Consider the following 50,453-nt stretch of genomic DNA (forward strand, 5'->3'; position numbering starts at 1 on the left):
CACTTATGACTAAAAAATATTTTGGCACCGACGGTATCCGTGGTCGGGTCGGCGAATTTCCGATTACTCCTGATTTCATGCTCAAGCTGGGTTGGGCGGCAGGCATGGCGTTCCGCAGCATGGGCGCTTGCCGCATTCTGGTGGGCAAGGACACCCGTATTTCCGGTTACATGTTTGAGTCCGCGCTGGAGGCCGGCTTGTCCGCCGCAGGTGCTGACGTAATGCTGCTGGGGCCAATGCCGACACCGGCGATCGCGTACCTGACGCGTACCTTCCACGCTGAAGCCGGTATCGTGATCAGTGCCTCGCACAACCCTCATGATGACAATGGCATCAAGTTTTTCTCGGGGCAGGGCACCAAGCTGCCGGATGCAATCGAGCTGATGATCGAAGAGCTGCTGGATGCACCGATGACGGTGGTTGAGTCCAGCAAGCTGGGCAAGGTCTCGCGCATCAACGATGCGTCTGGCCGCTACATCGAGTTTTGCAAGAGCAGCGTGCCGACCAGTACCAATTTTGCCGGGCTGAAGCTTGTTGTCGATTGCGCCCATGGTGCGACCTACAAAGTGGCTCCGAGTGTATTCAAGGAGCTGGGCGCCGATGTGACGGTGCTGTCGGCTCAGCCGAATGGTTTGAATATCAACGAAAACTGCGGCTCCACCCATATGGAGCAGTTGCAGGCGGCTGTCCTGGCTGAGCATGCTGATCTTGGTATTGCGTTCGACGGAGATGGCGATCGTGTGCTGATGGTGGATCACACTGGGGCTATCGTGGATGGCGATGATTTGTTGTTCATCATTGCTCGCGACCTGCATGAGCGTGACAAGTTACAGGGCGGCGTCGTTGGCACCCTGATGAGCAACCTGGGGCTGGAACTGGCCTTGGCAGACCTTGGAATTCCCTTCGTGCGCGCCAATGTCGGTGACCGCTATGTGATCGCCGAGCTGCTGGAGCGTAACTGGCAGGTGGGCGGTGAGAACTCGGGGCATGTGGTTTGCTTCCAGCACACGACGACTGGCGATGCGATTATTGCCGCGTTGCAGGTGCTGCTGTCCTTGCGTCGTCGTGAGGAGAGCCTTGCTCAGGCGCGCCAGGCGCTTCGTAAGTGCCCGCAGGTTTTGCTCAATGTGCGTTTTGCCGGTGGCGAAAACCCGATCGAGCACCCTGCGGTCAAAGACGCCTGCGAGCGCGTGACCCTGGCAATGGCGGGGCGTGGGCGGGTGTTACTGCGCAAGTCCGGCACGGAGCCTCTGGTGCGCGTCATGGTCGAAGGTGAAGATGAAACACAGGTTCGCGGCCATGCCGAAGACCTGGCAAAACTGGTAACTGAAATTTGCGCCTGAATTCGGCTTGCCAGTGTTGATGTGGTTGGGTAACATCTGCGCCCACTTTGACCGACGGGGTACAGCATGCGTCGCACTATGGTAGCTGGTAACTGGAAGATGCACGGTACCCGCGCCAGTGTCGCTGAGCTGATCAATGGCCTTCGTCACTTGGCCTTGCCTAGCGGTGTTGATGTTGCGGTTTTCCCGCCTTGCTTGCATATCAACCAAGTGGTTGATGGCTTGAAAGGTAAGTCGATTCAGGTCGGTGCGCAGAATTCTGCGGTGGAGCCCATGCAAGGTGCTTTGACCGGTGAAATTTCGCCGAGTCAGTTGGTAGATGCGGGTTGTTCCTATGTGCTTGTCGGGCACTCCGAGCGCCGTCAGATGATGGGCGAGCGTGATGGGACACTTAATCGCAAGTTCGCAGCGGCACAGGCTTGTGGCTTGATTCCGGTGTTGTGCATAGGGGAGACCCTTGAGCAGCGTGAATCGGGTAAAACTCTTGAAGTTGTCTCGCGTCAGCTGGGCAGCATCATCGAGGAGCTGGGTGTTGGTGCGTTTGCAAAGGCAGTAATTGCTTACGAGCCGGTCTGGGCCATTGGCACCGGGCTGACTGCTACACCGCAACAGGCGCAGGATGTGCACGCAGCCATTCGCGCACAGTTGGCGGCAGAGAATTCTGAGGTCGCGCAAGGTGTGCGGCTTCTATACGGCGGCAGCGTGAAGGCGGCCAATGCGGTCGAACTGTTCGGCATGCCGGATATCGATGGGGGGCTCATTGGTGGAGCTTCCCTGAATGCAGATGAGTTCGGTGCGATTTGTCGCGCCGCGGGAAACTGAAAAAATGCTGGAAACAGTCGTAGTCGTTTTTCATCTGTTGGCTGCCCTGGGCGTAGTTGCCCTGGTTTTGTTGCAACAGGGTAAAGGTGCGGATGCTGGTGCGTCTTTCGGTGCAGGTGCTTCAAATACTGTGTTCGGAAGCCAAGGTTCCTCTACCTTTCTTAGTAAGTTTACTGCTATACTTGCCGCCGGTTTCTTCATAACCAGCTTGGGGTTAGGTTACTTTGCTAAAGAGAAAGCTCATGTGCTGACTCAAGTAGGTCTCCCAAACCCAGCAGTGTTGGAAGTACCAAAAGCAAAACCGGCTTCTGATGATGTCCCGGTGCTTCAAGAGCAAAAGTCGGCTACTCCAGCGACTGACGTGCCTCCAGCTCAAGAGCAGAAGTAAGAAGGGTTGTAAACGCTGTATTGCCGAGGTGGTGGAATTGGTAGACACGCAACCTTGAGGTGGTTGTGCCCATAGGGTGTAGGGGTTCGAGTCCCCTTCTCGGTACCAATTATCAGGAGAGCCCGCTGTTGCGGGCTTTCTTGTAGGTGGAAGGTTACATTGACCCTGTAAGGGATCGGTCGTATACTTCCGCCCCAGCTTTGTCGCGGGGTGGAGCAGTCTGGTAGCTCGTCGGGCTCATAACCCGAAGGTCGTCGGTTCAAATCCGGCCCCCGCAACCAGTTTTAGCGGAGCCCCTTTTAAGGGGCTTTTTGTTAGCTGGACACTTTCAACGCCGCTATTCGACGGCGTTTCAAGGATGGGCGTTTCGCCCATTTTTTTATTTTGCACAGCATGCACATACATGCACGAGGGGGTTCAGGTGTCGAGCAAGCTAGAAGAGTTGCAGGCCTTGTTGGCCCCGGTGGTCGTGGCCCTAGGCTATGAATGCTGGGGTATTGAGTTTTCGGCTCAAGGTCGCCACTCAATGTTGCGCGTTTATATCGATAAAGAGGGCGGTGTGCTGGTGGACGATTGTGCCATTGTCAGCCGTCAGATCAGCGGTGTCCTGGATGTTGAAGATCCAATCTCCGTTGAATATACCCTCGAAGTTTCCTCGCCAGGCATGGAACGCCCACTGTTCACTATTGATCAGTTTGCAAAATTTGCCGGTGAACAAGTGAAGATCAAGCTGCGCTCCCCGTTCGAAGGGCGACGCAACTTTCAGGGCCTTCTGCGCGGTGTAGAAGAACAGGATGTCGTGGTGCAGGTAGAAGACCATGAATTCCTGTTGCCGATCGATATGATCGACAAGGCCAACATTATTCCCAGTTTTGACTGAGACGCGGATCCCGCGGATCCAATGGCTTGCGAAAGGCGAGGCGTACGATGAGCAAAGAAGTACTGCTGGTTGTTGAGTCGGTATCCAATGAAAAGGGCGTACCGGCAAACGTGATTTTTGAAGCGCTGGAGCTGGCCCTGGCCACTGCTACCAAAAAGCGTTTTGAAGACGAAGTGGATCTGCGTGTGGAAATCAACCGCCACACCGGTGCCTATGAGACTTTCCGTCGCTGGACGGTCGTCGAAGAAGCCGATCTTGATGATCCGGCCATCGAAACCTGGCCGAGCAAGGTTGCCGAAACGCACCCTGGCGCTCAGGTAGGTGATGTCGTCGAAGAAAAGATCGAATCGATCGAGTTCGGCCGTATTGCTGCACAGACCGCCAAGCAGGTCATCGTGCAGAAGGTTCGCGAAGCCGAGCGCGCTCAAGTCGTTGACGCTTATCGCGAGCGCCTGGGTGAAATTATCTCCGGCACCGTGAAAAAAGTCACCCGCGACAACGTGATCGTCGACCTGGGTAACAACGCAGAAGCGTTGCTGGCCCGCGAAGACATCATCTCTCGCGAAACCTTCCGGGTTGGCGTACGTCTGCGTGCGCTGCTCAAGGAAATCCGCACCGAGAACCGCGGCCCTCAGTTGATCCTGTCGCGTACCGCGCCGGAAATGCTGATCGAGCTGTTCCGTATTGAAGTGCCGGAAATCGCCGAAGGCCTGATCGAAGTCATGGCTGCGTCCCGCGACCCGGGTTCGCGCGCCAAGATCGCGGTCCGCTCCAAGGACAAACGCATTGACCCGCAAGGTGCTTGCATTGGTATGCGCGGTTCGCGCGTCCAGGCAGTGTCGGGCGAGTTGGGCGGTGAGCGTGTGGACATCGTCCTGTGGGACGATAACCCGGCGCAGTTCGTGATCAACGCCATGTCGCCAGCTGAAGTGGCGGCAATTATCGTTGACGAAGATGCCCATGCAATGGACATCGCCGTTGGCGCAGACAATCTGGCTCAGGCCATTGGTCGTGGTGGTCAGAACGTGCGTCTGGCCAGCCAACTGACCGGTTGGACCCTGAACGTGATGACCGAATCGGACATCCAGGCTAAGCAGCAAGCTGAAACCGGTGACATCCTGCGCAACTTCATCGACGAGCTGGAAGTCGACGAAGACCTGGCGCAGGTGCTGGTAGATGAAGGCTTCACCAGCCTGGAAGAGATTGCCTACGTACCGTTGGAAGAAATGCTCAACATCGACGGCTTTGACGAAGACACCGTCAACGAGCTTCGCGCTCGGGCCAAGGATCGTTTGTTGACTAAAGCCATCGCTACTGAGGAAAAGCTGGCAGACGCCCATCCGGCCGAAGACCTGCTCTCGCTTGAGGGTATGGACAAGGATTTGGCGATGGAACTGGCGGTGCGCGGCGTAATTACCCGCGAAGACCTGGCCGAGCAGTCTATTGACGATCTGCTCGACATCGACGGCATTGACGATGATCGTGCCGGCAAGTTGATCATGGCCGCCCGAGCCCATTGGTTCGAGTAACTAGGCGCGGCCTGAGGAGAGAAGTGCATGACGCAAGTCACGGTGAAACAACTGGCCGATGAGGTCAAAACACCGGTAGAGCGCCTGTTGCAGCAGATGCGTGAGGCAGGTCTGCCGCACACCGCCGCCGATGAAGGTGTGAGCGACAGTGAGAAGCAGTCTTTGCTGACTCACTTGAAGAGCAGCCACAAGGCGAAAGTGGAAGAACCGCGCAAGATTACATTGCAGCGCAAAACCACCAGCACCCTGCGTGTTGCTGGTAGCAAGAGCATCAGCGTTGAAGTACGCAAGAAGAAAGTCTTCGTACAGCGCAGCCCGGAAGAAATTGAAGCCGAGCGCAAACGCGAACTGGAAGAACGTCGCGCAGTAGAAAATGCTGCTCGTCAGAAGGCTGAAGAAGAAGCCAAGCGTCGCGCCGAAGAAGAAGCGCGTCGCCAGCCTGCTGCTGCGCAACCTGCTGCCACTGAGGCGGTCGCCGCGCCTGTTGAAGCTGTGCGTGAGGCCGCTCCGGTTGCCGCTGCACCTGCTCCTGCAGCTGACGCTCGCAAGCGTGACGAACCTCGTCGTCCGGACAAACCACGTGCCGACGATAATAATCGTCGCGGTGGTGGTGGCGATGGCGAGCGTAAAAACGCTCCGCATCGTGCCTCGGTCAAAGAGAAAGCGCCTGCTCCACGCGTTGCCCCGCGTACTACCGACGAAGAAAGCGATGGCTTCCGTCGTGGTGGTCGCGGCAAGGCCAAGCTGAAAAAGCGTAACGCCCACGGTTTCCAGAGCCCAACCGGCCCTGTCGTGCGTGATGTGCAGATCGGCGAGACCATCACTGTTGGCGATCTCGCCAATCAGATGTCGGTCAAGGCTGCTGAAATCATCAAGTTCATGTTCAAACTGGGTACTCCAGCAACCATCAACCAGGTGCTTGATCAGGAAACTGCTCAACTGGTAGCCGAAGAACTGGGCCACAAAGTGACCCTGGTCAGCGATACCGCTCTGGAAGACTCCCTGGCCGAGTCCTTGAAGTTTGAAGGTGAGACGTTCTCCCGTGCGCCAGTCGTGACCGTAATGGGCCACGTTGACCATGGTAAGACGTCGCTGCTCGATTACATTCGTCGTGCCAAGGTAGCTGCTGGCGAAGCCGGCGGTATCACCCAGCACATCGGCGCGTACCACGTTGAAACCGAACGCGGCATGGTTACTTTCCTCGACACCCCAGGTCACGCCGCGTTTACCGCAATGCGTGCCCGTGGTGCCAAGGCGACTGACATCGTGATCCTGGTTGTTGCAGCGGACGACGGCGTGATGCCGCAGACCATTGAAGCTGTCCAGCACGCCAAGGCTGCTGGTGTTCCACTGGTTGTTGCAGTGAACAAAATCGACAAGCCGGGCGCCGATCTTGATCGCATCCGTAGCGAACTGTCGGTTCACGGCGTGACGTCCGAAGAGTGGGGCGGTGATACGCCGTTTGTCTCGGTCTCGGCGAAAGTCGGTACCGGTGTAGACGAACTGCTCGAAGCAGTCCTGCTGCAAGCTGAAGTACTCGAACTGAAAGCCACTCCATCGGCCCCGGGTCGTGGCGTTGTGGTTGAATCGCGTCTCGACAAAGGTCGTGGCCCGGTTGCAACCGTACTGGTTCAAGACGGTACCCTGCGCCAAGGCGACATGGTGCTGGTCGGTTCGAACTATGGCCGTGTACGTGCCATGCTCGACGAGAACGGCAAGCCAATCAAAGAAGCCGGTCCTTCCATCCCTGTCGAGATCCTCGGCCTGGACGGTACTCCGGACGCTGGCGACGAGATGAGCGTAGTTGCTGACGAGAAGAAAGCCCGTGAAGTGGCTCTGTTCCGTCAAGGCAAGTTCCGCGAAGTCAAACTGGCTCGTGCTCACGCCGGCAAGCTGGAAAACATCTTTGAGAACATGGGTCAGGCAGAGAAGAAGACGCTCAACATCGTCCTCAAATCTGACGTTCGTGGTTCTCTCGAAGCGTTGAACGGCGCCTTGAACGGCCTGGGTAACGACGAAGTGCAAGTGCGTGTTGTCGGTGGCGGTGTCGGTGGTATCACCGAGTCCGACGCCAACCTGGCACTGGCTTCCAACGCTGTACTGTTCGGTTTCAACGTGCGTGCCGATGCTGGCGCTCGCAAGATCGTCGAGCAGGAAGGCCTGGACATGCGTTACTACAACGTCATCTACGACATCATCGAAGACGTCAAGAAAGCCCTTACCGGCATGCTTGGCAGTGACGTCCGGGAGAACATCCTGGGTGTTGCCGAGGTCCGTGACGTGTTCCGTTCGCCGAAATTCGGCGCGATTGCCGGCTGTATGGTTATCGAAGGCACTGTGCACCGTAACCGTCCAATCCGTGTACTGCGTGAAGACATCGTTATCTTCGAAGGCGAGCTGGAATCCCTGCGCCGCTTCAAGGATGACGCTTCTGAAGTACGTGCCGGCATGGAATGCGGTATCGGCGTCAAGAGCTACAACGACGTCAAGGCTGGCGACAAGATCGAAGTCTACGAGAAGGTTCAGGTTGCTCGCAGCCTCTAACTCGCGCACTTCCGGAGCCACGCAACGTGTGGGCATGCAGATGCCCCGCGCAGCGTACGGACTCTAAACGCAACGCCCGGTCTGGCTTTTGTCAGGCCGGGCGTTTGCCGCTTTCAGACCCCACGGGTTTCACCGTGTGGCAGTAACAGGTAACAAGACATGGCAAAAGAATACAGCCGTACCCAGCGTATCGGCGATCAAATGCAGCGCGAGTTGGCCCAGCTGATCCGTCGCGAAGTCAAAGACCCACGCGTTGGCCTGGTCACCATCACCGCCGTTGAAGTGAGCCGTGACGTTGGTCACGCGAAAATCTTCATCACCGTGATGGGGCAGGACAGCAGCGAAGAAATCGCGCAAAGCATCAAGGTGCTGAATTCGGCTGCAGGCTTCCTGCGCATGCAGTTGGCCCGTGAAATGAAGCTGCGCAGCGTGCCTCAGTTGCATTTCCACTACGACGAAAGCGTCGTGCGTGGTGCGCACCTGTCGGCACTGATCGAGCGCGCCGTGGCGGAAGACAGCCAGCACCCGTCCACACCTGAAGACGCCAAGGAGTAAGCGGTGGCTCAGGTCAAACGTATCCGTCGCAACGTCAGCGGCATCATTCTGCTCGACAAGCCCATTGGCTTTACCTCCAATGCCGCTTTGCAGAAGGTTCGCTGGTTGCTCAACGCCGAGAAGGCCGGGCATACCGGCAGCCTCGATCCCTTGGCCACCGGCGTATTGCCGTTGTGCTTTGGTGAAGCCACCAAGTTCTCGCAATACCTGCTCGATTCCGACAAGGGTTACGAAACCCTGATGCAACTGGGCAAGACCACCACCACGGCCGATGCCGAGGGTGATGTTTTGCAGGTTCGCGACGTGACCGTTGGTCGTGCTGATATTGAAGCTGCTTTACCCGGTTTTCGTGGGCAAATCAGTCAGATACCCCCGATGTACTCGGCGCTCAAGCGTGATGGGCAGCCTCTTTACAAGCTGGCACGTGCGGGCGAAGTAGTGGAGCGCGAACCGCGTTCTGTTACTATTGCTCGCTTGGAATTGCTCGCCTGTGAGGGCGACACTGCCCGCTTGGCCGTGGATTGCAGCAAAGGCACCTATATCCGTACCCTGGTGGAAGATATTGGTGAACAGCTCGGTTGCGGCGCGTACGTTGCAGAGCTGCGACGCACGCAGGCAGGGCCTTTCAGCCTTGCCCAGACGGTCACGCTGGAAGAGTTGGAAGCGGTACATGCCGAAGGCGGCAATGAAGCAGTTGATCGCTTCCTGATGCCATCGGACAGCGGTTTGCTGGACTGGCCATTGCTGCACTTCTCGGAGCACAGCGCGTTCTACTGGCTAAACGGCCAGCCGGTACGCGCTCCGGACGCTCCGAAGTTCGGTATGGTGCGGGTACAAGATCATAACGGTCGCTTTATCGGTATCGGTGAAGTGAGCGAAGACGGGCGCATCGCGCCACGTCGACTGATTCGGTCAGAATGACCGGACGAGTGTGGCTGTTAACAGGCACGGTCAACACTCATTTTTAGATACAGGGATTTGTCCCTGGCCTGTTGAAACTGCCCTTTGGGTGGTTTCCTGAAAAAAGGATTGCCTCATGGCTCTCGACGTTCAAGAAAAAGCACAAATCGTTGCTGACTATCAGCAAGCTGTTGGTGACACTGGTTCGCCAGAAGTGCAAGTTGCACTGCTGACCCACAACATCAACAAGCTGCAAGGTCACTTCAAGGCCAACGGTAAAGATCACCACTCCCGTCGTGGTCTGATCCGCATGGTAAACCAGCGCCGTAAGCTGCTGGACTACCTGAAAGGCAAGGATCTGGGTCGTTATCAGACTCTGATCGGTCGCCTGGGTCTGCGTCGCTAATAAGCGATTGCGCTAGAGGTTGGTTGTCTGCCGTGTGTCAGTGGGATTCCCGCTGGCCCATGGCAGGCTCCCAGCCTCAAGTTTTATCTGGATACACGTTTTACCCTGGACCAGGCTCGGGCCGATTCCCGACATTGCCCAAGAATTTCGCAAGAAGACAAGTTCCCCAAGAGCCACAAAGAAGGTAGGACACCGTGAACCCGGTTATCAAAAAATTCCAGTTCGGTCAGTCGACCGTTACCCTCGAGACAGGCCGTATCGCCCGTCAAGCTTCCGGCGCAGTGCTGGTCACCGTTGATGACGACGTTACCGTACTGGTGACTGTTGTTGGCGCCAAGCACGCGGACCCAAGCAAGGGCTTCTTCCCTCTGTCCGTTCACTACCAGGAAAAGACTTACGCTGCCGGTAAGATCCCTGGCGGTTTCTTCAAGCGCGAAGGCCGTCCTTCCGAGAAAGAAACCCTGACTTCCCGACTGATCGACCGTCCGATCCGTCCGCTGTTCCCAGAAGGCTTCATGAACGAAGTGCAGGTTGTCTGCACCGTCGTTTCCACCAGCAAGAAGACCGATCCGGACATCGCTGCGATGATCGGTACCTCGGCTGCCCTGGCCATTTCCGGTATTCCTTTCGATGGTCCAATCGGCGCTGCCCGTGTTGCGTTCCACGAAAGCACCGGCTACCTGCTGAACCCGACTTACGAACAACAGAAAGCTTCGAGCCTGGACATGGTCGTTGCCGGTACTTCGGAAGCTGTGTTGATGGTTGAATCGGAAGCCAAAGAGCTGACCGAAGACCAGATGCTGGGCGCGGTACTGTTTGCTCACGATGAGTTCCAGGTTGTAATCAACGCTGTTAAAGAACTCGCTGCTGAAGCCGCCAAGCCAACCTGGACCTGGGCTCCACAAGCTGAAGCGACTGAACTGCTGGGCGCTATCCGCTCCGAGTTCGGCGCAGCGATCTCCGATGCCTACACCATCACCGTCAAGGCCGACCGTTATGCTCGCCTGGGCGAGCTGAAGGATCAGGTTGTGGCCAAGCTGTCCGGTGAAGAAGGCCAGCCTTCCTCCAGCGACGTCAAAGCTGCATTCGGTGAAATCGAATACCGCACCGTTCGCGAAAACATCGTTAACGGCAAGCCACGTATCGACGGCCGCGACACCCGCACCGTACGTCCGCTGAACATCGAAGTGGGTGTTCTGCCGAAGACTCACGGTTCGGCGCTCTTCACCCGCGGTGAAACTCAGGCTCTGGTCGTCGCAACCCTGGGTACTGCCCGTGACGCACAGTTGCTGGACACCCTGGAAGGCGAGAAAAAAGACCCGTTCATGCTGCACTACAACTTCCCTCCGTTCTCGGTTGGTGAGTGTGGTCGCATGGGTGGTGCTGGTCGTCGCGAAATCGGTCACGGCCGTCTGGCTCGTCGTTCGATTGCAGCCATGCTGCCTGCTGCTGACGTGTTCCCTTACACCATCCGTGTTGTGTCGGAAATCACTGAGTCCAACGGCTCCAGCTCCATGGCTTCGGTCTGCGGTGCTTCCCTGGCGTTGATGGATGCTGGTGTCCCGATGAAGGCACCGGTTGCCGGTATCGCCATGGGTCTGGTTAAAGAAGGCGAGAAGTTCGCCATCCTGACCGACATCCTGGGCGACGAAGACCACCTGGGCGACATGGACTTCAAAGTAGCCGGTACCGCCAAAGGTGTTACCGCGCTGCAGATGGACATCAAGATCAAGGGCATCACCGAAGAAATCATGGAAATCGCTCTGGGCCAAGCCCTGGAAGCGCGCCTGAACATCCTCGGTCAGATGAACCAGATCATTGGTCAGTCCCGTACCGAACTGTCGGAAAATGCTCCGACCATGATCGCGATGAAAATCGACACCGACAAAATCCGTGATGTTATCGGTAAAGGCGGCGCGACCATTCGTGCGATCTGTGAAGAGACCAAGGCTTCGATCGACATCGAAGACGACGGCTCGATCAAGATCTTCGGCGAAACCAAGGAAGCTGCAGAAGCTGCACGTCAGCGCGTTCTGGGTATCACCGCTGAGGCCGAGATCGGCAAGATCTACGTCGGTAAAGTTGAGCGCATCGTCGACTTCGGCGCATTCGTCAACATCCTGCCGGGCAAAGACGGTCTGGTTCACATCTCCATGCTGAGCGACGCTCGTGTTGAGAAAGTGACCGACATTCTGAAAGAAGGCCAGGAAGTGGAAGTGTTGGTACTGGACGTGGATAACCGCGGCCGTATCAAGCTGTCCATCAAGGACGTAGCAGCAGCCAAGGCTTCGGGCGTTTAATTACCCCTTTGCTCTAAGCTGAAAAAGGACTCTTCGGAGTCCTTTTTTTATGCGCGCAGGAAAATGTCGGGAAATCAGTCGCTTAGTTAATTCAAAAAAGCCGCAACTTGCACGCAGGCACGATCAGTTTCATGCAACTTGCACGATTCCGCGAATCGTCTGTTTTTTTAAGTTATTGTTTTATAAGGAAAATATCCGGTTGCAGGACTTGGCACAGTGCCTGCAATAACCCTGTTAACGCTGCAGCATCAACGTTCACACACTGCAGACTTTCAATAAAACAGGAGTTACTCGTATGAAGAAGTTCGCTCTCGCTACTGCTACCGCTCTGACCCTGGCCATGGGTGCTAACGTGGCCTTTGCTCAGACTTCCCAAGCGCCAATGACCCTGGCCGCTGGCGAAATGACCAAAGCCAAAGAGTCCACCTCGGACACTTGGATCACCACCAAAGTCAAAGCCGATCTGCTGACTGAAAAAGGTATTCCTGGCTCGGACATCAAGGTAGAAACCAACAAAGGTGTGGTTTCCCTGTCCTCGACAGTCGCTATTTCTGATGCCCAGAAAGCCACTGCTGTAGCGATCACCAAGAAAATCAAAGGCGTTACTGCCGTGTCCGCTGACGGCCTGATGGCGGGTGGCGCGACCAAAGCAGACAACGTCGACAAAACCAAAAGCGCCGCTGCTGGCGCAAAAGAGACCACCTCGGACACCTGGATCACCACCAAAGTGAAAGCTGACCTGGTTACCGAGAAAGGCATTCCTGGCACCGACATCAAAGTCGAAACCAATAAGGGTGTAGTGTCCCTGTCTTCGTCGGCCGCAGTGACTGAAGCTCAGAAAACTACCGCAGTGAATATCGCCAAGCAAATCAAAGGCGTTAAAGCTGTATCGGCTGATGGCCTGAAAGCAGAGTAACGCTCAACTTTTCGTCTGAACTGGGCGGCGGCGGCTCAGGGTGAGCTAGATATCCACCCGGTGCACCTCTTGAGTTCATGCGACCGACCACACGGATGTGGTCATTACAGGCCCCGGCACTTGTGTCGGGGCCTGTTCTATTGTGGGCTGGAATAAAACCAGCCCGACAAACATGAACGTGGGAGCTGGCTTGCCCGCGATGCAGGCACCTCGGTCGTTCAGTTGAACCGAGGTGATGCTATCGCAGGCAAGCCAGCTCCCACATTCGGATGATGTCGCTCAGGCGTTACTCGGCATCCAGATGCATCGGCGTTACCACACGACCATCCTTCTCTGCCTGCCCCAGGTTGGCGTCAATGAAGTAAACCCGGTCATCTTCCAGTTTACCCTTGTCCACCAAGTAGTCCTTGATGGTGCTGGCCCGGTCCTGGCCCAACTGGCGCAGCAGCACGTCACTGGCGCTCCAGAACTTGATCAAGCCATCCTTGAGCTTCGCAGTGCGATCATCGCTGCTCAGGTCCTTCCATTCTGCCGGTGGCTGTTGTTTCAGGCGAGTACGGTAGATGCCTTCGAGCAACGGTGCTTTTTCTTTCTCCGGTACAACCAGCAGCGAGGCCTGGGCTGGAACCTTGTCACCACGGCGCTGCAGGATCTTGTAGTAGTTGTACTGGTATTCACGCTCCAGACGTTCTGCGGCCAGGAATGGCCCATCGCTGCTGGCAGCCGCCGTGCCTTCGATTTCCAGGCGCAGGGTAGGGCGCTCTTTCAGCGCCTTGGCCAGGGTATTCAGGGCGCCTTCGGCGTCTTTGTTCAACTCACTGGAACCGGCGGCGAACGACACATTACCCAGGTCTTCCGAGCCGCCACCGCTTACCAGCCCGCCGATAAACTTGAACGGCGCCGTTGCCGCGCGTACGACCAGGTTGCGCAGGGTCTGCCACACAATCGGCATCACGCTGAATTGTGGGTTATTCAGGTCGCCAGTTACCGGCAGTTCGATGGAGATCTTGCCGTCAGAGTCCTTGAGCAGGGCGATTGCCAGGCGAATCGGCAAGTCCACGGCATCGGCACTGTCGACCTTCTCACCCAATTGCAGCTGTTCGACCACCACCTTGTTTTCGGCCTTCAATTGGCCTTTGGTGATGACATAGTGCAGGTCGAGGTTGAGGCGCCCCTTGCGGATGCGAAAGCCCGCGAACTTGCCGGAGTACGGCGTCAATGTCGTGAGTTCAACGCGTTTGAAGCTGGTGGCGATATCCAGCGCCGCCATCGGGTCAAATGGGTTGACGCTGCCCTTGATGGTCACCGGGGCGTAGCGATCTACCTTACCGTTGATGTCGACGCTCGCCGGTTTGGCCTGGCGGCTGTCAATGGTGCCAATCTTCCCGTTGAGTTGTTGAATGGCAGTGGCAAAGTTGGGCGTGAGGCTGAAGTCGGCGAAGTTGGCCGAGCCGTCATTGATTGCAACCTGCCCAATGTGAATGCCCAGTGGCTTCTCTTTGCTGGCCGCCGGCTTGGCTGCCGTCTTGTTGCCAGTGTCGGCCGGTTGCGGGATCAGCAAGTCATCGATGTTGGTGGTGCGGTCATCGTTGATCATGAAACGTGCGTAAGGCTGCAGCAGGTTGACCTTGTCGATCGACAGGCTATCGCCGTGCTGATAGTTCACGCCCTCCAGCATCAGGCGCTGCCATTTGACGAAGTCGCGGTTCTTGAGGGTGTCCAGGGTATGTAATTGATCGACCTGGGCACTGCCGGTGACCTGAAAGGCCAGTGGGTCCGTGTTTTTCAGGTTTACATCCAGATTGCTGCCCAACATGCCGCTGCGCAGTTCCAGGCGAATAAACGGGCTGATATAGGATTGGGCAACCCGCAGGTCGATATCCTGAGTATTCACTTTCAGTTTGGCGCTGACCGGGCTGAGGTTGACCTCGCCGACCGCCTGGATCTTGCCTTGCTTGCCCAGCCCGGTGTCGACTTTCAGGTTAAAGGGCTTCTGGTTGAGGCTGTCGAAGTTCTGCACATCGACATTCAACGGGCCCAGCTCCAGGGCGACCGCAGGTTTGGCCTGACGGTCAGCCAGGTGTACCTGATAGTTACGCAGTTGCACGTCTTTGAGCAGCACTTGCCAGGGTTTGCTGGGGGCTGCCGGTGCAGCTTTTGGCGAGTCGGCAGTGGCGGGCGCAGTGGCGGGTTCCGGTGCCTTGGCCGGTTTGCTCGGTTGGCTGGCAAACAGCTTTTGCCAATCCAGTTGCCCGTCGGCTTCGCGGGCCGCCCAGGTTTCCAGCTTGTTGCTGCGAATCTTGCCGACAATCACTTGCTGCTTGGCCAGGTCGACAGTGGTGTCGCTGACATCCAGGCGCTCCAGTCGCACCAATGGCCGGCCATCCGGTGCCTTGATGGCAAAGGGCGCGATGCTGGCGGACGTGTTGGTCAGGTTCAGCTCGGTTTCTTTGGCCAGGCTGAACTTGTAGTGGGTGCTGAAATTCAGCACACCGTTCTCAAGCACCAATGGCAGGGCATCTCGTACATACGGCCACCAGGCTTTCATTTTACCGTCGGTGACTTTCAGCGTGCCTTCGGAAGTGATCGGCACCAGGCTGAAGTTGCCTTTCCAGTCGATTTGCCCGCCTTCAGGGCCGGCAGCCACCAGCGTCATGTCGGCATTGTCTTCCGGCAAGGTGCTGAGGTTTTTCAGCTCGAAGTCGAGTTTGTTGTAGAGGAACTCAATCGGCTCGCTCGGGCGCAGATCCTTGAAGTGCACATAACCGCCGGCCAGCTTGATGCTGTCGATACGCAGCGGGAAAGGTTTGGCATTCGGGTCGGCCGGCGTCGGCTCACTCGGCGGCAGCTTGAACAGTTGCGCCAGATTCAGTTGGCCGGACTTATCGAACAGCAGTTCGGTCTTGGGCTGGTCCAGTTGTACGTCTGCCAGGTGCAGGGCGCGCGTCCAGAGACTGTCGATCTGCAGGTTGGCGTAAAGACGCTCGAAACCCACCTGTTCCTTGCCGGGTTCGCCGATCTTCAAGCCCCACAGTGTCAGCTCCAGGCTGAACGGATTGAGCTCGATACGTTCGATCCGCGCCGGCACCGTGGCGTAATTGGCCAGTTGCTGGTTGGCTACACGAAGGGCGATGCCCGGCAGAATCAAAAAGCCCAGCAAGCTGTACAGAGCAAGGGCAGTCAACAAGGCGCCTATGGCGCGAATCAATCCTTTGGGCATGGGTGACGCCATCTATGTCGAACGAGAGTGCCTTGGAGTATGGCACGGGATTTCGGTTCCGAAGAAGCGGGTCTATTGAGACAAGTCTTACAGCTGCAGCATCAGTGTTTTCAGGGGCGGCTGCTGGTCCTGGGACGGGAAGTCCGTCCCCGGCGTGATGATTTGCCAGTCGCGTACCGGGCGGCCGGCTTTTTCGGCGCAACGCAGCACTTGTTCACGCCAGTCATCCATGCCGACTTTTGCGAGGTTGTTGCAGCAGATCAGCACGCCATTGTCGGCGGTCGTCAGCAACGCGGGTTTGAGCAGGCTCTGGTAGTCGCGCAACAGGTCAACGGTGCCGAATGCGCTCTTGGCCCAGGCCGGAGGGTCGAGCAGTACCAGGTCATATTGGCGTTGCTCAAGGCGCGGATAGCTCGGCAGCTTTTGGCCACGCCGCTGGGTGATCGGCAAACCCGCCAGTTGGCGAATTGCCGGGAAGTAGTCGGACTGCACAAAGTCCATGGTCGGCAAGTGCGGGTTGAGCAAGCCGTTTTCGCGACCGACCGCCAGGTTGCCCTCGGCGAAGTCCAGGTTGCACACCTCGCGTGCGCCACCGGCTGCCGCGCTCAAGCCTACGCCACAGGTGTAGGCGAACAGGTTGAGTACGCTTTTGCCGGCGCTGTGGTGCTTGACCCAACCACGGGTGTTGCGCAAATCCAGGAACAGCAACGGGTCCTGCCCGGCGTGGCGCCCACGTACACGGTAATTGAGTCCCCATTCGTGACCGACCTTGTCTTCCAGGGCTGCGGGTTCGGCGCGGTATACCGTGTCTTCGCGGTCGATTCGCGAGTTGCCACGGGAACGGTCGTTGTACACCAGCTGCAATTCCAGGCCCATGAACTGATTGACCTGTTGGTACAGGTCCAGCAGTTCCTCGGTGTGCAGGGACTGATGGAAGCTTTGCACCAGCAGTTGCGGGCCATAACGGTCGATGGTCAGGCCACCGGCGCCTTCCTGGCTGCCATGGAACAGCCGGTAGCAGTCGGTGCCCTGGGCATGCAGCTCGTTGATCAGGTCTTGGCGGTGGTCGAGGGCGGCGCGCAGCGCCTGATTCAAGGGAGTCATGGAGCGCGCCTTGCTGTAAATGGGGGCGCGGAGTTTAACAGCTATAGGCGCTGGCCTACATCAACCCCATCCGCCGATGGGCGCGTTGTACCGAACCATTGCGCATCGCCCAACGCAGCAACGGCGCGCTGCGCTTGACCCCGGCGCGGATCATCTGGCGTTGCAGCGGGCTCTGGTGTTGTTCGAGCATCGTGCTGGCCCAGTCCGGCAGCAGGTCGATCCCTGCTTGCATCATCAAACTGCCAAAGGGTTTGGCCAATGTGCTGGGGGCGGGTGCATTGACCAATAGGCGCAGCACTTCGCGGCTACGCTCGTCGCACAGCAATTGCGGACGAATGCGCGCCAGATAATCCGAAATTTCCTGCCGTGAGCGCGGAACATGTCGCGCGCCAAGCCTTTCGGCGACCAAAGCGATTTCGCTGTAGTAGCGATCCTGATCCCGCCCGCTGAGGTGCGGGTTTCGATAACGCAGGTGCGCCGCGAGGAAGTTGCTGACTTCCGCCACATGCACCCAGGTCAGCAGCTCTGGGTCGCTGGCCGCATAGGCTCGGCCGTCCGGAGCGTGCCCGACCACTTGCAGGTGGATGGTGCGCACTTTCTCAATCAGCCATTCGGCGTCCTTGCGCGAACCGAACGTGGTGCCGGAAATAAACTGTGAGGTCCGCCGCAAGCGTCCGAGCATGTCCTGGCGAAAGTTGGAGTGGTCCCACACACCGGCCAGGGCCAGCGGGTGCAAGGCTTGCAGCATCAACGCGCTGATGCCGCCGATGAGCATGCTGCTGAAGTCGCCATGGACTTGCCAGCTGACCGAGTCCGGTCCGAACAGGCCTGGGTCGCCCTTGGGGTTTTCCAGGTCCAACTGGCCCAATGAAAGACCGGTGAGGCTCATCAGCTGGGTTTCGATGCGGCTGCGGATAAATTCCATGGCGACGCGGGGGTTCCTATCGATTCAGGCGTTTGTCGATCAGACCGTCTACGACACTGGGGTCAGCCAGGGTTGAGGTGTCGCCGAGGCTGTCCAGTTCGTTGCAGGCAATTTTGCGCAAAATCCGTCGCATGATCTTGCCGGAACGGGTTTTCGGCAAGGCGGGTGCCCATTGGATCAGGTCCGGCTTGGCAAAGCTGCCGATTTCCTGGCTGACCAAATCAAGCAGGTGCTTTTTCAGCGCGTCGTTGGGTTCGACCCCATTCATGGGGGTGACAAAGGCGTAAATCCCTTGGCCTTTAACGTCGTGGGGGTAGCCGACCACGGCGGCTTCGGCCACTTGGTCATGCAGCACCAGCGCGCTTTCCACTTCGGCGGTGCCGATACGGTGGCCGGACACGTTAATAACATCATCGATGCGCCCGGTGATCCAGTAGTCACCGTCCTCATCGCGCCGTGCGCCGTCGCCGGTGAAGTAGTAGCCGGGGTAGGGTTTGAAATAGGTGTCGATCATGCGCTGCGGGTCGCCGTAGATGCTGCGGATTTGCCCAGGCCAGCTGGCTTTGATGGCAAGTACGCCACTGCCGGCGCCGCTCAATTCCTTGCCTTGTTCGTCGAGCAACACAGGCTGTACGCCAAACATCGGCTGGGTTGCGCAACCCGGTTTGATCCGTTGGGCGCTGACCAGCGGGCTGAGCATGATGCCGCCGGTTTCGGTCTGCCACCAGGTGTCGACGATCGGGCAACGCTGCTCGCCCACGGCGTTGAAATACCAGTCCCAGGCTTCCGGGTTTATCGGCTCGCCGACGCTGCCCAACAGGCGCAGGCTGGCGCGCGAGGTGCTCTCCAGTGGGCCGTGGCCCTCACGCATCAGGGCGCGCAGTGCGGTGGGCGCGGTGTAGAAGATATTGACGTTGTGCTTGTCGATCACCTGCCAGAAACGCGAGCTGCTCGGGTAGCTCGGCACGCCTTCGAATATCAGCGAAGTGGCGCCATTGGCCAGCGGGCCGTAGACGATATAGCTGTGGCCGGTGACCCAGCCTACATCGGCGGTGCACCAGAATACTTCGCCGTCGCGATAATCCAGCACGTACTTGAAGGTCATCGCGGCTTGCAGCAGGTAGCCGCCCGTGGTGTGCAACACGCCCTTGGGTTTGCCGGTGCTGCCGGAGGTGTAGAGGATGAACAACGGGTCTTCGGCGTCCATTGGCTCCGGCGGGCAGTCGTCGCTGGCGGCCTCGAGGGCCTGTTGATACTTGAGGTCGCGGTCTTTTACCCAGGTAATGTCCGCACCGGTGCGCTCCACCACGACTACCGTGCTGACGTTCGGGCAACTGGCCAGGGCCTTGTCGACATTTTTTTTCAAGGCCACCGGCTTGCCACCGCGTACACCTTCGTCAGCGGTGATGACCGTGCGGCAGTCGGCATCGAGAATGCGATCGCGCAAGGCGTCCGGCGAGAACCCGCCAAACACCACCGAATGCACGGCGCCAATGCGTGTGCAGGCGAGCATTGCGTAGGCGGCTTCCGGGATCATCGGCATGTAGATGCACACCCGGTCGCCTTTCTTCACGCCACGACTTTTCAGCACATTGGCCAAGCGGCTGACGTTTTGGTGGAGTTGGCGGTAGGTGATTTTGGAAGACGTTGCAGGATCGTCGCCTTCCCAGATGAACGCTGGCTGGTCAGCGCGTTGCGCCAGGTGACGGTCGATGCAGTTGTAGCTGACGTTCAGTTGGCCGCCGGCAAACCATTGGGCTGCGCCGGTGTTGATGTCCGAGTGTTGAACGGTATGCCACGGGGTCATCCAGTGGAGAAAGCGCTTGGCCTGTTCGGCCCAGAAGATCTCGGGTTGCTCGATCGATTGGCGATAGAGGCGTTGGTAGTCTTCTTGATTAAGCTGCGCCGCCCGGCGCACGGCATCGGCGGTGGGGAATGTGCTGATATCGAACATGAGCGGTCCTTATTCTTGTTTTCGGGACAAGTCATAAAGATGCACGCACTGAGGGGAGGGTTCAAGGCCAACGTCCAAACGGACGTTGGCCTCGCGATACCTGGATCAGCCGCGGTGACGACCGCGGAAGTAGTTGATCAGGCCTTGGGTCGAAGCATCCTCGGCCGAGGTTTCTTCGGCGCCGGTCAGACGGTTGTACACGCCTTTGCCCAGCTCTTTGCCCAGCTCCACGCCCCATTGGTCGAAGGCGTTGATGCCCCAGATCACGCTCTGCACGAACACTTTGTGTTCATACATGGCCACCAGTGCGCCGAGGCGACGCGGGCTGATGCGTTCGACCACGAGGGTGTTGCTCGGGCGGTTGCCCGGGATCACCTTGTGCGGGGCCAGCTTCTGCACTTCATCTTCCGCAATGCCCTTCTCGCGCAGTTCGGCTTCGGCTTCACTGCGTGTCTTGCCGAGCATCAATGCCTGGCTTTGCGACAGGCAGTTGGCGAACAGCCACTGGTGGTGGTCGGACACTGGGTTGAAGCTGACGATCGGCACGATAAAGTCGGCCGGAATCAGTTGGGTCCCTTGGTGCAGCAACTGGTGGTAAGCGTGCTGACCGTTGCAACCGACGCCGCCCCAGATAACCGGGCCGGTGTCGGTGGACACTGGCGTGCCGTCCTGGCGCACGCTCTTGCCGTTGGATTCCATGTCCAGCTGTTGCAAGTGCTTGGTGATGTTACGCAGGTAGTGGTCGTACGGCAGGATCGCGTGGCTCTGCGCACCCCAGAAGTTGCCGTACCACACGCCCAGCAGACCCAGCAGCACCGGCATGTTGGCTTCGAACGGAGCATTCTGGAAATGCTGGTCCATGGTGTAGGCACCAGACAGCAGTTCCTTGAAGTTGGACATGCCAATGGCCAGGGCAATTGGCAAGCCAATGGCGGACCACAGCGAGTAACGGCCACCGACCCAGTCCCACATCGGGAAAATGTTTTCTTCGCGGATACCGAAAGCGACCGCCGCCGCGTTGTTGCTCGATACGGCGATGAAGTGGCGGTACAGCTCGGCTTCGGAACCGCCCTGGGCCAGGTACCAGGCGCGTGCCGCCTGGGCGTTTTTCAGGGTTTCCAGGGTGTTGAAGGACTTCGACGAGACGATAAACAGCGTGGTCTCGGCGCGCAGCTTCTGGGTCAGTTCGTGGAACTCACTGCCGTCGATGTTTGCCAGGTAATGGCAACGCACGCCTTTGTGGGCGTAGGACAGCAGCGCCTCGGAGACCAGCTCCGGGCCCAGGAACGAGCCACCGATACCGATGTTCACCACGTCAGTGATCGGCTTTTCGGTGTAGCCACGCCACAGGCCATCGTGGATACGGCCGACGAGGTCGGTAATCTGGTTCAGCACCTTGTGCACATCCGGCATGATGTTCACGCCATTGACCGACAGCTTGTCGCCGACTGGGCGGCGCAGGGCGGTGTGCAGGGCCGGGCGGCCTTCGGAGGAGTTAACCGGTTCGCCGGCATACAGCGCTTCGATCGCGCCTTTAAGGTCGACTTCCTTGGCCAGGGCCACCAGCAGGTCACGGGTTTCGCTGGTGATCAGGTTTTTCGAGTAATCGAGGAACAGCCCGCAGCTGCTCAAGGTGAATTGGGAAAAGCGCTGGGGATCGGCATCAAACGCTTCGCGCATGCTGAAATCCTGCATGGCGAGGCGGTGTTGGTTGAGCGCTTGCCAAGCGGGCAGAGCGGTAACGTCATGAGGAGTGCGGTAGTACGCCATCGCTGCGGGTTTCCTTTTTATTACGGGGACTTGCCTTTAGGACACTTCTAAATCCGGAACGTCCAGTCTTTCATCAGGCGTTGAGCTCCGGTCAGCGCCAACTATGGCGCAGGGCGATTACATTAAACCTAGCGTGTCGATATGTCTTGGCTTTGTCTGCGCTGTAGCCGGTACTTTTTTATACCGGCACAGCAGGGAGGGCAACTGTTTAGCGGTTTTTCAGGGGGAAAGGCCGGGTTGGTCAGGCCAGATTCAAGTGCAAGTTATCGATCAGGCGCGTAGCGCCCAAATACGCGGCTACCAGGATCACGACATCACGGTCTTCAGGCGTGGCCGCACGCAGGTGCACGCCTTGGCGCACTTCCAGGTAATCCATGCGCAAACCGGCCGCTTCGATGTGCTGGATCTGCTCGGCGCGCAGCTTGGCGAAATCGTGGTCACCGCCCTTGATGGCGGCAGCGATCTGGCTGAGGCTGCGGTACAGCACGGGCGCGATGGCGCGCTGTTCTTCGGTGAGGTAACCGTTGCGCGATGACAGCGCGAGGCCGTCGGCGGCACGTACGGTTGGCTCGCCGATGATCTGGATCGGCATGTTCAGGTCATGGACCATGGCGCGAATAACCGCCAGTTGCTGGTAATCCTTCTGGCCAAACACGGCCATGTCCGGCTGGACCATGTTGAACAGTTTGCTGACCACCGTGGCCACACCTTCGAAATGCCCTGGGCGACTGGCGCCGCAGAGGCCTTCGGACAGCTGCGGGACACTCACGCGGGTCTGGCCGGTCATGCCGCCGGGGTACATTTCTTCGACGGTCGGCGCGAACAGCAGGTTGCAACCGGCTTGCAGCAGCTTTTCCTGGTCGGCAGCCAGTGTGCGCGGGTATTTGTCCAGGTCTTCGCCGGCACCGAACTGCAGCGGGTTGACGAAAATGCTCGCCACCACGAAGTCCGATTGCTGCGCGGCCTTGGTCACCAGAGTGGCGTGGCCGCTGTGCAGGTTACCCATGGTGGGCACAAAGCCAATGCGCTTGCCGGCACTGCGCGCGTGAGCGACGGCGGCGCGCAGCTCTCGTACTGTTTTAACGGTGTTCATGCAGAGAATCCGTGTTCGACGCCTGGGAAAGAAACGGCTTTGACTTCGTCCACGTAAGCGCTCAATGCTGCCTGGATGCTGTCCTGGCCGGCCATAAAGTTTTTCACGAACTTCGGCGCACGGCCGGTCAACGACAGGCCGAGCATGTCGTGCATCACCAGCACCTGGCCGTCGGTGGCGGAACCTGCGCCAATGCCGATCACCGGCACTTTGACGGCCTGGGTGATTTCCGCCGCCAGTTCGCTCGGCACGCACTCCAGCAGAATCATCGCCGCACCTGCTTGTTCCAGGGCGATGGCGTCCGCACGCATCTGGCGCGCCTGGGCTTCATTGCGACCTTGTACTTTATAGCCGCCAAGCAGGTTGACCGACTGCGGGGTCAGGCCCATGTGCACACACACGGGTACGCCGCGCTCAGCCAGCAGTCGGATCGACTCGGCGAGCCATACGGCGCCTTCCACTTTGATCATGTGCGCACCGGCTTGCATCAGTTTGCCGGCGTTTTGAAAGGTCTGCTCGACCGTGGCGTAACTCATGAACGGCAGGTCGGCGATGATGAAGGCGCCGTCGTTACCGCGTTTCACGCTGGCGGTGTGGTAGGCGAGTTCATCGGTGGTGACGGGCAGGGTACTGTCATTCCCTTGAAGAACCATGCCCAGGGAGTCACCCACCAGTAGCACCTCGACGCCGGCCTGGCAGCAGGCCTGGGCGAAGGTGGCGTCGTAGCAGGTCAGCATGGTGATTTTTTCACCTTTGAGCTTCAGGCTCTGCAAGGTGGTCAGGGTAATGTCTGGCATGAAAAGGGTCCTCGTTCAGGCGCTTGGAAACAGCGAGTAACGCGCGTGAGTCTTCGTTTATACAGGCGCACTGTCTTGAGAGCAGTGCTTATAAGGCCTGGATTGCGCCCTTTAGCGCCGGGTCGGCGGCAGCGGGACGCCTATAGTCGTGATGAGGACACGGGAAGTCAATTGGATGTGTTACCGCATTGTTACGAGTGCGGTGTTACCGCTGTTACTGACGCGATTCAGCAGGTTGAACGCCGCTTGGCGTCACGCCGGCGATCAAGTGTGGGCGCTGGCTTGCCGGCGCTGCAGACGACTCGGCACATCCGTCACACCGCGTTGATGCGATCGCGGGCAAGCCAGCTGCTCCCACAGGGATCGCATCAAGCAGTCGGGAGGCGTTCCAGGCCGACGAACGGGCAGGCTGCCAGCAGTTCGCTGAGCGTTTGGCCGTTTGGCAGTTGCAGGTGGGTGGGGGCCAGTTCGGCCAGCGGGTACAACACGAACGCCCGCAGGTGCATCTGGTAGTGGGGGACCTTGAGGCGCGGTTCATCGATCAGGCGATCGCCGAACAACAGGATATCCAGATCCAGGGTGCGTGGGCCCCAGCGCTCAAGGCGCTCGCGGCCCTGGTCGTTTTCGATGGCTTGCAACGCATCGAGCATCTCCAAGGGCGCGAGGCGGCTGTCCAGGGCGGCGACCGCATTGGTGTAGCGCGGTTGGCCCGGGAGCAGAGAGTCACTTTGGTAAAACGCCGATACGCCGGCGACGCTGGTGCCTGGCAATAACGCTAACGCCTCTACGGCGCTGCGCAATTGTTGGTCCGGGGCCGCGAGATTGCTGCCCATGCCGATGTAGATTCGGTCCACGTTTATTCGCCTGTGGCGCCCGATGCATCGACGGCGCTGCGTTTGCGCTTGCCACCACTGCGGCGACGCTTCTTCGGGCCTTCGCCGGCGCCATCGCCTTTGCTGCCGAGGTCACGAATCATGTCGCGACGCTGGCTGTCATTGGCATCCTGGTAGTCAGTCCACCATTCGCCCAGGCCGTCGGTCTGCTCCCCCGCGCTTTCGCGCAGCAACAGGAAGTCGTAGCCGGCGCGGAACCGCGGATTGTCCAGCAGCAGATCGGCGCGTTTGCCGCTGCGGCGCGGCAGGCGTTCCTGCATGTCCCAGATCTCGCGGATCGGCATGGTGAAGCGTTTTGGAATCGCGATGCGCTGGCACTGCTCGGCAATCAGTTCGTGCGCGGCTTCCTGCATGGCCGGGATCGGCGGCATGCCACGGTCTTGCAGGCGCAGGACGCGTTTGGGCAGGGCCGGCCATAACAAGGCGGCAAACAGGAACGCCGGGGTCACCGGTTTGTTCTGCTTGATGCGCAGGTCGGTGTTGATCAACGCTTCGCTGATCAGGGTGTGGGTGTACGTCGGGTTGTATTCCAGAGCCTCGGCGCTCGCCGGGAACAACGGATCGAACAACTGCAGGTCGACGAGCATTTCAAACGTGTCGGCGGCATAGCCCGACAGGAACAGCTTGAGCACTTCTTCAAACAGACGTGCCGACGGAATCTCACGCAACATCGGCGCCAGCTCGCGAATCGGCGCGGCGGTGTGTTTTTCGATGCCGAAGTTCAGCTTGGCGGCAAACCGTACGGCGCGCAGCATGCGTACCGGGTCTTCCTGGTAGCGCTGCGTCGGGTCGCCGATCAAGCGGATCAGGTTGTTGCGAATGTCGTGTACGCCATTGGCGTAATCCAGAATGCGCTCGCTGACCGGGTCGTAATACAGCGCATTGATGGTGAAGTCGCGGCGTTGCGCATCTTCTTCCAGGGTGCCGTACACGTTGTCGCGCAGGATGCGTCCGCTTTCGTTGCGGGAAGATTGGTTAGTGTCTTCCTCTTCATCGTTTTGCGGATGGCCTGCGCGGAAGGTCGCGACCTCGATGATTTCGCGACCAAAGTGGATGTGCACCAATTTGAAGCGGCGGCCGATGATTCGCGCGTTGCGGAATTCGGCACGCACTTGCTCCGGCGTGGCACTGGTGGCGACGTCGAAATCCTTGGGCGTTATGTTGAGCAACATGTCGCGCACGCACCCGCCCACCAGGTAAGCCTGGTAGCCGGCGTTCTGCAAACGTTCGACGATGTTCACCGCATAACGGCTGAATTGAGCGCGCTGCAATGAATGCTGATTGCTGTTAAGCACTTCAGGCGTGCTGCGAATGTGTTGCGTACGACGCAAGGGGGAACGGAATGACTGGAACAACTTCTTCAGCATGGGATGCACTGTTTGAAGGAATGTTCGGCCATAACGAAGAATGACCGCATGATGGGCCGGGATTCTAGCATTTAGTCGAGGGATGGTGTAGGAACAAGCTGCAAGGCTTGCGCCAGAAGCTTAAAAGAAGGGTTGGCGGGTGCCAAATCGCAGAAACTACAAGGGGAGCCGAAGCTCCCCCAGAAGTAGTTGCGTGCTCTTTTTTTATTATTGATTGCGGGCTTCTTGTTTTTGTTGATCGCCCTCGCCATGAATTTTTACCTTCATGACACTCCCAATCGGGAGTCAAGAGCAAACGGATTGCTTTGGTCGCTGTGTTGCTGATCTATGATCCAACCAGTTCAGGCTCTGCCTTAGGGCAGTTTTTGTTGTTCTCGGCCTGGTTGCGGGGCAAGCCCCAAATGCAACGCCTCTCCAAAAGAATCAGTTAGCTGCGCCTCCGCCGTGTTGTTTTTGTTATGCGTGAGTCGATTCGTCTTATTTTTATTGTCTTGTACAAAGCTTGTTATTGTTTTTGTACTAAGCATATAGCAGGGTGCGTGCCAACTTTTGTGCCGCCCAGCAAAACCGGGGGGTTGAGGTGGTTTTGGCTTTTTGAAGGGCGAAAAAAAGCCGGGGCTTCGTTACCGTAAGCCCCGGCTTTTGTTACGTGAAAATTCAGCGGTAACAGTTTTTTCACATCTGAGGGTGTTACCTGTGAGGGCGCACCCTCAACTTTCGCTGGCAACCCCGGTCTTGCGCCGTGGAATGCCCAGGCGCTGGCGCCGTTCCCACAGGCACTTGCGGCTTACGCCCAGCTTGCGCGCCAGTTCGGTCTCGGTCATGTGGTCCTGATGCTCAAGGACGAAGTGCTGGAAGTAGTCTTCCAGTGACAAATCTTCAGTCGGCTCATGGCTGGTATTGCTGGCGCCGCCCTGTTGCGGGGCCAGGCCGATGAAATCGTCGTCCTCCAGGTCACTGAGCTCGATATCGATGCCCAGCAGCTCGGCGGAAATCTCCGGGCTCTCCGACAGAATCACTGCGCGCTCGACCGCATTCTCCAGCTCGCGCACGTTACCTGGCCACGAGTAGTGCCGAATCGCCTGCTCGGCGTCCGGGGCAAACTTGAGGTCGGTACGGTTGATGCGCGCGCTCTGGCGCAGCAGGAAGGCGCTGGCGATCTCGTTGACGTCGGCGCCACGCTCGCGCAGGGCCGGCAGCTTAAGTGCGATCACGTGCAGGCGGTAATACAAGTCTTCACGGAACTGGCCGATCTTGGCCAGGCTCTTCAGGTCCCGGTGGGTCGCAGCGATCAGGCGAACATCGACCTTCTGCGATTGCACCGAACCTACGCGGCGAATTTCGCCTTCCTGTAGCACGCGCAGCAAACGTGCCTGTGCTTCCAAAGGCAGTTCGCCGATTTCGTCCAGGAACAAGGTGCCGCCGTCCGCCGCTTCCACCAAACCTGCGCGCCCGGCGCTGGCGCCGGTAAACGCGCCTTTCTCGTGGCCGAACAGTTCGGACTCGATCAGGGATTCAGGGATCGCCGCGCAGTTCACCGAGATCATCGGCGCCTTGGCGCGCTTGGACAGGTTGTGCAGGGCGCGGGCGACCAGTTCTTTACCGGTGCCCGATTCGCCCTGAATCAATACATTGGAGTCGGTTGGCGCGACCTTGCGGATCTTGCTGTACAGATCCTGCATCGGAGGGCAGGAACCGATGATGCCGATTTCGCCGTTGCTGTTGTCGACGCCTGGCTTGTCCGCGCCGTTGGCGCCTTTGCCGGCGGGGCGCTGTTCGGCCGGTGCACTGCTGGCCGACTGGCGGTCGCGCAGGATGCGGGCCACGGCCTGGAGCATTTCGTCGTGGTCGAACGGCTTGGCGATGTAGTCCACCGCACCCATCTTCATCGAGTCCACTGCCGAACGCAGGCTGGCGTAGCTGGTCATGATCAGCACGGGCGTGCCCTGGCCAAGCTTGATCAGCTCGGTCCCCGGCGCGCCCGGCAGACGCAGGTCGCTGACAATCAGGTCGAACGTGGGAATGCTGAATCGCTCTTGGGCTTCCTGCACCGAGCCGGCTTCGCTGACCTGGTACTGATTACGTTCAAGCAGGCGACGCAAGGCAGAGCGGATAATTGTTTCGTCTTCGACGATCAAAATGTGCGGCATTGATTCAATTCTCTCGACGGTCTCAGTTCACAGCGGACGTCGCTTCGACATGACGCGGCAAGGTCACCCGAATACGGGTGCCGCGTTGGCTTTCTGTGTCAGCCGGGCTGTCGATGGTGATTTGTCCATAATGCTCTTCAACGATGGAATAGACCAGTGCAAGGCCCAGACCGGTACCTTCACCTGGGTCCTTGGTGGTGAAGAAAGGTTCGAACAATCGGTCCATGATGTTCTGTGGAATACCGCTGCCTTCATCCTCCACGATCAGATCGACCGTGTGCTCGAACGCTTCGCTCTTGACGCGTACCGCGCTGTGCGGCGGGGAGGCGTCACGGGCGTTGGAAAGCAGGTTGATCAGCACCTGCGCCAAGCGTTGGGAGTCGCCGTCGACCCAATGGTCCGGGTCGCACAGGTTGAAGAACTGTACTTCGAAATTGCGCCGGTTCAACGCCAGCAGCCCAATGGCATCCTGCGCCACTTCGGCCAGGCACACCGCTTCGTCCAGATTCTGATGAGCGCCCGCGTGAGCAAAGCTCATCAGCGATTGCACGATGCGCGAAACGCGCTTGGTCTGCTCAAGGATCTGCCCGCTGATTTCGGTGATTTCACCGTCCTCTTCGCGCTCTTCCCGCAGGTTTTGCGCCAGGCAGGCAATACCGGTAATCGGATTGCCAATCTCGTGGGCGACACCCGCTGCCAGGCGGCCAATGCTTGCCAGGCGTTCGGAATGCACCAGTTTGTCTTCCAGCATCTGGGTTTCGGTCAGGTCTTCCACCAGCAGCACCAGGCCACTGTTGCCGGGGGCCAGTGGTTCATCAATGGCGGCTTTGTGCAGGTTGAGCCAGCGGGTCTGGCCGTCGAGCGCCAGATGCTGCTTGTGCAAGTGCTCGTCGGGCAGGTTGATAAAACCTTGCAGCAATTCTTTCCACGGGTCGGCCAGCGTATTCAGGCGCGAACCCACCACGCGCTGAGCGGCGATGCCGGTCAGCTCTTCCATGGCTTTGTTCCACATCAGGATCTCTTGATCCTTGGCCAGGGAGCACACGCCCATCGGCAGTTCCTGAAGGGTTTGACGGTGATAGCGGCGCAGGGCATCAAGTTCGGCGGCGAGACCGGTGAGGCGTGAGTGGTAATCCTCCAGCCGGCTCTCGATGAAATGGATGTCTTCGGTGACGTAGTTTTCGCCGCCGGCCTTGTAGGGCAAGAACGTTTCGACCATGTCCTGAGACACGCTCGGCCCCATCAGGCCGGACAGGTTGGCTTCGATACGGTCACGCAGCCGGCGCAGTGCATACGGGCGACGCTCGTCGAACGGCAGGTACAGATCGCGCAGCGCCTGTTCGACTTCTTTCTGTGCGGCCTTGGCGCCCAGCGGCTTGGCCAGTTGGGTGGCGAACTCCTGGGGTGAGGCGGCATGCAGTTCGCGCCGCTGCGGGCGCCGCACGTTGTCCACCGCGCAGGCTTCGGCAGCGCTGGTTTCTTCCGGGCTGGCGTTAGTGAACAGCGAGATCAGGGTGAACATCAGCACGTTGGCTGCCAGGGAGGCAATGGCCGCCATGTGCCAACTGGTGTCGTCCAGCACGTAGATCATGTTCAACAGCGGAATGTAGAAACCCTGCAGATTGCCGACCAGCGGCAGCAGCATGGTGACAATCCACACCAGGATCCCGGCCAGCAGCCCGGCGATGAAGCCACGGCGATTAGCGGTCGGCCAGTAGAGCACCGACAACACACCGGGCAGGAACTGCAAGGTGGCGACAAATGCGACGATGCCGAGGTTGGCCAGGTCTTGTCCGGCCCCCAGCAACAGGTAGAAACCATAGCCGGCCATGATGATCGCGACGATCAGCGCGCGCCGCGTCCACTTCAGCCAGCGGTAGATATTGCCTTCAGCCGGCGGCTGGTAAAGCGGTAACACCAGGTGATTGAGCGCCATGCCCGAAAGCGCGAGGGTGGTGACGATGATCAAGCCGCTGGCCGCCGATAAACCGCCGACGTAAGCCAGCAATGCCAGGGATTTGCTGTTGGCGGCAATACCGACGCCGAGGGTGAAGTATTCAGGGTTGGTGGTCGCGCCCAGCTTGAGGCCAGCCCAGAGAATCAGTGGCACCGCCAGGCTCATCAGCAGCAGGAACAACGGCAGGCCCCAGCTGGCGCTGACCAGTGAGCGCGGGTTGAGGTTCTCGGTGAACGTCATGTGGTACATGTGCGGCATCACGATTGCCGAGGCGAAGAACACCAGCAACAGCGTGCGCCACGGGCCTTCCTGCAGCGGGGTGTGCAGGGCGGCGAGGGCGGTCTGGTTTTGCAGCAACCACAGTTCCAGCTGTTGCGGGCCGTCGAATACGCCATACAGCGCATAGAGGCCGACCCCGCCGATGGCGATCAGCTTGATGACCGACTCAAACGCAATCGCAAACACCAGGCCTTCGTGTTTCTCGCGGGTGGCGATATGGCGTGAGCCAAAGAAAATCGTGAACAGCGTAATCAGCGCACAGAAGGCCAGGGCGACGCGATGCTGCACCGGCTCGCGGGTGAGGATGCTGATGGAGTCCGCCACGGCCTGGATCTGCAGGGCCAGTAGCGGCAGCACGCCGATCAGCATGAAGATCGTGGTCAGTGCGCCAGCCCAGGTGCTGCGAAAGCGGAAGGCAAACAGGTCCGCAAGGGACGACAGCTGATAAGTACGGGTGATTTTCAGGATCGGGTACAGCAGCACCGGCGCCAGCAGGAATGCGCCGGACACCCCCAGGTAGCTGGAAAGGAAGCCGTAGCCGTACTGATAGGCCAGGCCCACCGTGCCATAAAACGCCCAGGCGCTGGCGTATACGCCCAGGGACAAGGTGTACGTCAACGGATGGCGAATGATCGCCCGCGGAATCATTCCGCGCTCACTGATCCAGGCGACGCCGAACAACGCAGCCAGGTAGGCGGCGCTGATCAGCAGCATCTGGGTGAGGCTAAAGCTCATCGGCATCTTTTTGGCTCTGCAGGATGAAGGTCACGACGATCAGGATCAGCCACAGGAGATAGGGGCGGTACCAGGCGCCCGTGGCGTCGATCCACCAATCCATGATGGCGGGGGAAAACAGGTAGATCCCGACGACCAGCAGCAGGACCAATCGATAGATGTACATGTTGGCCTCTGAGTAAAAAACTGCGGCGATGGTAACGGATGGCTGGGAAGCTGCAAGCGCCTTCAGCTCAATTGCGCTTCGGCCAGTGTGAGTGTGCGCGGGATCCGGTCGGCATCCCACTGCGCAATGCCCCAATCCAGCAGCTCCCGTGGGCTGGCGTGAAGCAGCTCGCTGCCGGGTTGTTGGCCGAGCGCGCGCAGGGCTCTCACTAGCAGAGGCGTAGCCTGGTCGGGTGTCAACGGCGGGGAACGGTAGGATTTGCCCAACTTGTGACCGTCCGGCTGGATGATCAGCGGCACGTGCAGGTAGCGCGGTTGGCGCAGCCCCAAGAGTTCTTGCAGGTAAAGCTGGCGCGGTGTGGAGTCCAGCAGGTCGGCGCCGCGGACAATATCGGTAACACCTTGCCAGGCGTCGTCGAGTACCACGGCCAATTGATAGGCATACAGGCCGTCGCGGCGACGGATGACGAAATCGCCGACATCGCGCCCCAAGTGCTGTCGGAATTCGCCCTGTACGCGGTCGGTAAAGTGGTACTCCAGCTCAGGCACACGCAAGCGAATAGCCGCGTCTTGCTGATCATGCCCCGCATTTCGGCACAGCCCCGGGTAGATCCCGTGGTAGGGCTCCAGCTGTTTGCGCGAGCAGGTGCAGGCGTACGCCAGGCCGTGGTTGAACATATCGTTCAGTACTTTGGCATAGGCCTCATGCCGCTCGCTTTGTCGGACCAGTTCACCATCCCACTCGAAGCCATAGCTTTCCAGGGCATGGAGAATCGCGGCCTGGGCGCCGGGCTCCTCACGGGGTGGGTCAAGGTCTTCCATGCGCATCAGCCAGCGGCCTTGATTGGCGCGGGCATCGAGGTAGGAGGCGAGGGCGGCAACCAGTGAGCCAAAATGCAAATGGCCGCTGGGCGTGGGGGCGAAACGCCCGATATAGGTAGAGGCTGTCATGGGCCGGATACTACTGGAAAAACGGTAAATTCCAGAAACAAAAATGGGGCGTTCGCACGCCCCATTCGTTCAGCCCGGCAGAGTTACTTGCCGACCTGTTTTTCCTTGATTTCAGCCAAGGTCTTGCAGTCTACGCACAGGTCCGCAGTCGGGCGGGCTTCCAGGCGACGAATACCAATCTCGACGCCGCAGGATTCACACCAGCCGTATTCTTCGTCCTTGATCAGTTGCAGCGTCTTGTCGATCTTCTTGATCAGCTTGCGCTCGCGATCACGGGCGCGCAGTTCGAGGGCGAACTCTTCTTCCTGGCTGGCACGGTCGGCCGGGTCCGGAAAGTTGGCTGCTTCGTCCTTCATATGGTCAACGGTGCGGTCAACCTCCTGCATCAAGTCCTGTTTCCACTTGTTGAGGATTTTGGTGAAGTGCTCGCGCATGGGCTCGCCCATGTACTCCTCACCTTTCTTTTCGACGTAAGGTTCGAAGCCATTGAGGCCTTGAGTCTGCTGTTGCTTTGCTTGGGTGGACATGAATAGACCGCCTCTCACTCTTCTAATCCATTGCGCAGGATTGCAACGTCACCGACACCTGCCGGCCCTGCGGCTGCAAGCGGGCGAACTTACCAGATAGATTCAGGGTGCGCCACTCCCGGTTGTCGAGGCCCATCGCCACGGGGTTGCAAACTGCTACAGCCCGCCATGGCGGGGTATGCATGGCCTCGAATGTTGATTTTAGTCGTTTTGCGCGCGCCTGCCCGGCCGCACAAGTGGCCGAGCAGGCAATAGAGCATGTTTTACGTCGCGGGTTCGGTAGAATCCGAACTTTGTCCTCACCGTCTAAGGAAGGCTAATGGCTCAGCCCTACAGTGCGCGCAGTCGCGCCATCGAACCTTTTCATGTCATGGCGTTGCTGGCGCGAGCCAACGAGCTGCAGGCAGCCGGTCATGATGTCATCCACCTGGAAATCGGCGAGCCGGATTTCACCACGGCCGAACCGATCATCCAGGCCGGCCAGGCCGCACTGGCCAGCGGCAAGACGCGCTACACCGCGGCACGTGGGGTGCCGGAGTTGCGCGAGGCCATCAGCGGTTTTTACCAGCAGCGCTACGGGCTGAGCGTCGATCCTGAGCGCATTCTGATTACCCCCGGCGGCTCCGGCGCCCTATTGCTGGCAAGCAGCCTGCTGGTGGACCCAGGCAAGCACTGGCTGCTGGCGGACCCGGGTTACCCGTGCAACCGGCACTTTTTGCGGCTGGTGGAAGGCGCGGCGCAACTGGTGCCGGTAGGCCCCGAAGTGCGCTACCAATTGACCGCCGATCTGGTTGCCAGGCATTGGGACCAGGACAGCGTTGGTGCATTGGTCGCCTCCCCTGCAAACCCCACCGGCACCGTCCTCACCCGTGATGAGTTGGCCGGGTTGTCGAGTGCCATCAAGGCGCGTAACGGCCACTTGGTGGTGGATGAGATTTATCACGGCCTTACCTACGGCATTGATGCTGCCAGCGTGCTGGAAGTCGATGACGAGGCCTTCGTCTTGAATAGTTTTTCGAAGTATTTCGGCATGACCGGCTGGCGCCTGGGCTGGCTGGTGGCGCCGCCGGATGCGGTGAGCGAATTGGAGAAGCTCGCACAAAACCTCTACATCAGTGCACCGAGCATGGCCCAGTACGCAGCGTTGGCCTGTTTTGCCCCGCAGACCCTGAGCATTCTGGAAGAGCGCCGCGCCGAGTTCGGTCGCCGGCGTGACTTCCTGTTACCCGCCTTGCGCGAGCTGGGGTTCGGCATCGCCGTGGAACCGGAAGGTGCGTTCTACTTGTATGCCGATATCAGCGCGTTTGGCGGCGATGCCTTCGCGTTCTGCCGTCATTTCCTCGAAACCGAACATGTGGCTTTTACCCCAGGGCTGGACTTCGGTCGCTATAAAGCCGGTCACCATGTGCGTTTCGCCTACACGCAAAACCTTGATCGCCTACAAGAAGCGGTGGACCGGATTGCGCGTGGCCTGCGGAGTTGGCAAGGCTGATGCGCTTTCATCCTCCCCTCGAAGAAGGGCGGCTGATTCGCCGCTACAAGCGCTTTCTCACGGATATCGAAACGGTTACCAGCGAGTTGTTGACTATTCACTGCCCGAACACCGGTTCGATGCTCAATTGCATGGTGGAGGGTGGCCAGGTCTGGTTCAGTCGTTCCGACGACCCCAAGCGCAAGTTGCCGGGCACCTGGGAAATTGCCGAAACGCCGCAGGGCCGACTGGCGTGCGTCAATACGGCACGCGCGAATCAGTTGGTTGAGGAGGCACTGCGCGCCGGGGTTATTACTGAGCTCAATGGCTTTACCGCGCTGAAACGTGAAGTGCCTTACGGCCAGGAAAAAAGCCGCATCGACTTTCGCCTGGAATACCCGCAGGGCGCGGCGTACGTGGAAGTTAAAAGTGTAACCCTGGGTTTCGATGGCTCGGCAGTGGCGGCCTTCCCCGATGCGGTGACACAGCGAGGCGCCAAGCACTTGCGTGAGTTGGCGCACCTGGCCCGCGACGGCGTGCGGGCGGTGCAGCTGTATTGCGTCAACCTGTCGGGTATCGAGGCCGTGCGCCCGGCCGTGGAAATTGATGCTGGTTACGCTGCTGCGTTGCGTGAGGCCAAGGCGGCCGGCGTGGAGGTGCTGGCTTATGGTGTGCAGGTCACGCCTGAGGAAATTTACGTCGACCGCCGTTTGGAAGTGCTGATCGGCGACTAGAGTTCAACCCACAGGCCTTGCGCGTCTTCGCGGCCATGCAAGGCTTTGAGGCTTTGGCCTGCACACGGCCCGGCAATGCATTCGCCGTTTTCGATCAGGAACAGCGCGCCATGGGTTGCGCACTGAATCAGGCTGGCACTGGCGTCGAGGAAGTGATCAGGTTGCCATTCCAGCGGGATGCCGCGATGGGGGCAACGGTTGAGATAGAAGTAGGCAACGCCGTCCCGGCGCACGGCCAATAGCTTGCAACCGTCGATATCGAAACCGAGGCTGGCGTTGGGAGCGAGCGTGTCGGAGGAGCAGAGAAACTTCATTTCAATCCTTAAGTGCCTTGACGTGCAAATGCAAACAATTATCAAATGCCGGCTTCGCCCGTTAGCTGGTTGGGCGCTCAGTACGATGCCAGACGGGTCTAATCTGTCACATCGGTGAGTGCTTGAGTGGCCCTGCCCTTGGAAGGAAACCCTGATATGCGCCTGAGTACCAGCGCTATTGCGCTCGTTGCCTCACTGCTGGTCAATCCCGGGGCGCAAGCCTCTGAACTGCCACAACGCTGGGTCAGTGCCGGTGGGGCGCTATCGGAATGGGTGACGGCCCTGGGCGGTGAGTCGAAGTTGGTAGGCGTCGATACCACCAGTCAGCATCCTGATTCGCTCACGAAGTTGCCCAGTATTGGCTACCAACGGCAGTTGTCGGCTGAAGGTATTTTAAGCCTGCGCCCGCAGGTTCTGGTCGGCACTGAAGAGATGGGCCCGCCGCCGGTGCTGGCGCAGATTCGGGGAGCGGGTGTGCAGGTCGAGATGTTCTCGGCGCAGCCCGATTTACCGACGTTGCAGGGGAACCTTCAGCATTTGGGCAAGTTGCTGGGCAGTGAGGCCAGAGCCAACGAATTGTTTACCGGCTATGAGCAGGCGCTTGAGCAGCAAAAAGCCTGGGTTGCCAAGGCCCAATCCACCCAAAAGGCACCGGGCGTGCTGTTGTTGCTCGGTCACGCGGGTGGCAAACCGCTGATCGCCGGTAAAGACACGGCTGCCGACTGGATGTTGCAGCTGGCAGGCGGCAAAAACCTGGCGACCCATACGGGTTACAAACCCTTTTCGGTGGAGTCGTTGGCGGGGTTGAGCCCCGATGTGTTGGTGTTTGCTGACCGTGCGCTGACCGGTGACGCCGCACGGGCCGCCTTGTTCAAGGAAAACCCGATTTTGGCTTCCACGCCGGCGGCCAAGAATAGTCGGGTGTTTGAGTTGGACCCAACCCTGCTGGTGGGAGGGCTCGGGCCACGCTTGCCGCAAAGCCTGGTGACGCTGTCTGCCGGGTTTTATCCGTCCCAGGCTAAACCTGCCCCATGACGACGTTGGTTAAACCGAAAACGCTCTTTATTGGGCTGGCGCTGTTATGTCTGTTGGCAACCTGGCTTTCATTGGCGTTGGGGCCTGTCAGCCTGCCTTTGCTGGATACGCTGAAGGCTGCGTTGCGCATGCTGGGGGCGCCGATTGAAGCTCACGGCCTGGAGCAGGCAGAGCTGATTTTAGGGCAGATCCGTTTGCCGCGTACCTTATTGGGGCTGGCCGTGGGCGGTGTCCTGGCATTGTCGGGCGTGGCAATGCAGGGGTTGTTTCGCAACCCGCTGGCCGATCCGGGGTTGGTCGGTGTTTCCAGTGGTGCGGCGTTGGGCGCGGCGATTGCGATCGTCGGCGGCTCGTTTTTTGGCGGTCTGCCGGATGCGTTTGGCCCGTATCTACTGTCGTTGTGCGCATTTCTCGGCGGTTTGGGCGTCACCGCACTGGTTTACCGGCTCGGCCGACGCAACGGCCAGACCAACGTTGCGACGATGCTGCTCGCCGGTATCGCCCTCACGGCCCTCGCCAGCTCGGCGGTGGGGTTGTTTACCTATTTGGCGGATGACGCCACGTTGCGCACGCTGACCTTCTGGAACCTGGGCAGCCTCAATGGCGCAAGCTATGCGCGGTTGTGGCCGCTGTTGCTGGTCAGTGCCGGTGTCGCGTTGTGGTTGCCGCGCCGGGCGAAAGCGTTGAATGCATTGTTACTGGGGGAGTCGGAGGCCAATCACCTTGGGATTGACGTGGAGCGGCTCAAGCGTGAACTGGTGTTCTGTACGGCTTTGGGGGTGGGCGCGGCGGTAGCGGCGGCGGGAATGATCGGGTTTGTCGGGCTGGTAGTGCCGCATCTTGTGCGGCTGTTGGCGGGGCCTGATCATCGGGTGCTGTTGCCGGCCTCGGTGCTGGCCGGGGCGAGCTTGTTGCTGTTTGCCGATCTGGTGGCCCGCTTGGCCCTGGCGCCAGCTGAATTGCCGATCGGCATCGTGACGGCGTTTATTGGTGCGCCATTTTTTCTGTATTTGTTGCTGCGAGGGCGCGCCTGATGCTGCGAGTCGAAGCGTTGCAGGTCAGGCGTGGTCGCAAAACCGTGCTGTCGGATGTCACCCTGGACGTGTTACCGGGCGAGGTGCTCGGCGTGCTGGGCCCGAATGGCGCGGGCAAAAGCACGTTGCTCGGTGCGCTGTGCGGCGAGCTTCAGCCGGATCAGGGCCATGTATGGCTGGATCAGCAAGCCTTGCAGGACTGGAGCGGGCCACAGCGTGCCCAGCGTCTGGCAGTGTTGCCGCAGTCATCCAGCCTGGATTTCGCTTTTCGTGTCGAAGAGGTTGTAGGCATGGGCCGCTTGCCCCATCAGACCGGGCGGGTGCGAGATGAAGAAATTATTACCGCGGCGCTGCAGGCGGCGGATATCGAGCACTTGAGCGGTCGCAGTTACCTGGCCCTTTCGGGCGGTGAGCGCCAACGTGTACACCTGGCGCGGGTTTTGGCGCAATTGTGGCCGGGGGAAGCGGGGCAGACGTTACTGCTGGATGAGCCGACATCGATGCTCGATCCCTTGCACCAACACACGACCTTGCAGGCAATTCGTACATTTGCCGACCGGGGCGCGGCAGTGTTGGTGATCCTCCATGACCTCAATCTGGCGGCGCGTTACTGTGATCGCATTCTGTTGCTGGAAGGCGGGCGTCCACATGCGCTGGACACGCCGGCACAGGTGATGCGGCCTGAGCCGCTCAAGGCGGTATTTGGCCTGGACGTATTGGTGCAGCCACACCCCGAGCGCGGGCATCCACTGATTATTGCGCGCTGAAATCAGTTTTTCGTAGGCAAAAAAAGACCCGGCAAGAGCCGGGTCAAATAACCGTGATTAGCCTGATGAGGAGATAATCTGAGAGTCCGAACCAATGGTCTTTCAGTTATCGGCTGATCTCGCGACCAGTTGTGATAATCATAACGATTCTCATTTGAGAGTCAACAGTTGTTTTTCAGCGATCTGCCGTTTTCTCAAGTCAGCTTGCTTATAGCCCGTAAACACTGGGTTTGCTAAGCGCCCTAATTCTTCTGGCGCGCTGAAATCGCATCTAATTGACGGTTCAGCGCTTCCTTGCGCTCTGCCGGGATATCGTTCCAATGAACATCCATCAATGCCCCCTCAATTGCATACAGCAGGACTTTCGACGCCCGGAACCCGCGAGTCCGTACCGCCCGATAGGCATCGACCGCTCCCAGCCGGCGCAAGTCGGACGCGCTGTGGATGCCCACCGCGTGCAGCCACTGCGCTGACGTCTTTCCAAGGTTTTTCAAGTGTTGCAGCTCATCGTTCATCAAGCCTCCTTGCGACGGCCGAATGGTGCGGTGGGTATCGTGACCAGGCAGGCCTGAAAGGGAGTGTAGCGCTCAGTAGGAAAAGCGTGATTCTTTGGTCAGGAACGGCTGAATCGCTATAAGAATGGCGTACGATTTTGAAGACAAGCAGGCAGGCGCTGCCCGGTACGCGCGGTACGTACCTCGGGCCAGGAGTGTGATGTTACTTGGTGCGGTAACGCAGGCGAGTGCCGAAATTAACCGACATCAGGATCTCGTCAGCCGTCAATTCGGCGGGGAAGTAGGTGCCGGAGATCTGCGCATGCGCCAAGCTGGCGCCTTCCAGTGAACAGTCGCGCAAATCCAGACCGCGCAGGTCGGCAGAGCGGAAATACGCGTCGGTAAAGTCCACGCCTGTGGCATTCAAGTCACGCAGGTCCAACCCTCGGAAGTCGCCACCGCGCATGTCGATAATCCCGTCTTTGGGGCGTCCCTGGTTGAACCCGCGAATGTCGTCCTTGTGCAGGAGTGCGTAGAGCGGGGTATCAAGAAGCTTGGGCTGACTCATTGCGGCGACTCCTGTTGGAATTATGGCGCCATTATAGTGCCACTATTTCTCGGTCGCGCACCGAAGAACGGTGACACGACCAAGAAATATTTCTTACAGGCCGGGCAGGTGCTGACGAATGTGCGCGACTAATGCGTCCAGCGTCCCGCTTTCATTCGTCTCGACACGCTTGCTGAGGAGCTGCTCCTCGGCGGTCAGCGGGTCGCGACTGGCTTGCTGCTCTTCGATAATGCTCAGGGTCGCGTCGGAAGGATCGTTTTTATCGGCCTGACGTTGTGCCAGCCAGCTGGCGATAACGGCTTGCGGCGCATTGCAATCCAGGATCAGGAATGGCGCGCCGGTGGCTTCAGCAATTTTCGCGGCGGCGTCACGTTGTTCGCGCTTCAGGAACGTGGCATCCAGTACCACCGGGTACCCGGCGCGCAGCAGGGTATCGGCGATTTCGTTCAGGCGAGCGTAGGTCGCTGCGCTGGCATCGGCAGCATAGATACCGGCTTGCGGCGTGTTCTCGACTTTCTGCTCGCCGAACAGGCGCTTGCGCTCCACATCCGAGCGCAGGCGTACAGCGCCCAATGCTTCCACCAGGCGCATGGCAACGTGGCTTTTGCCGACGGCCGAGACGCCGTGGGTAATGGCGAGGAAACGCGAAGGAATGGTGCTGTAGCTTTCCGCCAGGTTGGCGTAGTTGCGGTACTGGCGCAGGGTGGTGGCGCGTTGCACCGGGCTTGCCTCGCTCGGCATGCTGAACAGTGCAACCTTGGCGCGGACCAGCGCACGGTAGGCTTTATAGAAGTTCAGCAGTTCAAGGCCTTGGTAGTCGCCGGTCAACTCCAGGTATTGGCTGATAAACCGGCGTGCCAGGGATTTGAGGCCGCGGTCTTCCAGGTCCATGGCCAGGAAGCCGGTGTCGGCGTAGACGTCGGTGAAGCGAAAGGGCTCATTGAACTCGATGCAGTCAAAAATCACGACCTGGCCATCGATCAGCGTGGCGTTGCCCAGGTGGATATCACCGTGGCATTCGCGAGTGAAACCGCCAAGTTTGCGTTGGGCCAGCAGCGGCTTGAGGCGCTCGAAACTGCTTTCAGCCCAGGCTTGCAGGGCTTCCAGTTGCGCCAGGTCGGCCTTGTCGCTGAGGAAGGGGCGGATTTGCTCGAAGTTCTGGCGTACCGGCGCCATCACTTCGTCCGGGGTGCCGGCGGGGTGGTCTTGCGGCACTTTCGGTGCGGTCAGGTGGAAATGCGCAATCTGCTTGGCCATCTCATCAATGTGTGCGCTGGTCAGTTCGCCGTTGGCTTGCAAGGTGCTCAGCAGTTGGCTTTGCGGGAACTGGCGCATTTTCAGCGCGTACTCGATTACCGGGCCTTCGCCGCCCAATTGCGGGGCTTCGGCTGTGCCGGTGATCGGCAAGACTTCGAGATACAAATCTTTGGTCAGGCGCTGGTTGAGTCGCAGCTCTTCATTGCAAAAATGCCCGCGATCGGCCAGCTCAGTGAAATTCAGAAAGCCGAAGTTCATCGGTTTCTTCAGTTTATAAGCGAAGGGGCCCGTCAGTATGACCCAGGAAATATGGGTCTCGATGACTTGAAACGCTTCAACTGGATGCGGATACAAAGCCGGGTTTTGCAGTGCAGCAATCAGGGACTGGCTCACAGGCGATCCTTCAAAGTCTGGGGGAAATCATGGTCGGCATTATGGCGGTTACAGCCGGTCGTGCAAACCGCTGTCCGGCTCATGTTGATCATCGATAAAGTGCGTATAATCCGCCGCCATGACTCGAACCCGATCTCCCCGTTCCCGTAAAAAACCTCCTTCCCGCGGCCTGCGTCCGTGGCTGGGCTGGGCGCTCAAGCTAAGCCTGGTAGGCCTTGTCGTGCTCGCCGGCTTCGCGGTTTACCTCGATGCCGTGGTCCAGGAGAAGTTCTCCGGCAAGCGCTGGACCATCCCGGCCAAGGTGTATGCACGCCCGCTGGAATTGTTCACTGGCCAGAAGCTGAGCAAGGAAGACTTCCTGACTGAGCTCGATGCCCTGGGGTATCGCCGCGAGCCCGTGAGCAACGGCCCGGGTGCCGCCGCTGTCAGTGGTAACACTGTCGATTTGAATACCCGCGGCTTCCAGTTCTATGAAGGCCTGGAAAAAGCCCAGCCGGTGCGCGTGCGCTTCTCTGGCGATTACGTCGCAGAGCTGTCGTCGCTTAATGGTTCAAAGTTGCCTGTAGTGCGGCTTGAACCCTTGATGATCGGCGGGATTTACCCGAAGAACCTAGAAGATCGCATCCTGATCAAGCTTGATCAGGTACCGCCCTACCTGTTGGAAACCTTGGTTGCGGTAGAAGATCGCGACTTTTACAGCCATTGGGGTGTGTCACCGAAGTCGATTGCTCGCGCGATCTGGGTGAACACCTCCGGTGGGAAGATGACACAGGGTGGCAGCACGCTGACGCAACAGTTGGTCAAGAACTTCTACTTGACCAACGAGCGCAGCCTGACGCGTAAGCTCACCGAAGCCATGATGGCAATGCTGCTGGAACTGCATTACAGCAAGCAGGAAATCCTTGAGGCGTACCTCAACGAGGTCTTCGTCGGTCAGGATGGCCAGCGCGCCGTGCACGGGTTTGGCTTGGCCAGTCAGTTCTTCTTTGGCCAGCCTTTGTCCGAGCTGAAGTTGCATCAAGTCGCGTTGTTGGTCGGGATGGTCAAGGGCCCGTCCTATTACAACCCACGGCGCAATCCGGAACGTGCGCTCGAGCGTCGTAACCTGGTGCTGGATGTGCTGGAACAGCAGGGTGTAGCCACTGCCGAACAAGTCGCTGCCGCAAAGAAAATGCCGCTGGGTGTAACCACTCGCGGCAAGCTGGCGGACAGCTCCTTCCCAGGCTTTATCGACCTGGTCAAACGCCAGTTGCGTGAAGATTACCGCGACGAAGACTTGACCGAAGAAGGCCTGCGGATTTTCACCAGTTTCGACCCGATTCTGCAGATGAAAGCCGAAGCATCGGTGAACGACACATTCAAGCGCCTGACCGGCCGTAAAGGCTCGGATGAAGTCGAGGCGGCGATGGTCGTGACCAACCCGGAAACCGGCGAAGTCCAGGCCATGATCGGCAGTCGACAAGCCAGTTTTGCCGGTTTCAACCGCGCACTGGATGCCGTGCGGCCGATTGGCTCGCTGGTTAAGCCGGCGGTCTACCTGACGGCTTTGGAAAAACCAAGCAAATACACCCTGACCAGTTGGTTGTCGGATGACCCGCTTTCGGTCAAAGGTGCTGATGGCCAAGTGTGGACGCCGCAGAACTTCGATCGACGCTCCCACGGCACCGTGTTCCTGTACCAGGGCCTGGCGCATTCCTACAACATCTCCACCTCGCGCCTCGGGCTTGAGGTGGGTGTGCCGAATGTGCTGAAAACCTTGGGCCGCCTCGGCATTACCCGTGAGTTCCCGGCGTTCCCATCGATGCTTCTGGGGGCTGGCGCCATGACCCCAATGGAAGTGGCCACGATGTACCAGACTCTCGCCAACGGTGGTTTCAATACGCCGATGCGCGGCATTCGCAGCGTGCTGACCGCCGAGGGCGAGCCGCTCAAGCGCTATCCGTTCCAGATTCAGCAGCGTTTTGATGCGGGCTCCATCTACCTGATCCAGAACGCCATGCAGCGCGTAATGCGCGAAGGCACCGGGCGCTCGGTCTATAGCGTGCTGCCGTCGAACCTGACGCTGGCGGGCAAGACCGGTACCAGTAACGATTCGCGTGACAGCTGGTTCGCCGGCTTCGGCCAGGATGTGTTGGCGGTGGTGTGGCTTGGGCGTGACGACAATGGCAAGACGCCGTTCACCGGTGCGACCGGTGCCCTGCAGGTCTGGACCAGTTTCATGCGCAAGGCCGACCCGCTGCCGCTGAACATGCCGCAGCCGGATAACATCGTGCAGGCTTGGATTGATCCGCATACCGGCCAAGGTTCCGATGCCAACTGTCCGGGCGCAGTACAGATGCCGTATATTCGCGGCAGCGAGCCACCACCCGGCGCCGCGTGCGGTGGCAGTGCCCCTGCTGACGCGGAATCGGTGATGGATTGGGTCAAGGGCTGGATGAATTAAGCAAAGAGGGTTTCAAGTGAACAAGTGGTTGATTCCAGCTATTACAGCTCTGGCGGTACTCAGCGGTTGCTCCAGCGTGCAACGCGGTTCGATTCCGGTGGTGGATTCGAGCACGACCGTTTCCAACAACGACCGCATATCGGCCAATGGCGGTTTCCGTCAGACCGTGGTCAAGCGGCCTGCCCAAGCCACACCGCAAGCCATGCCGCAGGATTCGGGTGTGGTGGTAATGGTGCCGGGCGCGGGTGCCGCTACGTCGGCGCCGATCAGTGCCGAGCCGTGGACCCCAGGGCCAAGCACATCGGGGCCTGTCGACTCCACGCCGATCCAGACGGCGCCGATCAACCAGGGCACCTACAACATGCCGTCCACGCCGAGCGGCATTCCGTCGCGTTCGAGCGCTGGCGGTCTGTCGGCTGACGAGCAACTGGATGGTCCGGTGTTGGCTTTGCTGACGACCGCCCAGCAGCAGCAAGCCAGCGGCGACTTGAATGGTGCGTCGTCGAGCCTTGAGCGTGCTCAACGTGTGGCACCTCGCGAGCCGCAAGTGTTGTATCGCCTCGCCCAAGTGCGCATGGCTCAGGGTGACGCGCCGCAGGCCGAGCAGTTCGCCCGTCGCGGCCTGACCATGGCCAATGGTCGTCCAGACCTGCAAGCCAACCTGTGGGCCTTGATTGGTGATGCGCGTGCCGCACAAGGCGACGCGGCCGGGGCCGCTCAAGCTCGACAGAAAGCCAAGGTCAGCCTCTGATGGATGCACGGTTTCCAGCGATTGCTGAACAGTTATTGCTGATTGAGCGCGAGTTGCGTGTGCAGGGTTGGTGGGACGAAGTGTCCCCCAGCGCCGAGGCGCTGAGCAGCGTCGAGCCTTTCTCGGTCGATACCCTGGACTTTCACCAGTGGCTGCAATGGATCTTCCTGGTGCGCATGAAGCAGATTCTGGAGCAGGACCTGCCATTGCCCAATGCTTCAGGGATCCTTGAGATGGCCGAGATGGTCTATGCCGATCGGCCGGTTGAGAGCCTAGGTTTGCGAAATGCGCTGAAAAAGTTCGACCAATTGATCGTCGACGCTCGTTAATTGCCTGACTGCCGGTATTTCCGGCAGTCTTGCGCACATTTCTACCGCTTGACGACATTCAGGCGAGTTTTATCCCTCCTCAAACCCCTTTCTTCTACGTTCTCATGCGCTTAGTTGGAAAAAAGCGCAATTATTGCTTGACTTGAAGGGGCTGAAACAGAAGAATCCAAAGTCCGCTGTATCGGGACTGCCAGAAGCAGGCCCGCTCAGCAGATCATGAGGCGCATACCCGCGCCGACCTGTAACACCCGCAACGCGTTACCTCGCGCTGGGTGGGAAAAGCCCGCAACACTTGGGACGATCCCAATACTTGCTCAGTCAGTGCTGACGTAGTCGGCGACCACCGTCGCTCATGCTCTGTTGAGAAGTAAACCTATTAAGACCCGTCGGTTTTTAACGGACGGTATTCTGGCGTTTTAGAGGTGAACAACGTGGAGCTTTTATCTGGCGGTGAGATGCTCGTCCGCTTTTTGCGTGACGAAGGCGTCGATTATATCTACGGGTACCCAGGTGGTGCTCTGCTGCATGTCTACGACGCACTGTTCAAGGAACCGGCTGTTACCCACATCCTGGTTCGTCACGAACAGGCCGCGACCCATATGGCTGACGGTTACGCCCGTGCCACCGGTAAAGCCGGCGTGGTACTGGTTACGTCCGGCCCAGGCGCAACGAATGCCATTACCGGCATCGCGACTGCTTATATGGACTCCATTCCGATGGTGATCATTTCCGGCCAGGTCGCAAGCACCATGGTCGGTACCGATGCCTTCCAGGAAACCGACATGATCGGTATTTCCCGGCCGATCGTGAAACACAGCTTCATGATCAAGCATGCTTCGGAAATCCCGGAAGTCATGAAAAAGGCTTTCTACCTCGCACAGTCCGGTCGTCCCGGCCCTGTCGTGGTAGATATCCCGAAAGACATGACCAACCCGGCCGAAAAATTTGAATACGTCTTCCCCAAGAAAGCCAAGCTGCGTTCCTACAGCCCGGCTGTTCGTGGGCACTCGGGGCAAATCCGCAAGGCAGCAGAGATGCTCCTGGCAGCCAAACGCCCTGTGTTGTACTCGGGCGGTGGTGTCATTCTGGGCGGCGGTTCCGCACCGCTGACCGAACTGGCCAAACTGCTTAACCTGCCGGTAACCAACACCCTGATGGGCCTCGGCGCCTTCCCGGGCACCGATCGTCAGTTTGTCGGCATGCTCGGTATGCACGGTAGCTATACCGCCAACCTGGCCATGCACCACGCCGACGTGATCCTGGCCGTGGGCGCGCGTTTTGATGACCGTGTGATCAATGGCGCGAGCAAGTTCTGCCCGAATGCCAAGATCATCCACATCGACATCGACCCGGCGTCCATCTCCAAGACCATCAAGGCCGACGTACCGATCGTTGGTCCAGTGGAAAGTGTGTTGACCGAAATGGTTGCCGCGCTCAAGGACATCGGCGAAACGCCGAACAAGGAATCCGTTGCCAGCTGGTGGAAGCAGATTGACGAGTGGCGCGGTGATCGCGGCCTGTTCCCTTACGACAAGGGCGACGGCAGCATCATCAAGCCGCAAACCGTGATCGAAACCCTGTGCGAAGTGACCAAGGGCGACGCCTTTGTGACCTCCGACGTGGGCCAGCACCAAATGTTCGCCGCCCAGTACTACAAGTTCGACAAGCCTAACCGCTGGATCAACTCCGGTGGTCTGGGCACGATGGGCTTTGGTTTCCCTGCGGCCATGGGCGTAAAGCTGAGCTTCCCAGACACCGACGTCGCGTGCGTCACCGGTGAGGGCAGCATCCAGATGAATATCCAGGAACTGTCGACGTGCTTGCAGTACGGCCTTCCGGTGAAGATCGTCTGCCTGAACAACGGCGTGCTGGGCATGGTTCGTCAGTGGCAGGACATGAGCTACGGTAGCCGTCACTCCCATTCCTACATGGAATCGTTGCCAGATTTCGTCAAATTGGTTGAAGCCTATGGCCACGTCGGCATGCGCATCACTGATTTGAAGGATCTCAAGCCGATGATGGAAGAGGCGTTCGCCATGAAGGACCGTCTGGTGTTCCTTGATATTCAGGTTGACACCAGCGAGCACGTCTACCCGATGCAAATCAAAGACGGCTCTATGCGCGATATGTGGCTGAACAAGACGGAGCGTACTTAATCATGCGGCATATTATCTCCCTGCTTCTGGAGAACGAACCCGGCGCTCTGTCTCGTGTTGTCGGCCTGTTTTCGCAACGCAACTACAACATCGAAAGCCTGACCGTGGCACCGACCGAAGACCCGACCCTGTCGCGCCTGACGTTGACCACCGTGGGCCACGATGAGGTGATCGAGCAGATCACCAAGAACCTCAACAAACTGATCGAAGTGGTCAAGCTGGTCGATCTGTCGGAAAGTGCCCACATCGAGCGTGAGCTGATGTTGGTAAAGGTTAAGGCGACGGGTGCTCAACGTGCCGAGATCAAACGGACTACCGATATTTATCGCGGGCAGATCGTCGATGTGAGCGCCAGCGTTTATACCGTGCAACTGACCGGTACAAGCGACAAGCTGGACAGCTTCATCCAGTCGATCGGGACGGCCTCGATTCTGGAAACGGTACGCAGTGGTGTCACCGGGATTGCCCGTGGCGACAAAGTACTCAGCATCTAACCCAAATTAGCGAATGGCCTTACGGCCTGGATATATAGAGGAACCTCATGAAAGTTTATTACGATAAAGATTGTGACCTGTCGATCATCCAGGGCAAGAAAGTCGCCATCATCGGCTACGGTTCCCAGGGTCACGCACAAGCTTGCAACCTGAAAGATTCCGGCGTTGACGTCACTGTTGGTCTGCGTAAAGGCTCGGCCACTGTTGCCAAGGCCGAAGCCCATGGTCTGAAAGTAACTGACGTTGCTTCCGCTGTTGCTGCTGCCGACCTGGTCATGATCCTGACCCCGGACGAGTTCCAGTCCGCGCTGTACAAGAACGAAATCGAGCCGAACATCAAGAAGGGCGCCACCCTGGCCTTCTCCCACGGCTTCGCGATTCACTACAACCAGGTTGTGCCACGCGCTGACCTCGACGTGATCATGATTGCGCCGAAAGCGCCGGGCCACACCGTGCGTTCCGAGTTCGTCAAAGGCGGCGGTATCCCTGACCTGATCGCGATCTACCAGGACGCTTCGGGCAACGCCAAAAACGTTGCGCTGTCCTACGCAGCGGGTGTTGGTGGCGGTCGTACCGGTATCATCGAAACCACCTTCAAGGACGAGACCGAAACCGACCTGTTCGGCGAGCAAGCTGTTCTGTGCGGTGGTACCGTTGAACTGGTTAAAGCCGGTTTCGAAACCCTGGTTGAAGCTGGCTATGCGCCGGAAATGGCCTACTTCGAATGCCTGCACGAACTGAAGCTGATCGTTGACCTCATGTACGAAGGCGGTATCGCCAACATGAACTACTCGATCTCCAACAACGCCGAATACGGCGAGTACGTGACTGGCCCGGAAGTTATCAACGCCGAGTCGCGTCAGGCTATGCGCAACGCCCTGAAACGTATTCAGGACGGCGAATACGCCAAAATGTTCATCAGCGAAGGCGCAACCGGCTACCCTTCGATGACTGCCAAGCGTCGTAACAACGCCGCTCACGGTATCGAAGTCATCGGCGAGCAACTGCGCTCCATGATGCCGTGGATCGGTGCCAACAAGATCGTCGACAAAGCCAAAAACTAAGTCGTACGTATCAAGAGAAAACGCGGCTTAGGCCGCGTTTTTTCGTTTGGGAGGCTGGTTCTGGTATAAAGCTGCATCGTTTGCGGGCGAACACTCGCCGCAAGTATTTGTCGAATTTTTTTCACACCCGTTGCAAGGTAAAGTCCATGAGCGAACGTCCCGACGAGCCAAGCCAGGCTTCTGACGCCGATAGCCTGCTACCGATCGATGAACATGTCGAAGAAGGGCATGACGCGGAAGGCCGCAAGGTCCGGCATCGTGGCATCTATCTCCTGCCCAATCTGTTCACCACGGCGAACCTGTTTGCCGGTTTCTATTCCATCATCAACTCCATGAGCGCTCAAAGCGCGTTGGCGGCGGGTGATGCGGCGAGCGCCAGCAAGTATTTCGGTTTTGCTGCCATCGCAATCTTTGTGGCCATGGTGCTCGACGGCCTTGATGGCCGTGTTGCGCGTATGACCAATACCCAAAGCGCCTTCGGTGCCGAGTACGACTCGTTGTCGGACATGGTTGCCTTTGGTGTGGCGCCTGCACTGCTGGCGTTCGCCTGGGCACTGGGCGATATGGGCAAGGTGGGCTGGATGGTTGCCTTCATCTACGTCGCGGGCGCTGCTTTGCGTCTGGCGCGCTTCAATACCCAGGTGGGTACGGCCGACAAGCGTTACTTCATTGGTCTCGCAAGCCCCGCTGCTGCGGGAGTGGTGGCGGGTATCGTCTGGGCGTTCAGTGACTACGGGATCCAGGGGTCGAAGATGTCTTTTCTGGTGGCCTTGATGGTTGCGGCGGCCGGCATGCTGATGGTCAGTAACATCAAGTACAACAGCTTTAAGGAGTTGGACCTCAAAGGGCGCGTGCCTTTCGTGGCTATCCTGGTGGTTGTGCTGGTGTTTGCCGTCGTGTTCAGTGATCCCCCGCGTATCCTGCTGCTGGCGTTCCTGGTCTACGCTGCTTCCGGGCCGATCCAATATTTGCTGCATCTGCGTCGCGACAAAACATTGTCTTAATGTAATGTTCCCCATACTCCGCAGTCTATTGGTGCATCAGTCCTCCAATGCTGCGGAGTTGCCATGTTAATCAAGATCCCCAAAGCGTCCGATTGCCTTGAATCGGATGTGACCCCCGAATCCTTCTACCTTTCTCGCCGCAGTCTGCTCGGCGGTGCGCTTGCCGGTGTCGCGGCCAGTAGTTTGCCGCGCTGGGCCAGTGCGGACGATGCTGCGCGTTATGCCGATGTCGAACCGGGCAACGCCCCCAGCTGGTTTGCCGAGAAGCTGCCGAGTACCAAGTGGCAGGCTGTCACGGTAAAGGACGAGGCTATCACCCCGTTCAAGGATGCAACCCACTACAACAACTTCTATGAGTTCGGTACGGACAAAGGGGATCCGGCGAAGAACGCAGGCTCGCTCAAGACCGAGCCATGGAGCGTAGTCATTGATGGGGAAGTCGCCAAACCTGGGCGTTATGCCCTGGAAGACTTCATGAAGCCTTATCAGTTGGAAGAACGCATTTACCGGCTGCGCTGTGTCGAGGCTTGGTCAATGGTGATTCCGTGGATGGGCTTTCCCATTTCAGCCTTGCTCAAACAGGTTGAGCCGACCTCCAAGGCCAAGTACATCCGCTTTGAAACGCTCCAGGACCCGAAAAGCATGCCGGGTCAGCGTTCAAGCTTCGGCTTGATCGACTGGCCTTATGTAGAAGGGCTGCGTCTGGATGAAGCCATGAACCCGTTGGCGATTCTTGCCGTAGGCATGTATGGGCGTGAGTTGCCTAACCAGAACGGCGCGCCGTTGCGTTTGGTGGTGCCGTGGAAGTATGGCTTCAAGAGTGTGAAGTCCATTGTGCGCATCAGCCTGGTGAGCGAGCAGCCTAAAACCACGTGGCAGAGTATTGCGGCCAATGAGTATGGGTTCTACGCAAACGTGAATCCTACAGTCGACCATCCTCGCTGGACTCAGGCGCGGGAGCGTCGTCTGCCGAGCGGCTTATTCAGTCCAAATGTGCGCGAGACGCAGATGTTCAATGGCTACTCGGATGAGGTCGCTTCTCTTTATACAGGTCTCGATTTGCGGAAGAACTACTGATGCGTTATCCAATCTGGCGCATTGGCGTCTTTATAGCGGCGGCGATATGGCCATTTTTCTGGTTATATGAAGCGTGGAGCTCTGTGCTCGGGCCTGATCCTGGGAAAGTGCTGATGGATCGGTTGGGGCTTGGAACGCTGGTTCTGTTGCTGATCACACTGTGCATGACGCCACTGCAGAAGCTCAGTGGGTGGGCGGGGTGGATTGCTGTCCGCCGACAGCTGGGGCTCTGGTGTTTTGCGTATGTGGCTCTGCACCTGGCGGCTTACTGCGTGTTCATCCTTGGGCTTGATTGGTCGCAATTTGGTGTAGAGCTGCGCAAGCGGCCTTACATTATTGTGGGCGCGCTGGGTTTCCTCTGTTTACTGGTGCTGGCGGTGACGTCCAATCGCTATAGTCAGCGTCGGCTCGGCAGCCGTTGGAAGAAGCTGCATCGCCTGGTGTATGTGATTCTTGGGCTTGGTTTACTGCATATGCTTTGGATCGTGCGGGCCGACCTGAAGGAGTGGGCCATCTATGCATCTATCGGTGCGCTGCTGTTGGTCTTGCGGATTCCACCAGTGACGCGTCGAATTCCCCGCCTTATTGCGAAAAAACC

At 58.8% G+C, this 50,453-nt stretch carries 43 protein-coding genes and 2 tRNA genes (1 of these 45 running past the window's edge); 27 read left to right on the forward strand and 18 right to left on the reverse strand.

Translation table 11 applies throughout. The features are described from left to right. Positions 1-5: 5 nt before the first annotated feature. The 13 genes from glmM (at position 6) to JFT85_RS20355 (ending at position 12,583) form a co-directional block, all read left to right on the forward strand. The gene (gene glmM / locus JFT85_RS20295; protein ID WP_053258075.1) at positions 6-1,343 is read left to right on the forward strand and encodes a phosphoglucosamine mutase; all 1,338 of its coding nucleotides are present in this window, start codon (positions 6-8) and stop codon (positions 1,341-1,343) included. A 66-nt stretch (positions 1,344-1,409) separates the two neighbouring features. Beyond that, positions 1,410-2,165, forward strand: a complete 756-nt coding sequence (gene tpiA, locus JFT85_RS20300) for a triose-phosphate isomerase (protein ID WP_003194193.1) — start codon at positions 1,410-1,412, stop codon at positions 2,163-2,165. 4 nt (positions 2,166-2,169) lie between these two features. Continuing rightward, entirely contained in the window at positions 2,170-2,553 is a 384-nt protein-coding gene (secG, locus tag JFT85_RS20305) for a preprotein translocase subunit SecG (protein ID WP_010206600.1), read from the forward strand. A gap of 22 nt (positions 2,554-2,575) precedes the next feature. Continuing rightward, positions 2,576-2,661 (forward strand) — tRNA-Leu (locus JFT85_RS20310). A gap of 96 nt (positions 2,662-2,757) precedes the next feature. Further along, positions 2,758-2,834: transfer RNA gene (locus tag JFT85_RS20315), tRNA-Met, on the forward strand. A gap of 140 nt (positions 2,835-2,974) precedes the next feature. Beyond that, positions 2,975-3,433: a ribosome maturation factor RimP gene (gene rimP, locus JFT85_RS20320; protein ID WP_003235029.1), complete on the forward strand. Its 459-nt coding sequence runs from the start codon at positions 2,975-2,977 to the stop codon at positions 3,431-3,433. Between the two features lie 47 nt (positions 3,434-3,480). Continuing rightward, on the forward strand, positions 3,481-4,962 hold the full coding sequence (gene nusA / locus JFT85_RS20325; protein WP_003212187.1) for a transcription termination factor NusA: 1,482 nt from the start codon (positions 3,481-3,483) through the stop codon (positions 4,960-4,962). Between the two features lie 27 nt (positions 4,963-4,989). Then, a complete protein-coding gene (infB, locus tag JFT85_RS20330; protein WP_069552498.1) occupies positions 4,990-7,506 on the forward strand; it encodes a translation initiation factor IF-2 in 2,517 nt (838 codons plus the stop codon). A 159-nt stretch (positions 7,507-7,665) separates the two neighbouring features. Next, a complete protein-coding gene (rbfA, locus tag JFT85_RS20335; protein ID WP_016973761.1) occupies positions 7,666-8,061 on the forward strand; it encodes a 30S ribosome-binding factor RbfA in 396 nt (131 codons plus the stop codon). A gap of 3 nt (positions 8,062-8,064) precedes the next feature. Continuing rightward, positions 8,065-8,982 carry a tRNA pseudouridine(55) synthase TruB gene (gene truB / locus JFT85_RS20340; protein WP_003235022.1) on the forward strand — a complete coding sequence of 306 codons (918 nt, stop codon included), beginning with the start codon at positions 8,065-8,067 and terminating at the stop codon, positions 8,980-8,982. 115 nt (positions 8,983-9,097) lie between these two features. Next, entirely contained in the window at positions 9,098-9,367 is a 270-nt protein-coding gene (rpsO, locus tag JFT85_RS20345) for a 30S ribosomal protein S15 (protein WP_003177875.1), read from the forward strand. A gap of 194 nt (positions 9,368-9,561) precedes the next feature. Then, positions 9,562-11,667, forward strand: a complete 2,106-nt coding sequence (gene pnp, locus JFT85_RS20350; RefSeq protein WP_053258071.1) for a polyribonucleotide nucleotidyltransferase — start codon at positions 9,562-9,564, stop codon at positions 11,665-11,667. A gap of 295 nt (positions 11,668-11,962) precedes the next feature. Beyond that, positions 11,963-12,583, forward strand: a complete 621-nt coding sequence (locus tag JFT85_RS20355) for a BON domain-containing protein (protein WP_053258070.1) — start codon at positions 11,963-11,965, stop codon at positions 12,581-12,583. A 286-nt stretch (positions 12,584-12,869) separates the two neighbouring features. On the opposite strand, the gene JFT85_RS20360 is transcribed toward JFT85_RS20355, so the two are convergent. From JFT85_RS20360 to dksA, 14 genes are all read right to left on the reverse strand, one after another. Further along, positions 12,870-15,803, reverse strand: a complete 2,934-nt coding sequence (locus JFT85_RS20360) for a DUF748 domain-containing protein (RefSeq protein WP_053258069.1) — start codon at positions 15,801-15,803, stop codon at positions 12,870-12,872. Between the two features lie 87 nt (positions 15,804-15,890). Next, a complete protein-coding gene (locus JFT85_RS20365; protein WP_069552497.1) occupies positions 15,891-16,907 on the reverse strand; it encodes a class I SAM-dependent rRNA methyltransferase in 1,017 nt (338 codons plus the stop codon). Positions 16,908-16,962: 55 nt separating this feature from the next. Next, entirely contained in the window at positions 16,963-17,832 is an 870-nt protein-coding gene (locus tag JFT85_RS20370) for an oxygenase MpaB family protein (RefSeq protein ID WP_078827335.1), read from the reverse strand. A 16-nt stretch (positions 17,833-17,848) separates the two neighbouring features. After that, entirely contained in the window at positions 17,849-19,786 is a 1,938-nt protein-coding gene (acs, locus tag JFT85_RS20375; protein ID WP_078827334.1) for an acetate--CoA ligase, read from the reverse strand. Positions 19,787-19,891: 105 nt separating this feature from the next. Then, a complete protein-coding gene (gene pgi / locus JFT85_RS20380) occupies positions 19,892-21,556 on the reverse strand; it encodes a glucose-6-phosphate isomerase (protein WP_069552494.1) in 1,665 nt (554 codons plus the stop codon). Between the two features lie 241 nt (positions 21,557-21,797). Then, positions 21,798-22,649 (reverse strand): pantoate--beta-alanine ligase, encoded by an 852-nt coding sequence (gene panC, locus JFT85_RS20385; RefSeq protein WP_073638284.1) that lies wholly within the window; start codon positions 22,647-22,649, stop codon positions 21,798-21,800. After that, complete coding sequence (gene panB, locus JFT85_RS20390; RefSeq protein WP_069552492.1) at positions 22,646-23,446, reverse strand: 3-methyl-2-oxobutanoate hydroxymethyltransferase; 801 nt, start codon at positions 23,444-23,446, stop codon at positions 22,646-22,648. The genes panC and panB overlap by 4 nt, the downstream gene beginning before the upstream one ends. Before the next feature lie 368 nt (positions 23,447-23,814). After that, complete coding sequence (gene folK / locus JFT85_RS20395) at positions 23,815-24,300, reverse strand: 2-amino-4-hydroxy-6-hydroxymethyldihydropteridine diphosphokinase (RefSeq protein WP_073638283.1); 486 nt, start codon at positions 24,298-24,300, stop codon at positions 23,815-23,817. Between the two features lie 2 nt (positions 24,301-24,302). Beyond that, positions 24,303-25,706 carry a polynucleotide adenylyltransferase PcnB gene (locus tag JFT85_RS20400; protein WP_053258061.1) on the reverse strand — a complete coding sequence of 468 codons (1,404 nt, stop codon included), beginning with the start codon at positions 25,704-25,706 and terminating at the stop codon, positions 24,303-24,305. 710 nt (positions 25,707-26,416) lie between these two features. Further along, positions 26,417-27,856 (reverse strand): sigma-54-dependent transcriptional regulator, encoded by a 1,440-nt coding sequence (locus JFT85_RS20405; protein ID WP_053258060.1) that lies wholly within the window; start codon positions 27,854-27,856, stop codon positions 26,417-26,419. A gap of 22 nt (positions 27,857-27,878) precedes the next feature. Beyond that, positions 27,879-30,833 (reverse strand): sensor histidine kinase, encoded by a 2,955-nt coding sequence (locus JFT85_RS20410; protein ID WP_162232033.1) that lies wholly within the window; start codon positions 30,831-30,833, stop codon positions 27,879-27,881. Then, positions 30,817-30,993, reverse strand: a complete 177-nt coding sequence (locus JFT85_RS20415; RefSeq protein ID WP_003176118.1) for a hypothetical protein — start codon at positions 30,991-30,993, stop codon at positions 30,817-30,819. The genes JFT85_RS20410 and JFT85_RS20415 overlap by 17 nt, the downstream gene beginning before the upstream one ends. 62 nt (positions 30,994-31,055) lie before the next feature. Continuing rightward, the gene (gene gluQRS, locus JFT85_RS20420) at positions 31,056-31,943 is read right to left on the reverse strand and encodes a tRNA glutamyl-Q(34) synthetase GluQRS (RefSeq protein ID WP_053258058.1); all 888 of its coding nucleotides are present in this window, start codon (positions 31,941-31,943) and stop codon (positions 31,056-31,058) included. Positions 31,944-32,026: 83 nt separating this feature from the next. Next, on the reverse strand, positions 32,027-32,470 hold the full coding sequence (dksA, locus tag JFT85_RS20425; RefSeq protein WP_025857127.1) for an RNA polymerase-binding protein DksA: 444 nt from the start codon (positions 32,468-32,470) through the stop codon (positions 32,027-32,029). A 319-nt stretch (positions 32,471-32,789) separates the two neighbouring features. Here dksA and JFT85_RS20430 point away from each other — a divergent pair, with 319 nt between their 5' ends. Both JFT85_RS20430 and sfsA read left to right on the forward strand, forming a co-directional pair. Then, on the forward strand, positions 32,790-33,962 hold the full coding sequence (locus tag JFT85_RS20430) for a pyridoxal phosphate-dependent aminotransferase (protein ID WP_069552490.1): 1,173 nt from the start codon (positions 32,790-32,792) through the stop codon (positions 33,960-33,962). Next, positions 33,962-34,675: a DNA/RNA nuclease SfsA gene (gene sfsA / locus JFT85_RS20435; RefSeq protein ID WP_201230345.1), complete on the forward strand. Its 714-nt coding sequence runs from the start codon at positions 33,962-33,964 to the stop codon at positions 34,673-34,675. The genes JFT85_RS20430 and sfsA overlap by 1 nt, the downstream gene beginning before the upstream one ends. Here sfsA and JFT85_RS20440 read toward each other — a convergent pair. After that, entirely contained in the window at positions 34,672-34,989 is a 318-nt protein-coding gene (locus tag JFT85_RS20440; protein WP_201230347.1) for a Rieske (2Fe-2S) protein, read from the reverse strand. The two genes, sfsA and JFT85_RS20440, sit on opposite strands and share 4 nt — an antisense overlap. A 156-nt stretch (positions 34,990-35,145) precedes the next feature. Between JFT85_RS20440 and JFT85_RS20445 the strand changes: the two genes are divergently transcribed. The 3 genes from JFT85_RS20445 to JFT85_RS20455 are packed head-to-tail and all read left to right on the forward strand — an operon-like array spanning position 35,146 to position 37,825. After that, positions 35,146-36,024, forward strand: a complete 879-nt coding sequence (locus tag JFT85_RS20445) for a heme/hemin ABC transporter substrate-binding protein (RefSeq protein WP_201230349.1) — start codon at positions 35,146-35,148, stop codon at positions 36,022-36,024. A gap of 50 nt (positions 36,025-36,074) precedes the next feature. Beyond that, positions 36,075-37,058: a FecCD family ABC transporter permease gene (locus tag JFT85_RS20450; protein ID WP_167422786.1), complete on the forward strand. Its 984-nt coding sequence runs from the start codon at positions 36,075-36,077 to the stop codon at positions 37,056-37,058. Continuing rightward, positions 37,058-37,825 carry a heme ABC transporter ATP-binding protein gene (locus JFT85_RS20455; protein WP_053258052.1) on the forward strand — a complete coding sequence of 256 codons (768 nt, stop codon included), beginning with the start codon at positions 37,058-37,060 and terminating at the stop codon, positions 37,823-37,825. The genes JFT85_RS20450 and JFT85_RS20455 overlap by 1 nt, the downstream gene beginning before the upstream one ends. Positions 37,826-38,067: 242 nt before the next feature. Here JFT85_RS20455 and JFT85_RS20460 read toward each other — a convergent pair whose 3' ends face one another. The 3 genes from JFT85_RS20460 to JFT85_RS20470 all read right to left on the reverse strand — a co-directional run bounded on the left by JFT85_RS20460 (position 38,068) and on the right by JFT85_RS20470 (position 40,537). Continuing rightward, positions 38,068-38,340, reverse strand: a complete 273-nt coding sequence (locus tag JFT85_RS20460) for a TfoX/Sxy family protein (protein ID WP_010562703.1) — start codon at positions 38,338-38,340, stop codon at positions 38,068-38,070. 202 nt (positions 38,341-38,542) lie between these two features. Then, a complete protein-coding gene (locus tag JFT85_RS20465) occupies positions 38,543-38,887 on the reverse strand; it encodes a pentapeptide repeat-containing protein (RefSeq protein WP_053258051.1) in 345 nt (114 codons plus the stop codon). A 93-nt stretch (positions 38,888-38,980) separates the two neighbouring features. Further along, on the reverse strand, positions 38,981-40,537 hold the full coding sequence (locus JFT85_RS20470; RefSeq protein ID WP_073638279.1) for a bifunctional aminoglycoside phosphotransferase/ATP-binding protein: 1,557 nt from the start codon (positions 40,535-40,537) through the stop codon (positions 38,981-38,983). Positions 40,538-40,655: 118 nt separating this feature from the next. Here JFT85_RS20470 and mrcB point away from each other — a divergent pair, with 118 nt between their 5' ends. From mrcB to msrQ, 9 genes are all read left to right on the forward strand, one after another. Continuing rightward, entirely contained in the window at positions 40,656-42,980 is a 2,325-nt protein-coding gene (gene mrcB, locus JFT85_RS20475; protein ID WP_053258049.1) for a penicillin-binding protein 1B, read from the forward strand. Between the two features lie 16 nt (positions 42,981-42,996). Then, the gene (locus JFT85_RS20480; RefSeq protein WP_053258048.1) at positions 42,997-43,731 is read left to right on the forward strand and encodes a tetratricopeptide repeat protein; all 735 of its coding nucleotides are present in this window, start codon (positions 42,997-42,999) and stop codon (positions 43,729-43,731) included. Beyond that, a complete protein-coding gene (locus tag JFT85_RS20485) occupies positions 43,731-44,060 on the forward strand; it encodes a YqcC family protein (RefSeq protein ID WP_053258047.1) in 330 nt (109 codons plus the stop codon). The genes JFT85_RS20480 and JFT85_RS20485 overlap by 1 nt, the downstream gene beginning before the upstream one ends. Before the next feature lie 431 nt (positions 44,061-44,491). After that, positions 44,492-46,216 carry an acetolactate synthase 3 large subunit gene (locus JFT85_RS20490; protein ID WP_053258279.1) on the forward strand — a complete coding sequence of 575 codons (1,725 nt, stop codon included), beginning with the start codon at positions 44,492-44,494 and terminating at the stop codon, positions 46,214-46,216. A gap of 2 nt (positions 46,217-46,218) precedes the next feature. After that, positions 46,219-46,710 carry an acetolactate synthase small subunit gene (gene ilvN / locus JFT85_RS20495; RefSeq protein ID WP_003176102.1) on the forward strand — a complete coding sequence of 164 codons (492 nt, stop codon included), beginning with the start codon at positions 46,219-46,221 and terminating at the stop codon, positions 46,708-46,710. A 47-nt stretch (positions 46,711-46,757) separates the two neighbouring features. After that, positions 46,758-47,774 carry a ketol-acid reductoisomerase gene (gene ilvC, locus JFT85_RS20500; RefSeq protein ID WP_003176099.1) on the forward strand — a complete coding sequence of 339 codons (1,017 nt, stop codon included), beginning with the start codon at positions 46,758-46,760 and terminating at the stop codon, positions 47,772-47,774. Positions 47,775-47,920: 146 nt separating this feature from the next. After that, the gene (pssA, locus tag JFT85_RS20505; protein ID WP_053258046.1) at positions 47,921-48,778 is read left to right on the forward strand and encodes a CDP-diacylglycerol--serine O-phosphatidyltransferase; all 858 of its coding nucleotides are present in this window, start codon (positions 47,921-47,923) and stop codon (positions 48,776-48,778) included. 63 nt (positions 48,779-48,841) lie between these two features. Continuing rightward, positions 48,842-49,855 carry a protein-methionine-sulfoxide reductase catalytic subunit MsrP gene (msrP, locus tag JFT85_RS20510; protein ID WP_053258045.1) on the forward strand — a complete coding sequence of 338 codons (1,014 nt, stop codon included), beginning with the start codon at positions 48,842-48,844 and terminating at the stop codon, positions 49,853-49,855. Further along, on the forward strand, positions 49,855-50,453 hold the 5' portion of the coding sequence (msrQ, locus tag JFT85_RS20515) for a protein-methionine-sulfoxide reductase heme-binding subunit MsrQ (protein ID WP_053258044.1). It continues 22 nt past the right edge of the window; 599 of the gene's 621 nt are visible here — the first part of the coding sequence; it begins with the start codon at positions 49,855-49,857; the stop codon falls past the right edge of the window. Before msrP ends, msrQ begins: the two co-directional genes overlap by 1 nt.

The organism is Pseudomonas sp. TH04 (assembly GCF_016651355.1).
Taxonomy (GTDB): Bacteria; Pseudomonadota; Gammaproteobacteria; order Pseudomonadales; family Pseudomonadaceae; genus Aquipseudomonas; species Aquipseudomonas fluorescens.

Excerpts from the sequence above, each read along its gene's own strand:
- glmM (WP_053258075.1), top strand. The coding sequence starts at position 6 with ATGACTAAAAAATATTTTGGCACCGACGGTATCCGTGGTCGGGTCGGC.
- tpiA (WP_003194193.1), top strand. The coding sequence starts at position 1,410 with ATGCGTCGCACTATGGTAGCTGGTAACTGGAAGATGCACGGTACCCGC.
- secG (WP_010206600.1), top strand. The coding sequence starts at position 2,170 with ATGCTGGAAACAGTCGTAGTCGTTTTTCATCTGTTGGCTGCCCTGGGC.
- nusA (WP_003212187.1), top strand. The coding sequence starts at position 3,481 with ATGAGCAAAGAAGTACTGCTGGTTGTTGAGTCGGTATCCAATGAAAAG.
- infB (WP_069552498.1), top strand. The coding sequence starts at position 4,990 with ATGACGCAAGTCACGGTGAAACAACTGGCCGATGAGGTCAAAACACCG.
- rbfA (WP_016973761.1), top strand. The coding sequence starts at position 7,666 with ATGGCAAAAGAATACAGCCGTACCCAGCGTATCGGCGATCAAATGCAG.
- rpsO (WP_003177875.1), top strand. The coding sequence starts at position 9,098 with ATGGCTCTCGACGTTCAAGAAAAAGCACAAATCGTTGCTGACTATCAG.
- JFT85_RS20355 (WP_053258070.1), top strand. The coding sequence starts at position 11,963 with ATGAAGAAGTTCGCTCTCGCTACTGCTACCGCTCTGACCCTGGCCATG.
- JFT85_RS20360 (WP_053258069.1), bottom strand. The coding sequence starts at position 15,803 with ATGCCCAAAGGATTGATTCGCGCCATAGGCGCCTTGTTGACTGCCCTT.
- JFT85_RS20365 (WP_069552497.1), bottom strand. The coding sequence starts at position 16,907 with ATGACTCCCTTGAATCAGGCGCTGCGCGCCGCCCTCGACCACCGCCAA.
- JFT85_RS20370 (WP_078827335.1), bottom strand. The coding sequence starts at position 17,832 with ATGGAATTTATCCGCAGCCGCATCGAAACCCAGCTGATGAGCCTCACC.
- acs (WP_078827334.1), bottom strand. The coding sequence starts at position 19,786 with ATGTTCGATATCAGCACATTCCCCACCGCCGATGCCGTGCGCCGGGCG.
- pgi (WP_069552494.1), bottom strand. The coding sequence starts at position 21,556 with ATGGCGTACTACCGCACTCCTCATGACGTTACCGCTCTGCCCGCTTGG.
- panC (WP_073638284.1), bottom strand. The coding sequence starts at position 22,649 with ATGAACACCGTTAAAACAGTACGAGAGCTGCGCGCCGCCGTCGCTCAC.
- panB (WP_069552492.1), bottom strand. The coding sequence starts at position 23,446 with ATGCCAGACATTACCCTGACCACCTTGCAGAGCCTGAAGCTCAAAGGT.
- JFT85_RS20400 (WP_053258061.1), bottom strand. The coding sequence starts at position 25,706 with ATGCTGAAGAAGTTGTTCCAGTCATTCCGTTCCCCCTTGCGTCGTACG.
- JFT85_RS20405 (WP_053258060.1), bottom strand. The coding sequence starts at position 27,856 with ATGCCGCACATTTTGATCGTCGAAGACGAAACAATTATCCGCTCTGCC.
- JFT85_RS20410 (WP_162232033.1), bottom strand. The coding sequence starts at position 30,833 with ATGCCGATGAGCTTTAGCCTCACCCAGATGCTGCTGATCAGCGCCGCC.
- JFT85_RS20415 (WP_003176118.1), bottom strand. The coding sequence starts at position 30,993 with ATGTACATCTATCGATTGGTCCTGCTGCTGGTCGTCGGGATCTACCTG.
- gluQRS (WP_053258058.1), bottom strand. The coding sequence starts at position 31,943 with ATGACAGCCTCTACCTATATCGGGCGTTTCGCCCCCACGCCCAGCGGC.
- dksA (WP_025857127.1), bottom strand. The coding sequence starts at position 32,470 with ATGTCCACCCAAGCAAAGCAACAGCAGACTCAAGGCCTCAATGGCTTC.
- JFT85_RS20430 (WP_069552490.1), top strand. The coding sequence starts at position 32,790 with ATGGCTCAGCCCTACAGTGCGCGCAGTCGCGCCATCGAACCTTTTCAT.
- sfsA (WP_201230345.1), top strand. The coding sequence starts at position 33,962 with ATGCGCTTTCATCCTCCCCTCGAAGAAGGGCGGCTGATTCGCCGCTAC.
- JFT85_RS20440 (WP_201230347.1), bottom strand. The coding sequence starts at position 34,989 with ATGAAGTTTCTCTGCTCCTCCGACACGCTCGCTCCCAACGCCAGCCTC.
- JFT85_RS20445 (WP_201230349.1), top strand. The coding sequence starts at position 35,146 with ATGCGCCTGAGTACCAGCGCTATTGCGCTCGTTGCCTCACTGCTGGTC.
- JFT85_RS20455 (WP_053258052.1), top strand. The coding sequence starts at position 37,058 with ATGCTGCGAGTCGAAGCGTTGCAGGTCAGGCGTGGTCGCAAAACCGTG.
- JFT85_RS20460 (WP_010562703.1), bottom strand. The coding sequence starts at position 38,340 with ATGAACGATGAGCTGCAACACTTGAAAAACCTTGGAAAGACGTCAGCG.
- JFT85_RS20465 (WP_053258051.1), bottom strand. The coding sequence starts at position 38,887 with ATGAGTCAGCCCAAGCTTCTTGATACCCCGCTCTACGCACTCCTGCAC.
- mrcB (WP_053258049.1), top strand. The coding sequence starts at position 40,656 with ATGACTCGAACCCGATCTCCCCGTTCCCGTAAAAAACCTCCTTCCCGC.
- JFT85_RS20485 (WP_053258047.1), top strand. The coding sequence starts at position 43,731 with ATGGATGCACGGTTTCCAGCGATTGCTGAACAGTTATTGCTGATTGAG.
- ilvN (WP_003176102.1), top strand. The coding sequence starts at position 46,219 with ATGCGGCATATTATCTCCCTGCTTCTGGAGAACGAACCCGGCGCTCTG.
- ilvC (WP_003176099.1), top strand. The coding sequence starts at position 46,758 with ATGAAAGTTTATTACGATAAAGATTGTGACCTGTCGATCATCCAGGGC.
- pssA (WP_053258046.1), top strand. The coding sequence starts at position 47,921 with ATGAGCGAACGTCCCGACGAGCCAAGCCAGGCTTCTGACGCCGATAGC.
- msrP (WP_053258045.1), top strand. The coding sequence starts at position 48,842 with ATGTTAATCAAGATCCCCAAAGCGTCCGATTGCCTTGAATCGGATGTG.